This is a genomic window from Streptomyces mayteni (genome assembly GCF_054783955.1).
In genome coordinates this window covers 1-56,576 of sequence record NZ_BAAGPR010000029.1, presented here as the reverse complement: position 1 = coordinate 56,576, position 56,576 = coordinate 1, and the positions used below count along the sequence as shown (strand labels likewise).

At 73.5% G+C, this 56,576-nt stretch carries 49 protein-coding genes, 1 tRNA gene and 1 pseudogene (1 of these 51 running past the window's edge); 27 read left to right on the top strand and 24 right to left on the bottom strand.

Annotation, left to right across the window (positions count from 1 at the left end; all coding sequences use genetic code 11):
- Together ACYVPE_RS15950 and ACYVPE_RS15945 are read left to right on the top strand one after the other, a co-directional pair.
- Positions 1-183, top strand: the final stretch of a protein-coding gene (locus tag ACYVPE_RS15950; RefSeq protein ID WP_461034242.1) for a HEPN domain-containing protein. It extends 522 nt beyond the left edge of the window; 183 of the gene's 705 nt are visible here — the last part of the coding sequence; the start codon falls outside the window, past its left edge; the stop codon is at positions 181-183.
- Between the two features lie 54 nt (positions 184-237).
- Positions 238-1,325: pseudogene (locus tag ACYVPE_RS15945) on the top strand (IS630 family transposase).
- Between the two features lie 156 nt (positions 1,326-1,481).
- Here the strand turns inward: ACYVPE_RS15945 and ACYVPE_RS15940 are convergent.
- The 3 genes from ACYVPE_RS15940 to ACYVPE_RS15930 form a co-directional block, all read right to left on the bottom strand.
- Complete coding sequence (locus ACYVPE_RS15940; RefSeq protein ID WP_461034241.1) at positions 1,482-2,243, bottom strand: hypothetical protein; 762 nt, start codon at positions 2,241-2,243, stop codon at positions 1,482-1,484.
- A 221-nt stretch (positions 2,244-2,464) separates the two neighbouring features.
- Positions 2,465-2,552, bottom strand: a tRNA-Ser gene (locus ACYVPE_RS15935).
- A 47-nt stretch (positions 2,553-2,599) separates the two neighbouring features.
- Positions 2,600-4,132 (bottom strand): S1C family serine protease, encoded by a 1,533-nt coding sequence (locus tag ACYVPE_RS15930; RefSeq protein WP_461034240.1) that lies wholly within the window; start codon positions 4,130-4,132, stop codon positions 2,600-2,602.
- 132 nt (positions 4,133-4,264) lie between these two features.
- Here ACYVPE_RS15930 and ACYVPE_RS15925 point away from each other — a divergent pair, with 132 nt between their 5' ends.
- The 3 genes from ACYVPE_RS15925 to ACYVPE_RS15915 all read left to right on the top strand — a co-directional run bounded on the left by ACYVPE_RS15925 (position 4,265) and on the right by ACYVPE_RS15915 (position 6,711).
- Positions 4,265-5,050 (top strand): glycerophosphodiester phosphodiesterase, encoded by a 786-nt coding sequence (locus ACYVPE_RS15925; RefSeq protein ID WP_461034239.1) that lies wholly within the window; start codon positions 4,265-4,267, stop codon positions 5,048-5,050.
- Between the two features lie 191 nt (positions 5,051-5,241).
- Entirely contained in the window at positions 5,242-5,661 is a 420-nt protein-coding gene (locus tag ACYVPE_RS15920) for an ATP-binding protein (protein WP_461034238.1), read from the top strand.
- 84 nt (positions 5,662-5,745) lie between these two features.
- Positions 5,746-6,711: a DUF5926 family protein gene (locus ACYVPE_RS15915; RefSeq protein ID WP_461034237.1), complete on the top strand. Its 966-nt coding sequence runs from the start codon at positions 5,746-5,748 to the stop codon at positions 6,709-6,711.
- A 273-nt stretch (positions 6,712-6,984) separates the two neighbouring features.
- Here ACYVPE_RS15915 and ACYVPE_RS15910 read toward each other — a convergent pair whose 3' ends face one another.
- The gene (locus ACYVPE_RS15910; protein WP_461034236.1) at positions 6,985-7,689 is read right to left on the bottom strand and encodes a bifunctional DNA primase/polymerase; all 705 of its coding nucleotides are present in this window, start codon (positions 7,687-7,689) and stop codon (positions 6,985-6,987) included.
- Positions 7,690-8,081: 392 nt separating this feature from the next.
- On the opposite strand from ACYVPE_RS15910, the gene ACYVPE_RS15905 reads away from it, so the two are divergent.
- The 4 genes from ACYVPE_RS15905 to ACYVPE_RS15890 all read left to right on the top strand — a co-directional run bounded on the left by ACYVPE_RS15905 (position 8,082) and on the right by ACYVPE_RS15890 (position 13,700).
- On the top strand, positions 8,082-9,476 hold the full coding sequence (locus tag ACYVPE_RS15905) for a PP2C family protein-serine/threonine phosphatase (protein WP_461034235.1): 1,395 nt from the start codon (positions 8,082-8,084) through the stop codon (positions 9,474-9,476).
- 129 nt (positions 9,477-9,605) lie between these two features.
- Entirely contained in the window at positions 9,606-11,102 is a 1,497-nt protein-coding gene (locus ACYVPE_RS15900) for an aminopeptidase P family protein (RefSeq protein WP_461034234.1), read from the top strand.
- A 226-nt stretch (positions 11,103-11,328) separates the two neighbouring features.
- Complete coding sequence (locus ACYVPE_RS15895) at positions 11,329-12,684, top strand: hemolysin family protein (protein ID WP_461034233.1); 1,356 nt, start codon at positions 11,329-11,331, stop codon at positions 12,682-12,684.
- On the top strand, positions 12,681-13,700 hold the full coding sequence (locus ACYVPE_RS15890) for a hemolysin family protein (protein ID WP_461034232.1): 1,020 nt from the start codon (positions 12,681-12,683) through the stop codon (positions 13,698-13,700). Before ACYVPE_RS15895 ends, ACYVPE_RS15890 begins: the two co-directional genes overlap by 4 nt.
- Before the next feature lie 63 nt (positions 13,701-13,763).
- Here the strand turns inward: ACYVPE_RS15890 and ACYVPE_RS15885 are convergent, their stop codons facing one another.
- Positions 13,764-14,726 carry an NAD(P)-dependent oxidoreductase gene (locus ACYVPE_RS15885; RefSeq protein ID WP_461034231.1) on the bottom strand — a complete coding sequence of 321 codons (963 nt, stop codon included), beginning with the start codon at positions 14,724-14,726 and terminating at the stop codon, positions 13,764-13,766.
- Between the two features lie 149 nt (positions 14,727-14,875).
- Here ACYVPE_RS15885 and ACYVPE_RS15880 point away from each other — a divergent pair, with 149 nt between their 5' ends.
- The gene (locus ACYVPE_RS15880; RefSeq protein WP_461034230.1) at positions 14,876-15,280 is read left to right on the top strand and encodes a winged helix-turn-helix transcriptional regulator; all 405 of its coding nucleotides are present in this window, start codon (positions 14,876-14,878) and stop codon (positions 15,278-15,280) included.
- On the opposite strand, the gene ACYVPE_RS15875 is transcribed toward ACYVPE_RS15880, so the two are convergent.
- The 4 genes from ACYVPE_RS15875 to ACYVPE_RS15860 all read right to left on the bottom strand — a co-directional run bounded on the left by ACYVPE_RS15875 (position 15,267) and on the right by ACYVPE_RS15860 (position 19,321).
- Positions 15,267-15,749: a peptidylprolyl isomerase gene (locus tag ACYVPE_RS15875; RefSeq protein ID WP_461034260.1), complete on the bottom strand. Its 483-nt coding sequence runs from the start codon at positions 15,747-15,749 to the stop codon at positions 15,267-15,269. The two genes, ACYVPE_RS15880 and ACYVPE_RS15875, sit on opposite strands and share 14 nt — an antisense overlap.
- Before the next feature lie 371 nt (positions 15,750-16,120).
- Positions 16,121-17,443: a hypothetical protein gene (locus ACYVPE_RS15870; RefSeq protein WP_461034229.1), complete on the bottom strand. Its 1,323-nt coding sequence runs from the start codon at positions 17,441-17,443 to the stop codon at positions 16,121-16,123.
- Positions 17,444-17,463: 20 nt separating this feature from the next.
- Positions 17,464-17,976, bottom strand: a complete 513-nt coding sequence (locus ACYVPE_RS15865; RefSeq protein WP_461034228.1) for a SigE family RNA polymerase sigma factor — start codon at positions 17,974-17,976, stop codon at positions 17,464-17,466.
- Between the two features lie 124 nt (positions 17,977-18,100).
- Positions 18,101-19,321 (bottom strand): hypothetical protein, encoded by a 1,221-nt coding sequence (locus ACYVPE_RS15860; RefSeq protein ID WP_461034227.1) that lies wholly within the window; start codon positions 19,319-19,321, stop codon positions 18,101-18,103.
- Between the two features lie 284 nt (positions 19,322-19,605).
- Between ACYVPE_RS15860 and ACYVPE_RS15855 the strand changes: the two genes are divergently transcribed.
- The gene (locus ACYVPE_RS15855; RefSeq protein ID WP_461034226.1) at positions 19,606-20,313 is read left to right on the top strand and encodes a DedA family protein; all 708 of its coding nucleotides are present in this window, start codon (positions 19,606-19,608) and stop codon (positions 20,311-20,313) included.
- Between the two features lie 56 nt (positions 20,314-20,369).
- Here ACYVPE_RS15855 and tatA read toward each other — a convergent pair whose 3' ends face one another.
- Both tatA and ACYVPE_RS15845 read right to left on the bottom strand, forming a co-directional pair.
- On the bottom strand, positions 20,370-20,663 hold the full coding sequence (gene tatA, locus ACYVPE_RS15850) for a Sec-independent protein translocase subunit TatA (protein ID WP_461034225.1): 294 nt from the start codon (positions 20,661-20,663) through the stop codon (positions 20,370-20,372).
- A 148-nt stretch (positions 20,664-20,811) separates the two neighbouring features.
- Positions 20,812-21,252 carry an ATP-binding protein gene (locus ACYVPE_RS15845; protein ID WP_461034224.1) on the bottom strand — a complete coding sequence of 147 codons (441 nt, stop codon included), beginning with the start codon at positions 21,250-21,252 and terminating at the stop codon, positions 20,812-20,814.
- A 220-nt stretch (positions 21,253-21,472) separates the two neighbouring features.
- Between ACYVPE_RS15845 and ACYVPE_RS15840 the strand changes: the two genes are divergently transcribed.
- The 9 genes from ACYVPE_RS15840 to ACYVPE_RS15800 all read left to right on the top strand — a co-directional run bounded on the left by ACYVPE_RS15840 (position 21,473) and on the right by ACYVPE_RS15800 (position 31,305).
- Positions 21,473-22,249: a hypothetical protein gene (locus ACYVPE_RS15840; protein ID WP_461034223.1), complete on the top strand. Its 777-nt coding sequence runs from the start codon at positions 21,473-21,475 to the stop codon at positions 22,247-22,249.
- A 148-nt stretch (positions 22,250-22,397) separates the two neighbouring features.
- A complete protein-coding gene (locus ACYVPE_RS15835) occupies positions 22,398-23,162 on the top strand; it encodes a YcnI family copper-binding membrane protein (RefSeq protein WP_461034222.1) in 765 nt (254 codons plus the stop codon).
- 94 nt (positions 23,163-23,256) lie between these two features.
- Complete coding sequence (locus ACYVPE_RS15830; protein WP_461034221.1) at positions 23,257-23,919, top strand: SCO family protein; 663 nt, start codon at positions 23,257-23,259, stop codon at positions 23,917-23,919.
- Complete coding sequence (locus ACYVPE_RS15825) at positions 23,916-24,356, top strand: copper chaperone PCu(A)C (protein ID WP_461034220.1); 441 nt, start codon at positions 23,916-23,918, stop codon at positions 24,354-24,356. Before ACYVPE_RS15830 ends, ACYVPE_RS15825 begins: the two co-directional genes overlap by 4 nt.
- A gap of 19 nt (positions 24,357-24,375) precedes the next feature.
- Entirely contained in the window at positions 24,376-26,388 is a 2,013-nt protein-coding gene (locus ACYVPE_RS15820; RefSeq protein WP_461034219.1) for a copper resistance CopC/CopD family protein, read from the top strand.
- A gap of 61 nt (positions 26,389-26,449) precedes the next feature.
- A complete protein-coding gene (efeB, locus tag ACYVPE_RS15815) occupies positions 26,450-27,673 on the top strand; it encodes an iron uptake transporter deferrochelatase/peroxidase subunit (protein WP_461034218.1) in 1,224 nt (407 codons plus the stop codon).
- 43 nt (positions 27,674-27,716) lie between these two features.
- Positions 27,717-28,682 (top strand): prephenate dehydratase, encoded by a 966-nt coding sequence (pheA, locus tag ACYVPE_RS15810; protein WP_461034217.1) that lies wholly within the window; start codon positions 27,717-27,719, stop codon positions 28,680-28,682.
- A gap of 473 nt (positions 28,683-29,155) precedes the next feature.
- A complete protein-coding gene (gene serS, locus ACYVPE_RS15805) occupies positions 29,156-30,454 on the top strand; it encodes a serine--tRNA ligase (RefSeq protein ID WP_461034216.1) in 1,299 nt (432 codons plus the stop codon).
- Positions 30,451-31,305, top strand: coding sequence for an HAD family hydrolase (locus ACYVPE_RS15800; protein ID WP_461034215.1), 855 nt, complete (start codon positions 30,451-30,453; stop codon positions 31,303-31,305). Before serS ends, ACYVPE_RS15800 begins: the two co-directional genes overlap by 4 nt.
- Positions 31,306-31,347: 42 nt before the next feature.
- Here ACYVPE_RS15800 and ACYVPE_RS15795 read toward each other — a convergent pair whose 3' ends face one another.
- The 6 genes from ACYVPE_RS15795 to ACYVPE_RS15770 form a co-directional block, all read right to left on the bottom strand.
- Positions 31,348-31,896 (bottom strand): RNA 2'-phosphotransferase, encoded by a 549-nt coding sequence (locus ACYVPE_RS15795; RefSeq protein ID WP_461034214.1) that lies wholly within the window; start codon positions 31,894-31,896, stop codon positions 31,348-31,350.
- Between the two features lie 76 nt (positions 31,897-31,972).
- Positions 31,973-32,695, bottom strand: coding sequence for an ABC transporter permease (locus ACYVPE_RS15790; RefSeq protein ID WP_461034213.1), 723 nt, complete (start codon positions 32,693-32,695; stop codon positions 31,973-31,975).
- Between the two features lie 14 nt (positions 32,696-32,709).
- A complete protein-coding gene (locus tag ACYVPE_RS15785; RefSeq protein ID WP_461034212.1) occupies positions 32,710-33,627 on the bottom strand; it encodes an ABC transporter ATP-binding protein in 918 nt (305 codons plus the stop codon).
- A gap of 3 nt (positions 33,628-33,630) precedes the next feature.
- Positions 33,631-34,521: an ABC transporter permease gene (locus ACYVPE_RS15780; RefSeq protein WP_461034211.1), complete on the bottom strand. Its 891-nt coding sequence runs from the start codon at positions 34,519-34,521 to the stop codon at positions 33,631-33,633.
- On the bottom strand, positions 34,518-35,489 hold the full coding sequence (locus ACYVPE_RS15775) for an ABC transporter ATP-binding protein (RefSeq protein ID WP_461034210.1): 972 nt from the start codon (positions 35,487-35,489) through the stop codon (positions 34,518-34,520). The genes ACYVPE_RS15780 and ACYVPE_RS15775 overlap by 4 nt, the downstream gene beginning before the upstream one ends.
- 104 nt (positions 35,490-35,593) lie before the next feature.
- Positions 35,594-36,517, bottom strand: coding sequence for an LLM class flavin-dependent oxidoreductase (locus ACYVPE_RS15770; RefSeq protein WP_461034209.1), 924 nt, complete (start codon positions 36,515-36,517; stop codon positions 35,594-35,596).
- 147 nt (positions 36,518-36,664) lie between these two features.
- Between ACYVPE_RS15770 and ACYVPE_RS15765 the strand changes: the two genes are divergently transcribed.
- The gene (locus ACYVPE_RS15765; RefSeq protein WP_461034259.1) at positions 36,665-37,513 is read left to right on the top strand and encodes a Cof-type HAD-IIB family hydrolase; all 849 of its coding nucleotides are present in this window, start codon (positions 36,665-36,667) and stop codon (positions 37,511-37,513) included.
- Between the two features lie 53 nt (positions 37,514-37,566).
- On the opposite strand, the gene ACYVPE_RS15760 is transcribed toward ACYVPE_RS15765, so the two are convergent.
- The 3 genes from ACYVPE_RS15760 to ACYVPE_RS15750 all read right to left on the bottom strand — a co-directional run bounded on the left by ACYVPE_RS15760 (position 37,567) and on the right by ACYVPE_RS15750 (position 41,148).
- On the bottom strand, positions 37,567-38,547 hold the full coding sequence (locus ACYVPE_RS15760; RefSeq protein WP_461034208.1) for a hypothetical protein: 981 nt from the start codon (positions 38,545-38,547) through the stop codon (positions 37,567-37,569).
- 279 nt (positions 38,548-38,826) lie between these two features.
- A complete protein-coding gene (locus ACYVPE_RS15755) occupies positions 38,827-39,798 on the bottom strand; it encodes a metallophosphoesterase (RefSeq protein WP_461034207.1) in 972 nt (323 codons plus the stop codon).
- A gap of 126 nt (positions 39,799-39,924) precedes the next feature.
- On the bottom strand, positions 39,925-41,148 hold the full coding sequence (locus tag ACYVPE_RS15750) for a LacI family DNA-binding transcriptional regulator (protein ID WP_461034206.1): 1,224 nt from the start codon (positions 41,146-41,148) through the stop codon (positions 39,925-39,927).
- Positions 41,149-41,561: 413 nt separating this feature from the next.
- Between ACYVPE_RS15750 and hisC the strand changes: the two genes are divergently transcribed.
- From hisC to ACYVPE_RS15720, 6 genes are all read left to right on the top strand, one after another.
- Positions 41,562-42,680, top strand: a complete 1,119-nt coding sequence (hisC, locus tag ACYVPE_RS15745; protein WP_461034258.1) for a histidinol-phosphate transaminase — start codon at positions 41,562-41,564, stop codon at positions 42,678-42,680.
- Positions 42,681-43,598: 918 nt separating this feature from the next.
- Positions 43,599-45,110, top strand: a complete 1,512-nt coding sequence (locus ACYVPE_RS15740; RefSeq protein ID WP_461034205.1) for a cytochrome ubiquinol oxidase subunit I — start codon at positions 43,599-43,601, stop codon at positions 45,108-45,110.
- Positions 45,111-45,122: 12 nt separating this feature from the next.
- Entirely contained in the window at positions 45,123-46,118 is a 996-nt protein-coding gene (gene cydB / locus ACYVPE_RS15735; RefSeq protein ID WP_461034204.1) for a cytochrome d ubiquinol oxidase subunit II, read from the top strand.
- A 13-nt stretch (positions 46,119-46,131) separates the two neighbouring features.
- Positions 46,132-49,779, top strand: a complete 3,648-nt coding sequence (gene cydD / locus ACYVPE_RS15730) for a thiol reductant ABC exporter subunit CydD (RefSeq protein ID WP_461034203.1) — start codon at positions 46,132-46,134, stop codon at positions 49,777-49,779.
- Positions 49,780-49,792: 13 nt separating this feature from the next.
- On the top strand, positions 49,793-51,376 hold the full coding sequence (locus ACYVPE_RS15725; protein ID WP_461034202.1) for a sensor histidine kinase: 1,584 nt from the start codon (positions 49,793-49,795) through the stop codon (positions 51,374-51,376).
- Between the two features lie 18 nt (positions 51,377-51,394).
- Complete coding sequence (locus ACYVPE_RS15720) at positions 51,395-52,156, top strand: SDR family NAD(P)-dependent oxidoreductase (protein ID WP_461034201.1); 762 nt, start codon at positions 51,395-51,397, stop codon at positions 52,154-52,156.
- 25 nt (positions 52,157-52,181) lie between these two features.
- Here the strand turns inward: ACYVPE_RS15720 and ACYVPE_RS15715 are convergent, their stop codons facing one another.
- Genes ACYVPE_RS15715 through ACYVPE_RS15700 form a run of 4 tightly spaced genes read right to left on the bottom strand, consistent with a single transcriptional unit; the run spans position 52,182 to position 55,795 of the window.
- Entirely contained in the window at positions 52,182-52,895 is a 714-nt protein-coding gene (locus tag ACYVPE_RS15715; protein ID WP_461034200.1) for a YveK family protein, read from the bottom strand.
- Positions 52,895-53,983, bottom strand: coding sequence for a glycosyltransferase (locus tag ACYVPE_RS15710; protein WP_461034199.1), 1,089 nt, complete (start codon positions 53,981-53,983; stop codon positions 52,895-52,897). Before ACYVPE_RS15710 ends, ACYVPE_RS15715 begins: the two co-directional genes overlap by 1 nt.
- A complete protein-coding gene (locus ACYVPE_RS15705; RefSeq protein WP_461034257.1) occupies positions 53,980-54,696 on the bottom strand; it encodes a polysaccharide deacetylase family protein in 717 nt (238 codons plus the stop codon). The genes ACYVPE_RS15710 and ACYVPE_RS15705 overlap by 4 nt, the downstream gene beginning before the upstream one ends.
- Before the next feature lie 31 nt (positions 54,697-54,727).
- Positions 54,728-55,795, bottom strand: coding sequence for a lipid II flippase MurJ (locus ACYVPE_RS15700; RefSeq protein WP_461034198.1), 1,068 nt, complete (start codon positions 55,793-55,795; stop codon positions 54,728-54,730).
- Positions 55,796-56,576: the final 781 nt, after the last annotated feature.

Below are 56,576 nucleotides of genomic sequence, written 5' to 3'. Positions count from 1 at the left end.
CAGAAGCTGGCGCTGGCGCGTAACGATCTGGCGCATGGAAATCTCCCATACCATGAGATTTTCCAGCAGGCTGGGAGATCAGTTCCAAACATCGAGTCGTACGTGACTGATGTCAGCGACTTCGCCGCGCATTTCGTCGCGACATGGAACACCTATCTCGATAACGAATCTTACAAGGTGTAATCGACACGCTAGTGTCCTGAGTCGCTAGTTCGCTTGCGGTTGTAGGGTAGGCGGGTGCCTGGTCCGAAGCCGTTGCTGTTGGAGTTGTCCGATCACGAATGCCGGGTGCTGCGGGGCTGGTTGCGCAAGCGGACCGCCTCTCAGTCGCTCGTGCTGCGGTCGAGGATCGTGCTGGCGTGTGCGGAGGGTGTGCCGAACGCGCGGGTCGCGGATGATCTGGGTGTCTCGCGGGAGACGGTGCGCAAGTGGCGGTCCCGGTTCGTCGCGGACCGGCTGGAGGGCCTGGTGGACCGACCGCGGTCGGGGGCGCCCCGGAAGATCACGGACGAGCAGGTCGAGGCCCTGGTCGCCAGGACGCTCGGCCAGACGCCGCCGACAGGTGATTCGCACTGGTCGACGCGTTCGATGGCCCAGGCTTCGGGGATGTCGCAGTCGGCCGTCTCGCGGATCTGGCGGGCGTTCGGCCTCAAGCCGCACATCGTGGAGACGTGGAAGCTGTCGACCGACCCGCGGTTCGTGAGCAAGGTCCGCGACGTGGTGGGCGTCTACCTGTCGCCGCCGGAGAACGCCCTGGTCCTGGCGGTGAACGAGAAGTCGCAGATCCAGGCACTGGACCGGTGCCAGCCGGTCCTACCGATGGCGCCGACCACGCCGGCGAGGATGACACACGACTATGTCCGGCACGGCACGACCAGCCTGTTCGCGGCCCTGGACATCGTCTCGGGCTCGGTCATAGCCCAGCACTACCGCCGCCACCGCCACCAGGAGTTCCTGCGTTTCCTGAAGGTCATCGACGCCGCCGTCCCCAAGGGCCTCGAACTCCACCTGGTCCTGGACAACTACGCCACCCACAAGACCGAGCCAGTCAAGAAGTGGCTGCTGCGCCACCCGCGCTTCCACCCGCACTTCACCCCCACCTCCGCATCCTGGCTCAACCTCGTCGAGCGCTGGTTCGCCGAGTTGACCTGCCGCAAACTCCGCCGCTCGGCCCACCGCAGCGTCGTCGAACTCGAACGAGACATCCGCGGCTGGATCAACGAATGGAACAAGAACCCAGGCCGTTCGTCTGGACGAAGACCGCCGACGACATCCTCGACACCCTCGCCGCATACTGCACACGAATTAACGACTCAGAACACTAGCCGCATAATGTAGCTAAGCGATGTCCTAAGCGTTGCCTCAGGCTTAGGAGGTCCTCCCGCACCATGATGGGGATAGTGAAGGGCGTCAGCCGGTGCGCATCCTCGTGCTGTCACAGGCGCTGGGGAAAGATCGCATCCGAGTGGTACGGAGTGCGCCTACCTCCTTGGTGCCTTCCTCAGGGGTGACGTCTTCTGGCACGCCCACAACCGCCGGTTCAAGGTCCGGTTTGATGAGTGGCTGACAGCCGACGAGTGATCGCCCTTGGGCCGTCCCTGAGCCGTGCGAGGCCGACCCACGCTGGCAGTCGGCACCCGCAGGGACTGCCCTCCCTGGCTCCGGGCCGGGTAGCCAGGGTTGATCTGCCGCACCGTACGGGTTATGCCTGTACGTGGGCTTTCGTCGATGAGTGCTTCGAGTGAGTGCTGGACGTAGCGAAGGTAGTGCTTGGCGGCGCGAATTTGTCGCTCGCGGTTCTCTGCGCCCACCTCTCGCCACCCGACGTCGTAGGCGAGACGCACGAGTTCGCGGTAGCGCTCACGGGCTGTGTGATCGCTGATCGCGTAGAGATCGGTGACCATCCCGCGCCGGACAGATTCCATGGCGTGGCGGCATTGATCGCGCGCATGGCGGCTCAGGTGGGGCGTTTCAGCGGAGACGTCAGGGAGTGACGGCAGCCAGGCGTACAGATCCGCTAACCGCTCCAGAAGCGAACGGGCTCCGTCCGTCGACCTGGCACGGTCCTGACTCACCTGGTCGAGCCGCAGGCTAGCCGCATGCTCGGCAGTCGCCAAAGCTGCCTGAGCCGTGATCGATCTGTTCGTCTGCCACCGCGCCACCAACACGGTGATCGCACCACCGACCAAGGTACCCGCCAGCGCGCCCAGCGACTGCGTGGCGATCTCTGCCCAGAAGCTCATACGGGATTGCTTCACCCGCCAATGCCGGCCACTACCGCGACCGGGGCAGGCAGCCTCCGGTGGACCGACGCTTACCGGCCACGACGGGCCAACGGCCCAGGCGATAGCGTGCCCCATCGGGCGGGGAGCGGCGGGGAGTCACGGTCGCCGGCGGGGAGCGGGCATGGCGATGGCCCCCGACCGTTCGTGCTGATCGGGGGCCGTTCGCGGGGCTGTCGCGGCGGAGGCGGTGGGATTTGAACCCACGGTGAGGGGTTACCTCACGACGGTTTTCAAGACCGTTCCCTTCGGCCGCTCGGGCACGCCTCCTGGGTGCGCCGGCTGGCGGCGCACCCGGACAGCGTAGCGGCTGTGGGCTACTGGTCTCCGACGCGTTCGCCCAAGACCAGGGTGGTGGTGCGCTCCTGGCCGTCGCGCTGGTAGGTGATGTCGACGGAGTCGCCCGGTTGGTAGGTCCAGATCTGGCTGATCAGGGTGGGGCCGCTGTCGATCACGCGGTCGCCGAAGCGGGTGATCACGTCGCCCGCCTGGAGGCCGGCCTCGGCGGCCGGGCCGCCGGCGACGACCGGGTCGCTGCCGTCGTTGGTGGACTCGACGATCTGCGCGCCGTTGGTGACCTGGCCGCCGGACTCCACCGAGGCGCCGATGATCGGGTAGATCGGCTCGCCGCCGTCGATCAGGTCCTGGGCGACGCGCTCGGCCTGGTTGATCGGGATGGCGAAGCCGAGGCCGATGCTGCCCGCCTCGCCGCCCATGCTCGCGGTGGACTGGATCGCGGAGTTGACCCCGATGACGGCGCCCTCCCCGTCGAGCAGGGGGCCGCCGGAGTTGCCCGGGTTGATGGAGGCGTCGGTCTGCAGCGCGTTCATGTAGGAGGCGCTGCCGCCCTGGCCGTCGCTGGAAGCGACCGGGCGGTCCATGGCGCTGATGATGCCGGTGGTGACCGTGCCGGAGAGGCCGAAAGGGGCGCCGATGGCGATGGTGGCGTCGCCGACGGCGACCTGGTCGGAGTCGCCCATGGGCAGCGGCGCCAGGTCGCGGCCCTCCAGGTCGGTGATGCGGATCACCGCCACGTCGTAGCCCTCGGCGCGGCCGACGACCTCGGCCTCGTAGTTCTCGCCGTCGGAGAAGGTGACGGTGAGGTTGCCGCCGTTGGCCGCGCTGGCCACCACGTGGTTGTTGGTCATGATGTGGCCCTGCTCGTCGTAGACGAAGCCGGTGCCGGTGCTGCCCTCCGCGCCGTTGCCCGCCTCGATGGTGACGACGCTCGGCAGGGCCGCGTCCGCTATCCCGGCGACCGAGTCCGGAGGCCTGGCCACCGACTCGCTGCCCAGGTCGGAGGCGACCGAGGCCGGCTCCCCGTCGCCGTCGGCGACGAGATAGCCGACGCCGCCGCCCACGCCGCCGGCGATCAGGGTGGCCGCCGCGATGGCGACCAGCAGCCCGCTGCGGCGCTTCTTGGGTGGGGGCGGGGGCGGGAAGGCGGCCCACGAGGAGGGGGAGGAGTAGGGGTCGCCCGGCTGGCCCGGGGCTGGCGCCGGGGCCGCGAAGGCGGCGGCCGGCGGCTGGGGCTGGAACTGGGCGGTGTGCTCGGCCGTGGGGGAGATCGGCGGAGTGGGAGGGGTGGGAGAGGGGTGGGAGAGGGTCGGAGCCGTGCCGGTGTGCGCGGGCGGGGGCACGGCCGCCGCCGGCGGCGGGGCCGGCGGCACCGCCGGGAGTTGTTGGGTGACCGGCGGCGCCGGCGGCGAGGGCGGTGGCGCCGAGGGCGGCTGGGGGGTGGGGCCTTGCGGAGCTGACGACTGCGAAGCGGGGGCCGCCTGGCCGCCCGCCTCCGGCGCACCGGCCGGCGGCTCGTCCGGTCCGCCGGCGCGCTCGTTCTCGGTGCTCACGGCATTCTCCTCAGGGACACGACACAAAGGTCCGACGTCACGTGGTGTGGTGGCAGTCTTTCCCATCCTCCGTCAGGCCGGGATAAACCCCGCGGAGCCCGCGGCCGGCGGGCGCCGTGGCACGATGGCGCGGTGACTGCCGACCGCCCCCGCCCCCTGGTCATCGCGCACCGCGGGGCGTCCGAGGACGCGCCGGAGCACAGCCTGGCCGCGTACCGCAGGGCCATCGAGGACGGCGCCGACGCGCTGGAGTGCGACGTGCGGCTCACCGCGGACGGTCACCTGGTCTGCGTGCACGACCGCCGCGTCGACCGCACCTCCAACGGGCGGGGCGCGGTCTCCGCCCTGGAGCTCGCCCAGCTCGCCGAGCTGGACTTCGGCTCCTGGAAGGGTCCGTCGGGCGCCGAGTCGCCGGACGCCGTCGACCCCGAGCGCACCACGGTGCTGACCCTGGAGCGGCTGCTCCACCTGGTCGGCGAGGCGGACCGACCGGTGGGCCTGGCGATCGAGACCAAGCACCCGACCCGGTGGGCCGGGCAGGTGGAGGAGCGGCTGCTCGCGCTGCTGGAGCGGCATCCGGTACCCGGCCCGGTGCACGTCATGAGCTTCTCGGCGCGCTCGCTGCGCCGCGTCCGGCAGCACGCGCCCGAGCTGCCCACGGTCTATCTGATGCAGTTCCTGCTGCCGAGGCACCGCGGCGGCCGGCTGCCGCCCGGCAACCGGATCGCGGGGCCCGGCATCCGCGTGCTGCGCCGCGACCCGGGGTATGTGGAGCGGGCGCACCGCGCCGGGCACCGGGTGTTCGTGTGGACGGTGGACGAGCCGGCCGACGTCGAGCTGTGCGCGCGGCTCGGCGTGGACGCGATCATCACCAACCGGCCGCGCACGGTGCGTGATCAGCTCGCCGGCCTCGGCTGACGGGCAACCGGGCCGTCGCCGCCCCCTTCTGGTTCGATAAAGACCGTATTTACCGGGCGTGCAACGGCGCACCCGCTTCGTGTCGATCATTACGACTGCGTCACCAGATGTGACATCAGCGGTTTCCGCTCGGCACCCCGAGGGCACCAATCCCATGGCGTGGGGCAAAGGAGGTCTCGGGGGTGGCTTTGATGGTCACACAGCAAATGCCGAAGTCGTCTTCCATGTCGGTGCCCCACGGCCCGTCGGGGGTGGCGACAGCTCGGCGGCGGCTGCGGCGTGAACTGCGCGACAGTGGCACGTCGGACTCGGTGGTCGACGACGCGGTGCTGATTCTCTCGGAGTTGCTCAGCAACTCCTGTCGGCACGCGAGACCGCTGGCCGGCGGCCAGCAGGTCGAGGCGAGCTGGAGTCGCGACGACGAGGGCGTGGTCACCATCGCCGTCACCGACGGCGGCGGTCCGACCAGGCCGAGAGCCGGGGTGCCGTCCGTCACGGCGCGCGGCGGTCGGGGGCTCACGATCATCACCTCGCTCTGCCGCACCTGGGGCGTCAGGGACGGCGAGCCGGCCGGTTCGGTCACCGTCTGGGCGGTGCTCAGCCCGATCTGAGCGGCCGCCGCGCCGAAGCGGCGCGGAACAACTAGGCTCCTGCGGCAAACCGTCAGCAGCACGCACGCAGGAGACCCGCACGCCATGGCCAAGAAGCGCCGTCCCCGAAGCCAGCCGCAACCGCAGGTCGTCGCCGGGGAGGTTCCCGTCGTCGGCGCCCGCGAGCCCTGTCCCTGCGGCTCGGGCCGCCGCTACAAGGCGTGCCACGGCCGCGCCGCCGCCCAGGCGGCCACCGAGCTGGTCCGCCGCCCGTTCGAGGGGCTGCCGGGTGAGTGCGACTGGGTCGCGCTGCGCGAGCTGGTGCCCGCCGCCACCGTCCCGTTGACGCTGCGCGAAGGGCTGCCGGCGGACGTGCCCTCGCTCACCCTGGCCACGGTCCTGCCGATGGCGTGGCCCGCGCTGCGCCGCTCCGACGGCGCGGTGCTCTTCGCCGTGCAGAACGACACGGCCACCGGCGACCTCAGCAGGGACCTGGCCGACGTGCTGGCGAGGGCGCTGACCTCGGCGCCCGGCGCGCCGGTGCCGGCCAGCCGGCCCGACGTGGCGGGGGCGCGGCTGCAGGATCTGCTCGACCCCGAGGCGCCGTTCGTGCCCGAGGTGCACGAGGGCTTCGAGTTCTGGCTGGACGACGCGAGCCAGGCGACCAGCGAGGTCACCGCGTCCCTGGAGCGCGCCAACGCGGCGGCCACCCCGACGGCCAGGCTCTCCGGCGTCACGGCGGCCTACTGGTGCGAGACGCCGGAGAAGAACCACCTGCGCTGGGTGATGCCGCACGCCGAGGAAACCCTGCTCGACGGCCTGGCCAGGCTGCACGCGGCCGGAGCCTCCTCGCTCGGCGAGGGCACGCGCCTGGTGGGGTCCTTCCGGGCGCACGGCCTCACCGTGCCGGTCTGGGACCTGCCGAGCGCGATGGGTGCCGAGGAGTGCGAGAAGCCGGCCGCCGCGTTCGGCGAGCGGCTGGCCGAGGCGCTCGCCGCCGAGGCCCCGCTGACGGCCGAGGAGCGGAGCGCGCGCAGCGGGCTCACGAATCGTCAGATCACCCTGAACTAGGCCGAGCTGACGGTGTGAAGAATCCCCGACGCCCGGCCGACCGTAGTGATTCCAGTCACAACTGCCAGTAAATACTGGGTGTTCGGCCATTGTGCGGCCGCGTGGGATTTGCGAATCCCCGATGAGTTGTTACGGTCTGATGTGGGCCCGGTCGCTGGTGCATCCCCCGTCGCCAGCGACCGGGTCCGTCCATGTTCCGGGACGCCCCGTGCTCGACCCCGGCCCTCGACCCCGGCCCTCGGCCTCGGCCCTTGGTGCGGCCGGGCCAGGACCTCAGTACGAGAGCCGCCCGTCCCGGTCGGGCGCGTTGAGCCCGGCCTCCACCAGGACGTCGAGCAGCCCCTCGATCCGTGGCAGCGCCACCCGGCCCCGTCCCCCGGTCCGACACCGCTGTGGCTCCCGCACCCAGCTCACCGGGCCGGCGCCGGTCGCCGAGGGCGGCAGCGGCAGGCAGCCGCCCGGGCCGTGGAACCGGAGCGAGCTGGGCACCCGCTCCCTGGCCGCCAGTTCCTCGCCGAGTTCCGGCAGTTCGTAGGGCGCCACCAGCAGCAGCCAGCGGGTGGGCGTGGCGATCACCGGCCCCAGGCCGAGCTCCCTCCGGCGGCTCAGCTCACGCTCCGCCCAGGCGCCGGCCACCGCGGGGAGGCTCACGGCGCAGGGCGCGCGGCCGCCGGTGGCCAGCAGGATCGGGGCGTTGGGCCGGGTCTCCCACCACCAGCCGACCATCTGGGCGTCCGTGGTGGCGGCCAGCAGGTCGGGGTCGGCGGGATGCGCCCCCGGCACCGGGCAGTCGGGGCGCCGGCAGGCACAGCCGCCGTCGTCGAGCGCCTCGGCGCCGGGCACCACGGGCCACCCCCACCGCCGCGCGAAGGCCAGGGCGGCGCCGCGCAGCGGCAGGCTCCGCCGCTGAACACCGCCGTCACTGCCGCCGCCGTCGCCTTTTCCGTTCGTGCGTCGCTCTCCGAGGATCTCGCGCATCGGCGCTCGTTCCTTTCCTTCGCGGGTTCAGTTACACCACGTGGAACTTAGATCACCGTGTGTAGCGGGTCGCGCTGGCGCGGAGCGGCGGGGCGAGGGAGAGCCTGGCCGCCCATACCGGGTAGGACGCCAGAGCTCATCGATCCGTTCCGATATGTACCCAGCCCGCCCGGCTCGATCCGCCGCCCGGAAGGCCCAGTCGATCGCGCATCGCCCCCACTGGCGTTCCTTTTCCGCCAAACTCGCCCCGGCCCGGCCTGTCGGCGCCGGAACGCGCCCGCTACCTGGGCATCATCCATCACGGCAGGACGATACTGGACATCGCGGCTGCCGTACTCCACCCGGTGGAAAAGTCCCATAGCGACACACATATCTGGGGGTTCGCGACGCACATGACCAGCTCACCCCCGCCAAAAGTGGCCGGAATCCACCCGGCGCGATCCGCACTGTCAGAGACTCCGGCGCCCGGGGGCGGCGCCGCGCGGGGGGCGCGCCAGGGTCGTGGGCCCGGGGGGCCGGGGGCCCCGGTGCAGGACCGGGTGGCCTCCTGGATCTCCGACCTCACCATCCTGCACGAGCTCACCGAGCGTCTCGGCCGCACCCGCACCCTGAACGACGCCCTGCACGAGACGCTGCGCGCCGGCGCCGGCCTGGTGGGCGCCAGGCGCGGGCTGATCTCGCTCGCGCCGACCGACGGGCTCGGCCCCAGCCGGCTGGCCGGCCTCGGCCTCGGCCGGGCCGACCTCGGCCAGTTGGAGACGGTGCCCCGCGGGCTCGACGCGCCGCTGCCCGGCGCCGAGGGCGAGCCCGCCGAGGCGGTGCACGGCGACATCGCCCGCGAGGACCGCCTCGACCCGCGCCACCGCGAGGTCGCCGCCCGGCTCGGCTTCGCCGCCAGCTACGCCGTCCCGCTGAGCGCCGAGGCCCCGGGCGGCCTCGGCGCCGCCGTCTGGCTCTACGACGAGCCCCGGCAGCCGGACGCCAGGCAGCGCCACCTGCTCGCGCTCTATCTGCGCCAGGCCGGCCAGCACATCGCCAACCGCCTCGAACTCTCCCGCGCCCGCGCCGCCGTCGCCGCCGTCCACGAGGGGCTGCTGCCGTCCCTCCTGCCACCGGCGGCCGGCGTCCGGCTCGCGGTCAGGCACCGGGCCGGGCCGCGCGGCGGCGGGGACTTCTACGACGCGCTGCTGCTGCCGGACGCCGCCCTCGGCCTCGCCGTCGGCGGCACCACGGGCGCGGGCCCGGCCGCGCTGGCGGCGATGGGGCGGCTGCGCGCGGGGCTGCGGGCCTACGCCGTGATGGAGGGCGAGGACCCGGTGGCGGTGCTCTCCGACCTCGAACTGCTGCTGCGGCTGACCGAGCCCGGCAGGTCGGCCACCGCCCTGTTCGGCTACGCGGAGCCGGCGCTGCGCCGCGTCACCCTGGCCTCGGCCGGCCACCCGCCGCCGCTGGTCGTCGGCCGGGAGCGGGTCGACTTCGCCGAGACCGGCCTCTCCGCGCCGCTCAACATGCTCGCCTGCTGGGAGGCCCCGAGCGTGCGGGTCGAGCTCGCCGAGGGAGAAACGGTCCTGCTCTACAGCGACGGGCTGCTGCTGCGCACGGGCGAGCCGATGGACCGCGCGTTCGCCCGCCTCCAGGCCGCCGCCGAGGCCGCCTCCCCCGCCGCCCGCGCCGACCCGGAGGCGCTCCTCGACCATCTGCTCGCGACCGTGCTGCCGGACCTCGACGGGCCTGGCGCCGCCGAGCACAGCGAGGACGTCATCCTGCTCGCGGCCCACTTCTGCTGAGGGGACTCCGTCGAGTCGAGGGGAGGGACGGCCGGGCGACGAGGTGTCGATCACGCGGGCGCCGCCGATCTGTCGCCCGCCAGGTACCCGCACATACGATGGAAGGCCAACAAGCGAGGAGGGCGCGACGTGGCCGAGGACGAGCGGGGCGAGGAGCGGTCGACGGAGGTCGAGGTCGAGGCCGAGGCCGGTACCGAGACCGCGGCCCAGCGGTTCAAGCAGCGCAAGAACAGCGTCGCCCCGAAGGTGTCGGACGAGCTCGCCGAGAACATGAAGCAGGGCTGGGCCGACACCGAGCGCCGCGACCTGGCGCCCGTCCCGCAGGCCGAGCACACCGCGCGCCGCCGCGCCGCGCTGTCGGAGCGCTTCCCGGGCGAGCGCCTGGTGATCCCCGCCGGCCGGCTCAAGACCAGGTCGAACGACACCGACTACCCGTTCCGGGCCGCCGTCGAGTACGCCTACCTCACCGGCAACCAGACCGAGAACGGCGTGCTGGTCCTGGAGCCGGATGGCCCGACCGGGCACCGGGCCACGCTCTATCTGCTGCCCCGCTCAAGCCGGGAGAACGGCGAGTTCTGGCTGAGCGGCCAGGGCGAGCTGTGGGTCGGCCGCCGGGACAGCCTCGCGGAGGCCGCCCAGCGCTACGGGCTGCCGGTCGATGACGTGCGCACCGTGCCCGAGCTGCTGACGGAGGCGACCGGCCAGGTCCGCGTCGTCCGCGGGCACGACGCGGTGGTCGAGGCGGCGCTGACGGACAAGGTCACCGCCGAGCGGGACGAGGAGCTCCGGGTCTTCCTCTCCGAGATGCGGCTGGTCAAGGACGAGTTCGAGATCGCCGAGCTGACCCGCGCCTGCGAGTCGACGGCGCGCGGCTTCGAGGACGTCGTGCGGGTGCTCGACCGGGCCGAGGCCACCTCGGAGCGCTACATCGAGGGCACCTTCTTCCTGCGCGCCCGCGTCGAGGGCAACGACATCGGCTACGGCTCGATCTGCGCGGCCGGCCCGCACGCCACCACGCTGCACTGGGTGCGCAACGACGGCCCGGTGCGCGCCGGCGAGCTGCTGCTGCTCGACGCCGGCGTGGAGGGCACCGAGCTCTACACGGCCGACATCACCCGCACGCTGCCGATCAACGGCCGGTTCGACGAGCTCCAGCGGCGGATCTACGACGCGGTGTACGACGCCCAGGAGGCGGGGATCGCGGCGGTGCGGCCGGGCGCGAAGTACCGCGACTTCCACGAGGCGGCGCAGCGGGTGCTGACCGAGCGGCTGGTGGAGTGGGGCCTGCTCGAGGGGCCGGTCGAGCGGGTGCTCGAGCTGGGCCTGCAGCGCCGGTGGACGCTGCACAACACCGGCCACATGCTCGGCATGGACGTGCACGACTGCGCGGCCGCGCGCCGGGAGACCTATGTCGAGGGCACGCTGGAGCCCGGCATGTGCCTGACCGTGGAGCCGGGCCTCTACTTCCAGACCGACGACCTGACGGTGCCCGAGGAGTACCGGGGCATCGGGGTGCGGATCGAGGACGACATCCTGGTCACCGAGGACGGCAACCGCAATCTCTCCGCCGGGCTGCCGCGCCGGGCGGACGAGGTCGAGGCGTGGATGGCGGCCCTGCGCGGGTGACGGGCGTGGCGTGACGGGCGTCGCGGTCGGAAACGGCAGGTGAAGGTGTCAAGAGGGCGATTTCGGGTACAGCCTGGGGAACACGGGCGCGCTGTGACGCGTTGAGTGAGTCAAAATCTCTGGAAGGAGAGCTCGTGTCCGCCCAATCGACGGACCCTGACGGGCATAGTCCCGGACCACCTCGCCGGCACATGGCTTGCCGCGGCACACGGCGAGGTGGTGTTAGATGAGTGCCGCATTGCTAGGGCTCGTCGCCGTCCTCGTTCTGACGGCCGGCACTGGCTATTTCGTCGCCCAGGAATTCGCCTTCGTGGCGGCCGACAGGCTGTCCCTCGGCCGTGACGCGGCCGCCGGTGACAAGCGCGCCGCCCGGGCCATGAAGGTCCAGGAGCGGCTCTCGTTCATGCTGTCGGGCGCCCAGCTCGGCATCACCGTCACCGGCCTGGTGGTGGGTTTCCTGGCGGAGCCCTCGATCGCGACCCTGATCGACCCGGCGTTGAGCGCCGTCGGCCTCCCGGACGCCGCGGTGTCCGGCATCGCCCTGGTCGTCGCGTTCCTGCTCGCCACCGGCATCCAGATGGTGCTGGGCGAGCTGGCTCCGAAGAACATGGCCCTGGCGATCCCCGAGCAGCTGGCCAAGACGCTGTCCTCCTCGACGCTGGTCTACCTGCGGGTGGCCGGCCCGGTGATCCGCATCTTCGACGCCTCGGCCAACCGGCTCCTGCGCAGGATCGGCATCGAGCCCGTCGAGGAGCTGCACCACGGTGCCACGCTCGAGGAGCTCGGCCACCTGATCGAGGAGTCGCGGGAGCACGGGGAGCTGACCAGTGACACGGCGGTGCTGCTCGACCACGCGCTGGAGTTCTCCGACCGCACGTTGGACGAGGTCATGGTCCCCCGGGTCGACGTGAACACGGTGCGGGCCTCGGCGCCCGCCTCGGCCGCGGTCGAGCTGATCCGTGAGCACGGTCACTCCCACTACCTGGTGATCGGCGACCGGATCGACGACATCGTGGGCGTCATAGGCGTGCGCGAGCTGATGCGGATCAGCCCGGAGCGGGCGGCCAAGCTCACGGCCGGCTCGCTGGCGCGGCGGGCGCTGCTGCTGCCCGACACGCTGCCGCTGCCGGGCGCCGTGGAGCAGATGCAGGCCGCGGGCGAGGAGTTCGCCTGCGTGCTCGACGAGTACGGCGGCCTCGCCGGCATCGTCACGCTGGAGGACATCGCGGAGGAGCTGGTCGGCGAGATCGCCGACGAGAGCGACCTGGTCGAGGAGCTGGCCGTCGCCGACGGCGAGAGCTGGCTGGTCGACGCGAGCCGCCGGGTGGACGAGGTCTCGGTCGCGACCGGGATCGAGCTGCCGGAGGACGAGTCCTTCGAGACGGTGGCGGGTCTGGTGATCGACAGGTCGGGGGGCTTCCCCGCGGTCGGCGACCGGATCGTGGTCGACCTGGCGCAGGGCGGCCGTGCCGAGCTCGAGGTGCTGTCGCTCGACCGTCGGGTGCCCGACCGGATACGGCTCGCGCTGCTGCCCGCGGCGGAGCTGTCCGCGGTGCGCGAGCGTGAGGGGCTGCACTCGTGAGCCCCATGACGGCGCTCGCCGTGACCGTGGTGCTGCTGTTCTTCAGTGGCTTCTTCGTGGCCGCCGAGTTCGCGCTCGTGGCGGCCAAACGACACCGGATGGAGCAGGCGCTGGCCGACGGCCAGCGGGGTGCGAAGGCCGCCATGGCCGGCATGCACGAGCTGTCGCTGATGTTGGCGGGCTCGCAGCTGGGCATCACGGTGTGCACCCTGCTGCTCGGCTCCATCTCGAAGCCGGCGGTCTCGCACGAGATAGAGCCGCTGCTCGAGTCGGTGGGGCTGCCCGCCGGGCTGTCCTACGGTGTCGCGTTCGTCCTGGCGATGATCGTGGTGGTCTTCCTCCACATGGTGATCGGCGAGATGGCGCCCAAGTCGTGGGCGATCTCGCACCCGGAGCGCTCGGCGATGCTGCTCGCGCCGGTCTTCCGCGCCATGGTGCGGGTGGTCAGGCCGCTGATCTGGGCGCTGAACCAGGTGAGCAACAGCCTGGTGCGGATGTGCAAGGTCACCCCTCGTGAGGAGCTCACCTCGGTGCACGACCGGGAGCAGCTGACGCACCTGGTGACCGAGTCGCAGCGGCTCGGGTTGATCAGCGAGACCGACTCGGGGCTGATCACCCGCTCGCTGACCGAGCCGCAGTCGCCGGTGGGCGCCATCCAGGTGCCGGCCGCGCGGATCGCCGAGATCTCGGCGGACGCGAGCGCGGAGGCCATCCTGGCCGCCGCCTCGGCCAGCGACCACACGCGGCTGCTGGTGCGCGACGGGCAGCGGGTGGTGGGCTCGGTCCACGCCCGTGACGCCATTGTGGCGCGGGCGAGCGGCAAGCGGGTCACCGCCAGGGAGCTGGCGCGACCGGTGCCTGACCTGACGGCCGAGGACACGGTGGCGTTCGCCGTGGAGCAGCTGCGGCAGCGGCGGGCCTCGCTCGCGGTGGTCCGGGGTGCGGACGGCCGGGTGACCGGTCTGATCAGCCTGGACGACCTGCTGGTCCGGCTGATGGGCCCGCAGCCCGTGTGACGCGCGGTGCTCATGTGACGGTTGGCGGCCGGGCGGCCTTCGGGCCCCCGGCCGCCGGCCTGTTCAGCGGTCTTCGGTGCGGGCTTCGGTGCGGGTGTCGGTGCGGGTATCGGTGCGGAGCAGGGTGGCGAGCGCGGGGACGTCCCGGTTGCCGTCGCCCGCCGCGACCGCCCGGTGGAGCAGCTCTCCCATCGGGCGGACCAGGAGCGGATCGACGCCCTCGGCGGCGCTGGCGTCGAGCAGGTTCCCGTAGGCGGCGGCCTGCATGGCCAGGTTGGAGTTGGCGGCACGGGTGCCGAACTCGCCGGAGTCCAGCTGGCGGGCGAACTCCGGGACCGAGGCCATCATCGCCTGGAGCCAGGGCAGCAGCAGGGTGCTGGTGAACTCGGTGGCCCTGCCCTCCCCTGGGTGGACCATGGCGAGGGCGTGCAGCGCGCCGCCGAACAGCCCGTACATCGCGCTGAGCAGGGCGATGTCGTACAGCGGCGCGGTGCCGGGGTCGTCGCTGAGGAAGGCGGCGACGCCGAGCCGCTCCAGGGTCTTCTCGTGGGCGTCGAAGGCGGCCCGGGAGCCGCTGTAGAGCAGGGTGGCGCCGGGGTGGCCGATCATCGGTGGGATGGCCATGATGCCGCCGTCGAGGTAGTCGACGCCGTGCTCGGCGGCCCAGGCCGCGGTCTCGCGGGCCTGGGCGGGGGTGCCGTTGGTGAGGTTGACCAGCAGCCGGCCGGCGAGGGTGGTGGCGGCCGGCTCCAGGGTCTCGCGCACGGCGGTGTAGTCGAGCACGCAGACGATCGCCAGCGGGCTGGCGGCGATCGCCGCGGCCGGGGTGTCGGCGACCGTGGCGCCCTCGGTGGCCAGCGCCTCGGCTCGGGTCCCGGTCCGGTTCCAGACGGTCACCTGGTGGCCGGCGGCCAGCAGTGTCCTGGCCAGGGCGGTGCCCATGGCACCGAGGCCGAGCACGGTCACCGCTCCGGGCGGGGCGTCGGGCCGGGCGGGCCGGGCGTCGGCGGAACTGCGCACACTCATCGCGTTCTTCTCTCCTGTTCGAGCTGTCATCAGGGGTGAACGCGGGCCCGCGCCGGGATCCAGACTTCTGCAGCGCTTTACGATCGGCAAGTACCTACAAATAAGTGCGTACTGACCCCGAGGTCAGTAAAGGGACGGAGGACCGGGGGATGGGCATGCCGAAGGGCCCCTACGAGTGCGGCATCGACGCGGCCATCGACGTCGTCGGGGGCAAGTGGAAGGTGCTGATCCTGTGGGCGCTGCACGACCGGACCCTCCGGTTCGGCGAGCTGCGCCGGGAGCTGCCGGGGGTGAGCGAGAAGGTGCTGATCCAGCAGCTGCGGGAGCTCGAGGCCGACGAGATCGTGCACCGCGAGGTCTACCGTGAGGTGCCGCCGCGCGTGGAGTACTCGCTCACCGGGTTCGGCGCGTCCCTGAACGACGCCCTCCGCCCGCTCGGTGCCTGGGGCAAGGAGCACATGGCGCGGATCGTGCGGATCCGTGGCGGGGCGGAGGGCGTGGTGGAGCAGGCGGCGGTGCCCGGGGAGGCCGGCGCGGACGCTAGCCGACGCTGATCGACTCGATGACGATCTCGTCCACCGGGCGGTCCTGCGCGTCGGTCTCGCCTGCGACGATGGCGTCTACCACGGCCCGGCTCTCCTCGTCGGCGACCTCGCCGAAGATGGTGTGCATGCCGTTCAGCCAGTCGGTCGGGGCGACGGTGATGAAGAACTGCGAACCGTTGGTGCCAGGACCGGCGTTGGCCATGGCCAGCATGTAGGGCTCGGCGAAGGTCAGCTCGGGGTCGATCTCGTCCTCGAACTGGTAGCCGGGACCGCCGGCGCCCGTGCCGTCGGGGTCGCCGCCCTGGATCATGAACTCGTCGATGACCCGGTGGAAGATCGTGCCGTCGTACAGCGGCTCGCCATCCTGCTGACCGGTCCACTCCAGTGAGCCATCGGCCAGGCCGACGAAGTTGGTCACCGTCAGCGGTGCCTGCTCGGGGAAGAGCGTGACCGCGATGTCGCCCTCGCTGGTCTGGATCGTGGCGGCGGTGGCGTCGGACGCCTCGACCGCGGCGGGCCCGGCCGGCCCCTCCGCCGGCTCGTCGCCGCCCCCGGACTGCTCGGTGGCCTCGCCGGCCGACTCGGGCGCCGTGGTCTCCTCCTCGGCACCGGAACCGGCGCCGTCGTCTTCGGAGTCGGAGCCACACGCCGTCAGTGCGAGCCCGAGGCAGAGGAGCGCGGTCGCGAGACGCCGGGAGGAGCGGGTCATGTCGGATGCCTTTCCGTATACCGGTATGCGGAATCGCACGCAGGCACATCATGCACCACCACCCCGGCGGGTGCTCCCTCCGCCCACCGCACTAGGGGGAGAAGCGGGCGGAGGGAGCCGATCAGGCAGGGGCCCGGCGGTCAGTCGAACAGGGCCTGCCACTGCTCGTTGCTGGCGATCTCGGCCAACTCGTCTGCTGTCAGAGGCCCTTCGGAGCCCTCGTCGATGACCGTGAAGTCGATCGAGGCGCCGTTGGGGTAGTACACGTCCGCGAAGAGATCGCGGGCCTCCTCGGCCTCGCAGATGTAGATGAGGGAGCCGTCCTCGAGGGTGTTGGCGACCTCGCAGTCGGGATCGCCGCTCGGCCCCGAGTCGAGGCCGAAGCCCTCGTCCCAGGCGGAGATGTCCACCCTCGCGGACGCCTCCCCCTCGCGGATCTCGAACGAGGCGCTGCCCGGGAACTCGCCCTCGCTCTCGAGGATCTCCACACCGCCCGGGGCCAGCTCACGGAAGATGGACCACAGCTCCTCGCCTGGCACCTCGCTGCTCATGACGTCGCCCTCGACCGACTCCTCGGGAGCGCCGTGCTCGGCGTCCGCAGCGGCCAGCAACTGCTGCCACACCGGCGCCTGGGCGATCTCCACCAGCTGGTCCTCGGCGAGCGGGGGCTCAGCGCCGGGATCGACGGCGCCATCGCCGGTCGAGCTCAGCGAGACGTAGATTTGCCGCAGCCCTCCGACGCCGGGGCCCCAACTCGTCGAGGACTCGAGCATCACCTCCCAGGAGCGGTAGTCGAACTCCTCGAACAGCAGCTCCTCCTCGGGATCGAGCGTTTCCCCGGTGGCGTCGGACTCGTCTCGCTGTGAGCCCGGCTCGCCGCCCTCCACCGCATCGCCCGCGTCCTCGCTGTGCATCGAGGTCGTGCTCGTGGTGAGCACCGATCCGTCCTCCAGCTCGGTCTCCTCGCACGAATCGACTCCGCTGCCGATCCCCGCACAACCGGCGTAGGCACGCCAGTCCTCAGCCTGCCAGCGCAACATGGACACATCGAGGGTGAAGGCGCCCCTGCCCTCGCCGAGGGTCACCGCGACGTTGGGATCGCCGGTCTGCGCCGGGGTGCTGGCGTAGGAATGGGTGATCTCCAGGCCCTGGGGGAGCATCGCGGTCAGCGTGGCGACCAGCTCGGACTCCGTCTCCGGGGTGTCCGCGACGTCGAACCTCTCGACCTCTCCGCCCCCGCCGCCCGGCAACTGCACCGCGGCCACGGCGACCGCGGCCACCGCGGCGGCACCCGTGACCATCGCGGCTCTGCGCCGCCACAGCCGGACCTTGCCGCGCCGCAACCCGCCCTCGGCCAGCGCCTGGCTGTCCGGCTGGAAGCCTCCCCCGGCCTGGTGCAGCATCGCACCGAACTCCCGCTCGAACTCTCCGGGCCCGTTTATCTCGTGCATGTCGTGTCTCATCGGGATTCCTTCCACCGGCCCTAGGCCGCGGTGAGTTCGGCGAAGCCTGCGTGCCCCAACCGGCCCCTGAGCTTCGCCAGGGCGCGGCTGGATCGGGAACGGACGGCGCTGGAGCTGGTGCGCATCGCCTCCGCGGTCTGCTCGATGCTGAGGTCCTCCCAGAACCGCAGGACCAACACGGCCCGGTCCTTGGGGGGAAGCTCAGCGAGCGCCCCCAACAGCGTGACGCGCAACGAGGAGTCCCCCGCCTCGGCGGCCGGCTGCTCGGGAAGCCGCATCGCGGGCTGCTCGGCGCTGCTGCGCCGCCTGCGGTGCGTCAGATAGACGCGGACGAGGACCGTCTTGGCGTAGGCGTCCGGATTGTCTATGCACTTCCTCCGGTGCCACACCGTGTACATCCGGCTCAGGGTCTCCTGCACCAGATCCTCCGCCAGATGTGTGTCCCCGCTGGTCATCAGGCAGGCCGACCGATAGAGCGCCGCGCTCCGACTCACGGCGAACTGTCGGTACGAATCCTCGTCCCGCCGTCCCATCCATCCCCCTCGTGTCCGCTGGTGAACGCCCCCGACACTTACTCAGACGCGCGAGGGGGCCGAGTTTGTCGCATCGGTGGTGCCGCACAGATGTGCGGCACCACCGATGCGATCAGTGCGACGATCAGCTGAACAGCGCGCGCCACTCGTCGGCGGACGCGATCTCGGCCAGCTGCTCACCGCTGAACGGGGCGTCGGCGCGGGTCGGCTCCGAGTCCCAGTTGGGAACGTTGTACGCCGTGATGTCGAGCACCGAACCGTCGGGGTAGGTGACGACGGCCCAGTTCATGGCGAGCGGGTCGTCCTCGCTGGCCGGCCAGTTGCAGGCGCTGACGACGGTGCCGTCCTCCAGGGTGGTGTCCTGGCAGTCCGGGCCGTCGGCCAGCTCGTCCTCGGCGACGAGCTCACCCTCAAGGGACTCGGTGTCGGCGGCGAAGTCGACGCCCTCGACGCCCTCCACACCCTCGCCGGCGGCGTACGCGGTGATGTCCACCAGGCCGGCGCCCTCACCGTCGTCGACGGTGACCGAGCCGAAGCCGGTCTCCTCGCCCTCGACGTCGACGATCTCGAGGCCCTCGGGGGCCAGCGCCCGGAAGGTGTCCCTGAGCTCGGCGGCCGGGATGTCGCTGCTCGGCAGCGACTCCTCGAAGTCCTCGGGGCCGCCGTACTCCGCGTCGGCCGCGTCCAGCACGTCCTGCCAGACGGGCGCCTGGACGACCTCGGCGAGCTGGTCGAGGTCGACCGGCGGCACGTACGCGCCCGGGTCGGCCTCGTCCGTCACGTCACGGAACTCGGAGAGGACGACGGCCCGGCCACCGGGCTGCTCCAGGTCGGAGCCGCCCGGGCTCTCCAGCCAGGCCTCCCAGCCGCGGGTGTGGCTGGGCTCGATGCCCTCCTCGGGTTCGCCCTCGTCCACGTAGTCGGTGGTGATCAGGGAGAGGATGGAACCGTCTTCCAGGGTGGCGTCCTCGCAGGTGAAGCCCTCCTCGGGCTCGCCCCAGCCCTGGCAGCCGGCGATGTCGCGCCAGTCCTCGGTGGCCCAGCGGTAGGCGCTGAGGTCGAGGGAGACCGATCCTGAGCCGTCGTCCGCAGTGACGGAGGCGTAGGTGTCGGGCCCCTCGTCGAGACCGGATCCGTAGGACTCGGTGATCTCCAGGTCGCCTGGCAGGAGCGCGGTGAGCGCGTCGATCGTCTCCTGCTCCGTCCGCGGCACGTCGGCGGACGACTCGGCGAAGCTGGGCGAGGCGGCGACCATCGACGCCATCGCCGCGGTGGCGATGGCGGCGGTCAGCCCGATCCGGCGCTTCCACAGCGGCCGAACAGCCTCGTCCTTGAGTGTGCTCATGTCTGCTTTCCCCTTACTTCGGCTCGGGCCTCCCGGTGGAGGCCCCGGCGAGCCGCGTTCCCCCGCGTATCTCGCCCCGTCACTGATATCGACGCGTGAGCCCCGAGCGGATGTCGCAGACGTCCTCAGAAAAATTTCGAGCCGCTTCCCGAGCCGCTTCCCGAGCGGCCTCTGGCGCCCCCCTGGGCCGCTTCCCGCGGGGCCCGGCAAGGCCGGGGCACGATAGCCTGGCGGTATCGCCCGGGCGGCAGGCACTCGGGCCGCGCCTCAGGAGTTCCCACTTCATGGACGCTCTCGCCCTCGGGCCCAGCTGGCTCGATCCGGAGTACCTCATCGACTCCTTCGGCCTCATCGGGGTCCTCGGGGTGGTCTTCGCGGAGTCCGGCCTGCTCATCGGCTTCTTCCTGCCGGGCGACTCCCTGCTGTTCACCACCGGCCTGCTGGTGGTGAACGGCGAGTACCTGGACTACCCGCTGTGGCTGGTGTGCCTGCTCATCGTGCTGGCGGCGATCGCGGGTGACCAGGTCGGCTACCTCTTCGGGCGCAAGGTCGGCCCCTCACTCTTCAACCGGCCGGACTCGCGGTTCTTCAAGCAGGAGAACGTGGAGAAGGCACACGCCTTCTTCGAGAAGCACGGGCCGAAGTCACTGGTGCTCGCGCGGTTCGTGCCGATCATCCGCACCTTCACGCCGATCATCGCCGGCGTGAGCCACATGCAGTACCGGTCGTTCGTGATCTTCAACATCATCGGCGGCGTGCTGTGGGGCGCGGGCGTCACGCTGCTGGGTGCCGCGCTCGGCCAGGTGGCCTTCGTGAACGAGCACATCGAGCTGATCCTGATCGGGATCGTGCTGCTGTCGATCCTGCCGATCGTCATCGAGTTCCTGCGGGCTCGCCGCTCGTCAACGAGAAAGGCCGCCGAGGGCGGCGCCCCGGCAGCCGACGGCGCCCCCGCGCCGTCGTCCCGGGGTGGGCGGCACGCGAAGCGGTAGCCGCGGCGGCCGCGGCGGCGACGGGTACGGCCGGGGAGGAAGCGGGGCCCGGCGGCTCAGCCGCGCGCGGCGGTGTCGGGCTCCTGGACGGGACGCGCCGTGGTGACGTCGACCGGGGTGGACCTGATGGTGCGCGACTCCGAGGCCACCGGCTCGGGCGAAGCGGCCGGCTCGGGCGAGGCGGGCGGGTTGGCGGCGGCGCTCTCGGCCTTCATGGCGGCCGTCTCGCTCTTGAGGATGCGCGCCGACTTGCCGAGGGAGCGCGCGATGTCCGGCAGCCGCCTGGCGCCGAAGACCAGCAACACGATGATGGCGAGGAGCACGAGCTCCCTTGCCCCTATCTGACCCATTGGGTTCCACCTCCAGAGGAAACGCCCTGATTGCATCCCCCTCAGAGCGCCACGCTACCGGGTCCGATGTAAAGAGCCCAGAAGTAAAAACCTGGAGAATTCCCAGGCCACGGCCACGGCCTTGGCCACGGGCGTCGCTCCCGGGGCCCTAGGAGGCGCGGAGCAGCGCGGCGCCCTCGCGCCACTTGAGGATCTTGTCGAAGGTGACGACGGCCCCACCGCTGCCCGGCTGGTTGCCGATGCGCACCCGGTCGGACAGGGCCTCGATGAGCCGCAGACCGCGCCCGCAGGGCAGGAGCTCGGGCGGCTCGGCGAAGGGGATGGCGGCGTCCTCGGGGAAGCCTGGGCCGCCGTCGGTGACCTCGATGCGGCACGTGTCCCCGAGCATCGAGGCCGTCACCTGGTAGACCTGGGAGCGGTCGCCGCCGTGCTGGACTGCGTTGGCGCACGCCTCGGTGAGGGCGACCGAGAGCTCGTGGGAGATGTCGGCGTCCACCCCGGCCGACTCCATCGCGCCGAGCAGCAGGCGCCGGGCCAGCGGGACGCTGGCCGCCTCCCGGCGCAGTTGGAGAGACCACCAGATGCTCATGTTCCAGCCTCCTGGCCGCGGCTCGACATATCTGTAGGTATTGCCTACCGGCCCGGACGGTAAGCGCGCCGCCGGCCCAACACCCCCCGTTCGGCGGATGTATCAGGACACAAGCATCGATATACCTACACCTCAACACGAGTGAAGGTACGTACTCGCGTGCGAGATTCCCGGCCCCGGACCATGGGCGGCGCCGGGCCGGTGAGATGATGACGCCGCCATGCGTGCCGGAGCCGATCTGCGACTGCTGCGAGCCGCGGTCTTCGCCGCGGCCTGCGCCACGCTGGCCGCCGCCGGACACCTCTCGGCCGGCGGGCCCGGAGTGCCCGCCTGGGCATTGGCCACCGGCTGGTTCGCCGCCTTCGCGATCGCCGTGCCGTTGGCCGGCCGCGAGCGCCGCTCGACGCCCGCCCTCGCCGCCGCCCTGGGCGCCGGTCAACTCGCCCTGCACGCCCTCTACAGCCTCGGCCAGCTCGGCACGGGGCACGGGGGCGCGGCCGGCGGTGGCCACCCGGGCGGCACGATCGCGCAGGCCAGGCGGCTGCTCTGCAACGACCAGGTGATGGCCCTCACCGAGGCGAGGGCGGCGCACATCGTCTCCGCCGCCGGCCTCGATCCCGCCGGTGGGGCCGCGACGGCGGCGCACGACTGGCTGCCCTCCGGGCCGATGCTCCTCGGGCATCTGCTGGCCGCCGTCGCGACCGGCTGGCTGCTGCGCCGCGGCGAGCGGGCGCTGTTCCGCCTGCTCAGCCTCGCCCGACTCGGCGACGCCGACCGGGCGTTCCCGATCGCGCTCGACACGCTCGCGCCGGCGCTCAGGCGAGCCCTGCGCCTGGCCGGGCTGCTGTGCGCCGGCGCGACGCTCCTGCCGCCCGCGCGACGGCGGCCGCACCCCGCGCACCGGCCGGCCCCGGCCGTCGCCGGCATCGTGCTGCCGCACGCGCTGACCAGGCGCGGCCCGCCGTGGATGGCGGCGGCGGAACTCGCCACGGCCTGACGCACTCCCCGGAGGGAACCGGGCACGGGTGCGCCGTCGCCGCGCGCCGGCCTCCGCGCGCCCGCACCCGCACCGCTCGTCTCCGTTCCCCTCCGTATGCCCACCCGTACGCGTCCCGTGACGCGACATCTCACCGTGGAGTGCCCCCATGAAGCGCACGCGCATGGCCGCCGGCTCGGCGATCACCGCGGCCGTCGTCCTGACGATCGCCGCGCCAGCCGCCCAGGCCCATGTCAGCATCGACCCGAGCGAGGCCGAGCAGGGCGGCTACGCCGTCCTCGACCTCCGGGTGCCCAACGAGAGCGACACCGCCTCGACCACCCGGCTCGAGGTCCACCTCGACCCCGAGTACCCGCTCGCCTCGGTGCTGCCGCAGCCGGTGCCCGGCTGGGACGTCGAGGTCCAGACGGCGGAGCTCGACGAGCCGATCGAGATGCACGGCAGCCAGATCACCGAGGCGCCGACCACCATCGTCTGGTCCGGCGGCGAGATCGAGCCCGGCACCTTCCAGCAGTTCCCGATCTCCGTGGGACCGCTGCCCGAGGACGTCGAACAGCTGGTGTTCAAGGCCGTCCAGACCTACGACGACGGCGAGGTCTCGCGCTGGATCGAGGAGCCGACCGAGGACGGCTCCGAGCCCGAGAACCCGGCCCCGGTCCTCCAGCTGGCGCCGGGCACCGGCGGCCACCACGGCGCCGAGGCCGCCGACGGGACCGACGCGGCGTCCGCCGACGAGGCGGCGCACGACGCGGCCGAGCAGGCCGCGGGCGACGACTCGGACGAGGCGGCCGCCGACACCACGGCGCGGGTGCTGGCCGGCGTCGGCATCGCGGTCGGCGTCGCCGGGGTCGCCTTCGGCGTCCTCGCCGGGCGCCGCCGCGCCGAAGGCGGCGACGGCACCGCCGCCTCCTGATCCCTCCCGAACCCTTCCCACCCATCGTGGGACCGCGCGGGGCGGGGCACACCGTCCGCCCCGCGCGCCACGATCACCACACCAGGAACACTCGATGCACCTGCGCAGAATCAGCACCACCTTCGTGGCCGTCGGCGCCGCGCTCGCCCTGGCCGCCTGCGGCGGCGACAGCTCGGGGGACGACGGCGACGACTCCGCCGCGGCCGAGGTCCACGGCGCCCACGACCCGGACGAGGGCACCGTCGTCGACACCCCGTTCGCCAAGCCGGAGCTGGTGCTCACGGACACCGAGGGCCAGGAGTACGACTTCGTCGAGCGCACCGCGGGACGGGCCGTCCTGCTCTACTTCGGGTACACCCACTGCCCGGACATCTGCCCCCTCACCATGAGCAACATCGGCATCGCCAGCGCCGGCCTGACCGACGAGCAACGGGCCCAGCTGGACGTCGTGTTCGTGACGACCGACCCGGAGCGGGACACCCCGGAGTCGCTCGGCCCCTGGCTCCAGGCCCAGGGCCCCGACTTCACCGGCCTGACCGGCGACTTCGCCACCATCCAGGAGGCCGCGCGCTCGCTCGGCGTGCACATCGAGCCGTCGACCGAGGACGAGAACGGCGACATCGTCTCCACCCACGGCACCCAGGTGGTCGCCTTCCTGCCCACCGACGACCAGGCGCATGTCGTCTACACCGAGGGCGTCACGAGCGACACCTTCGCCCGCGACCTGCCCGGCCTGATCGAGGGGGAGCTGCCGTGAGACGGCGGGCCGCGGCGCTGCTCGCCGGCGCGCTGGCGCTCGGCCTCGCCGGCTGCTCGGGCGGCGAGGCGGCGCCTGAGCTGCGGGCGAGCGGCGCCTACATACCCGAGCCGCCGGGCCAGGACGTGGCCGGCGCCTTCCTCACCGTCGAGAACACCGGCGACGCGGACGACACCCTGCTGTCGGTGACCAGCGAGGTGGCCGGCACGGTCGAGATCCACGAGACCGTGGACAACGCGATGCGCCAGGTCGACTCGCTGCCCGTGCCCGCCGATGGCGAGCTCCACCTCGACCGCGGCGGCAACCACGTGATGCTGCTCGACCTCTCCCGCCGACTCGTCGAAGGCGAGACCGTGAGCCTCGAACTGCGCTTCGAGACCGCGGATCCGATCACCCTCGACGTGCCGGTCAGATCAGCCACCTACACCGGGGAGTGACACCTCAGCCATGCGCGCCATGACCGCCCTTCCCCGTCCTTTCGTCACGCTGCTGCTCGGCGCCCTGGCCACGGTCGCGGCGCTCGCCGGCCTGCTCGCCGGCGCCGGCCCGGCCGCGGCGCACGCGGCGCTCGACGCCAGCACCCCGGAGGACGGGGCGGTGGTCGCCACGGCGCCCGACGAGGTGACGCTCACCTTCACCGAGGGCGTCTCGCTCGGCGCGGACGGCATCCGGGTCCTCGATCCGGACGGCGCCCGCGCCGACGCGGGCGCGCCCACCGGCTCGGGGCGCGACCACGCCGTGCCGCTGCGCCCCGGCCTCGCCGACGGCACCTACACCGTGGCCTGGCAGGCCGTCTCGACCGACAGCCACCCCATCTCGGGCGCCTTCACCTTCTCGATCGGCGCCCCGTCCGAGACCGCGGTCGACGCGGACACCGTGACCACGGCGGGCGACGACGGGCTCGTCGGGCTGCTCTACGACGCCGGCCGCTACGCGGCCTACACCGGCTTCCTCCTTCTCGTCGGCTCCTGTGTCTTCGTGCTGGTGTGCTGGCCGGCGGCCGCCACCCGCCGGGCCGTGCAGCGGGTCACGCTCGCCGGCTGGACCATCCTGACCGGCGCCACCGTGGCCCTGCTCTGCCTGCGCACCCCCTACACCGGCTCCGGCGAACTCGCCGACGCCTTCGACCCGGCCGGGCTGCGCGACGTCGTGGGCACCAGGACCGGCAGCGCCCTCGTCACCCGGCTGCTGCTCGCGGGGGCCGCCGGGCTCTTCATCGCGCTGCTCTACGGCGCCTACGCCCGGCTGCGCACCGCCCAGGAGACGGCCGCCGCGGCCCGGGCCGCGGACGGCGAGGCCGGTGGGGACGGTGGGAACGCCGTGGACGACGCCGTCGAGGACGGTGCGGCCCGGCTGCGCGACGTCACCTTCGGCCTCGGCATCGGTGGCGCCATCCTCGCCATCGGGCTCGCGGCCACCTGGGCCACGGCCGAGCACGCCGCCACCGGCCGGCAGACGGCCGTGGCCATCCCCGCCGACGTCGTCCACCTGCTGGCGGTCGCCACCTGGCTCGGCGGCCTCGTCACCCTGCTCGCCATCCTCCACGACGCGCCCGACACCCCGCCGAGGGCCGCCGTGCGCCGCTACTCCGCGCTCGCCACCGGCAGCGTGGCCGCGCTCGCCGCCACCGGGCTCTACCAGTCGTGGCGGCAGGTGGGCCTCTCCTGGACCGCGCTCACCGACACCTCCTACGGTCGTCTGCTGCTGCTGAAGGTCGCCCTGGTCGCCACACTCGTCGCGGTCGCCTCGGTCTCCCGGCGCTGGACCCACCGGCTGGCCGACCCGACCGACGACCCAGCCGAGGACCAGGAACCCGTGGCGGCCGCCGAGCCGGTGGCCGCCGGCGGCGAGGGCGTGGACCCGGCCCGGGCCAGGCAGTTGGCCAGGCAGCGCGCCGCCATCGACCGCACGGCCCGCCTCAGGGCCCGCGAACAGGCCCGTGGCGCCGACCCGCACCGCGCCGCGCTGCGCCGCTCGGTGCTCGCCGAGGCCGCCATCGCGGCCGTGCTGCTCGGCGTGACCACCGCTCTCACCACCACGCCACCGGCCCACACCGCGGCCGCCGAGGCCGCTGCCGCCGACTCCGCCGACTCCGCCGCCGGCGGGGACCAGGACCGCTCCTCAGGCGATCCTCTCTCCCTCTCCCTTCCCTACGACACCGGCGGCGAGGCCGGCCGGGGCGACGCCCGACTCGACATCTCGCCGGCCGCCACCGGCGACAACACCCTGCACATCCGCCTCACCGACCCCGAGGGCCGCCCTCTCAACGCCGAGGAGATCCGGGTCGCCCTCACCCTGCCCGCCGAGGACATCGGCCCGCTCCGCTACGAGACCCTGCACGTGGACGTGGGCCACTGGACCGTGACCGATCTCCAACTGCCGCGCCCCGGCACCTGGGACCTGGCCCTGACCATCCGCACCTCGGAGATCGACCAGACCACCGAGACCACCTCCTTCACCCTCCCGTAATCACCAAGAGTAACGACACCACCACAGAATAGCAACGTACAGTGACAACCAGTGGCAGACCATGACTGAGATCTCCCGCCGCCGCCTGCTCACCACCGCCGGCACCGCGGGCGCCGCCGGCCTCGCCCTCGGCACCGCGGGCGGCGCGCTCGCGCACGCCGCCACGGCGACGCCCGACGCCCCGGCCCTCACCAGCCTCGGCGGCACCGCCGTCCCCTTCCACGGCGCCCACCAGCCGGGGATCACCACCCCGGCGCAGACCCACGGCCACCTCGTCGCCCTCGATCTCGCCCCCGGCGCCGGCCGCCGCCAGGCCGTCGAGCTGCTGCGCGGCTGGTCGGAACTGGCCGCCCGGCTGATGGCCGGCGAGGCCGCCGACGACGACACCGCCATCGCCCGCGACGCCGGCCCGGCCTCCCTCACCGTCACCATCGGGCTGGGCCACGGCTTCTTCGACGCCACCGACCTCGTCGACGCCCGCCCCGCCGCACTCGACCCGCTCCCCGAGTTCTCGAACGACGCCCTTGACCCCGACCGCTCGGGCGGCGACCTCTGGCTCCAGATCGGCGCCGACGACGCCCTCGTCGCCTTCGGCGCGCTCCGCGCCCTCCAGCGCGCCGCCGCGGGCACCGCCGCCGTCCGGTGGCAGATGACCGGCTTCAACCGGAGCCCCGGCGCCACCGCCAGGCCCATGACCAGCAGGAACCTGATGGGCCAGGTCGACGGCACCAACAACCCGACGCCCGCCGACGACGACTTCGCCGAGCGGGTCTTCGTCCCCGCCGGCGGCGACCCGTCCTGGATGGCCGGCGGCTCCTACGCCGTCGTCCGCCGGATCCGGATGCTGCTCGACGACTGGGAGCGGCGGTCGGTGGCCGAGCAGGAGCGGGTGATCGGGCGCCGCAAGTCGGACGGCGCCCCGCTCACCGGCGGCGAGGAGACCACCCCCGTCGACCTGGAGGCCGTCGACGACGACGGCCGCCCCGTCATCGCCGCCAACGCACACGTACGGGTGAGCGCCCCGGAGACCAACGGCGGAGCCGCGATGCTGCGCCGCCCCTTCTCCTTCCACGACGGCTTCCTGGACGACGGCGGCCCGGACGCCGGGCTGCTGTTCGTCTGCTGGCAGGCGGACCCGCTGCGCGGCTTCGTCACGGTGCAACGCAAGCTGGACCGCGGTGACGCGCTCTCGGAGTTCGTCAGGCACGAGGCGAGCGCGCTGTTCGCGGTCCCCGGCGGGGCGGCGGAGGGCGAGTACGTGGGCCAGCGGCTGCTCGAAGGCTGATACCGGAACGCGGCGGCCGGCCCGCCGCGGCTACCGTGGCGTCATGACAGCAGCGAGTCGCTACACGTACCTCGGCCCCGAGGGCACCTTCACCGAAGCCGCGCTCCGCACTCTGCCCGAGGCGGCCACCCGCGAGCTGGTACCGATGATCTCCGTGCCGGCGGCCCTGGACTCGGTGCGGTCGGGCGAGGCGGCGGGCGCGCTGGTGCCCATCGAGAACTCGGTGGAGGGCGGCGTGCTGGCCACCGTCGACGAGCTGGCGTCGGGCCAGCCGCTGATGATCTACCGCGAGGTGCTGCTGCCGATCGCGTTCGCGCTGCTGGTCAGGCCGGGCACGGCCATCGAGTCCATCAAGACGGTGACCGGCCACCCGGTCGCCCAGCCGCAGGTGCGGGACTGGCTGAAGCGCTTCCTGCCCGAGGCGCAGTGGGAGTCGGCCGCGTCCAACGCGGACGGCGCCCGGCTGGTGCAGGAGGGGCGGTACGACGCGGCGTTCGCGGGCGAGTTCGCGGCCGCCATCTACGGTCTCGAGCCGCTGGTCACCGACATCCACGACGCGCACAACGCCACCACCCGCTTCGTGCTGGTGGGCCGGCCCGCCAGGCCGGCCGCGCGGACCGGCGCCGACAAGACCTCGGTGGTGCTGTGGCTGCGCGCCGACCACCCGGGCGCGCTGCTCGACGTGCTCCAGGAGTACGCGGCCTCCGGGGTGAACCTGACGCGGATCGAGTCGCGGCCCACCGGCAAGGGGATCGGGCAGTACTGCTTCTCGGTGGACTGCGAGGGGCACATCTCGGACCGGCGGGTGGGCGAGGCGCTGATGGGGCTCAGGCGGCTGTGCTCGGACGTGCGCTACCTCGGCTCGTATCCGCGCGCCGACCATGTGGAGCCCGCGGTGCGCACCGGCACGACCGACGAGGACTTCCTGACGGCGGCCGACTGGCTGACCCGCTGCCTGGACGGCCGCCCGGACGAGGCCGGCCGGACGGCGCCGGCGACGGATCGCTGAATCCCGCGTGTCCCCCGAGTGCCCGGGAAGTTATCCACGAGTTATCCACAGGACACCCTCCGTGCCTGTGCATAAGTCGACATGGCCAACTCGGACATCGTCGACATATCGCCTCACTGGCCGCTAATTCGTCCACAGGGTGGCGAATCCTTTTTCGTCACCCAAAACGATCGGCATCCCTCCGGCGAGTGAGGCAATTCTCTTCGATTTCCCTCGTAAGAGAGTGTGGGCCGGGTTTGAGGGGGGAATTCTACGGCCCACGCCAGGCGGCGCCGAGAATCCACAAAGTTATCCACAGAGGCCAGAGGGGCCCTGTGGATAACCCGGTGGACAACCCGCTGACCTGTGGATTTCCCTGGTCCCACTTTCCATGAAATTCCCGGCAAAACCGGCAAAGCGCACATCCGGGGCATGGTGTGGCCGCCGGAGGAATTCGGATTCGGCCCCGCGGGCCGCCCCGGTAGCCTGGTGCCGTGATTGACCTTCGGCTGCTTCGCGAGGACCCGGACCGAGTGCGCGCCTCCCAGCGCGCCCGTGGAGAGGACGTCGGCCTCGTCGACTCCCTGCTCTCCGCCGACGAGCGGCGCAGGTCGTCCAGTGCCCGCTTCGACGAGCTGCGCGCCGAGCAGCGCCAGCTCGGCAAGCTGATCCCCAAGGCCACCGGCGACGAGCGGGCCGCGCTGCTGGCCCGCGCCGGCGAGCTCGCGGCCGCGGTGAAGGCCGCCGACGCCGAGCGCGACGAGGCCGCGGCCGAAGCGCAGACCCTGCTGCTGGGGATCGGGAACCTCGTCCACCCCGACGTGCCGGTCGGCGGCGAGGACGACTTCGTGGTGCGCGAGACCCACGGCACCATCCGCGACTTCACGGCCGAGGGCTTCGAGCCCAAGGACCACCTGGAGCTCGGCCAGACGCTGGGCGCCATCGACACCGAGCGCGGCGCCAAGGTCTCGGGCTCCCGCTTCTACTACCTCACCGGCGTGGGCGCCCTGCTCGAACTCGCCCTGGTCAACGCGGCGATCGGGCAGGCGACCGCCGCCGGCTTCGTGCCGATGCTGACCCCGGCCCTGGTGAAGCCGCGCGCCATGGAGGGCACCGGCTTCCTCGGCCAGGCCGCGCAGGACGTGTACCACCTGGAGAAGGACGACTACTACCTGGTCGGCACCTCCGAGGTCCCGCTCGCCGCCTACCACATGGACGAGATCCTGGACGCCGGCGAACTGCCGCGCCGCTACGCCGGCTTCTCGCCCTGCTTCCGCCGCGAGGCCGGCTCGTACGGCAAGGACACCCGGGGCATCTTCCGGGTCCACCAGTTCGACAAGGTGGAGATGTTCTCCTACGTCGCGCCCGAGGACGCCGAGGCCGAACTCACCAGGCTGCTGGAGTGGGAGAAGCAGTGGCTCACCTCGCTCGGGCTGCCGTTCCGGGTGATCGACGTGGCCAGCGGTGACCTGGGCGCCTCCGCCTCCCGGAAGTTCGACTGCGAGGCGTGGATCCCGACCCAGGGCAAGTACCGGGAGCTGACCTCGTCCTCCAACTGCACCGAGTTCCAGGCCCGCCGGCTCGGCATCCGGATGCGCACCAAGGACGCGGGGCCGCGCCCGCTCGCCACGCTCAACGGCACGCTGTGCGCGGTGCCGCGCACCATCGTCGCGCTGCTGGAGAACCACCAGCAGGCCGACGGCTCGGTCCTGGTGCCCGAGGTGCTGCGGCCCTACCTGGGCGGGCGCGAGCTGCTCGAACCGGTCGCCAAGCCCGCCGGGGGCCGGCGGTGACCCAGCCGGCCGCCTTCCCCTACCGGTTGGTCGCGACCGACCTGGACGGCACCCTGCTGCGGAGCGACGAAACGATTTCCCCCCGGACCCGCGCGGCGCTCGCCGCCGCGCGGGCCGTCGGGGCCGAGCACATCGTGGTCACCGGCCGCAGCGTCGCCTGGACCCGGCACATCCTGGACGACCTCGGCTACCAGGGCCTGGCGGTCTGCGGCCAGGGCGCGCAGCTCTACCACGCGGGCGAGCACCGGCTGCTGACCTCCGTCACCCTGGACCGCCGGCTGGCCAGGGCCGCGGTGGGCCGGCTCGAGGAGTCCCTCGGGCCGCTCCACATCGCCGCCAACCGGGACGGCCTCGACGGCCAGGTGGTGATGGAGGCCGGCTTCCACGAGACGGTCGGCAGCACCTACGGCTCCAGCGGCGAGGGCAACCCGCGCCCCGAGCGCGCCGGGAGCCGCGACGAGCTGTTCGCCGAGCCGGTGATCAAGATGTACCTGCACCATCCGACGCTGGGCGACGACGCGTTGGCCGCCGCGGCGCTCGACCTGCTGGGCGACGCGGTGGGCATCGTCGTCTCCGGCGAGCTGCTGGTGGAGATGCTGCCGCTCGGCCTGACCAAGGCGACGGGGTTGTCGCTCGCCGCGCGCCGGCTCGGCGTGAAGGGCTCCGAGACCATCGCCTTCGGCGACATGCCCAACGACCTGCCGATGTTCGCCTGGGCGGCGCACAGCGTCGCCATGGCGGGGGCGCACCCGGATGTCAGGGCGATCGCCGACGAGATCACCGCGGGCAACGACGAGGACGGGATCGCCCTGGTCCTCGAACCGCTGCTCGGGCAGCCGGCCATCGACTGAGCCGGCTCATCGACCGACCGATCCGGGCTGGGCCACCGCCGCTCAGCCCGGGAAGCGGACGAAGCCGGCCGGCACCGCGGCCGTGAGCCAGACGCCGTTGTCGCTGCGCCAGAACGGGTGGCCGGCGGCGTGCATCGCGCCCGCGTCGACCGAGAGGACCACCGGCCGGCCCCGCCTGGCCCCGACGCGGGTGGCGGTCTCCCGATCGGGCGACAGGTGGACGTGCTGGCGGCTCATCGGGCGCAGGCCCTCGGCCCGGATGCCGGCGAGGCTGCCGGCCACCGTGCCGTGGTAGAGCCGGGCCGGCGGCGCCACCGGGGCGAGGCCGAGGTCCACCGGGATCGAGTGCCCCTGACTGGCCCGGATCCGGTGGCCCGTGGGGTCGAGGGCGAAGCGCCGCTTGTCGTTCCGCTCGACCACCTCGGCCAGCTGCTCCCCACTGAGCCGGACCCCGGCCCGCCGGCAGGCGGCCAGCAACTCGTCGATGTCGGCCCAGCCGCCCTCGTCGAGGACCAGGCCGATCCGGCCGGGATCGTGGCGGAGGTGGCGGGAGAGGTACTTCGAGAACTTCTTGAGCTGTCTCTCATCCATGTGGCTTCGAGGATGCCGCGTCGGGCGGCGGCCCGCCCCCGGTTTTTCGAGCCGGGGAAGGCCGCCGCCCGGCCGCTCAGCGCTCGCCGGCGAGGGTGAGCGAGCCGAGCCGCCGCGCCGCGTACCAGGTGCCGAGCACCGTGGCCACGAGGAGCAGCACGAGGCCGGCGGGCAGCGAGACCTCCGAGGTGATGTCGGCGCCGGGAGCGGCTATCCGCTCGGCGATCGCCAGCGCCCACTGCTGGATGCTCAGCGCCCGGGCCCCCGGCACCAGGCTGCCGAACAGCGCCTCCCAGACCAGGGCGTAGACCAGGCCGAACACCACCGCGTTCCGCGAGACGGTGCCGAGCAGCAGGAAGACCGCGCTGTAGGCGATGGAGGCGACGGCCGCCGCGACCGCGAAGGCGCCCGCGATGACCTGGCTGTTGCCGTTGAGGATGAAGCCGGCCAGCAGGATCGGCAGCGTCGTGAAGGCCAGCGTGACGCCGATGGCGACCAGCAGCTTGGTGGTGATGATGGTGCGCCGGTCGAGCGGCTTGGAGAGCAGGTAGACGATCGAGCCGTCGTCGATCTCCGGCGCGATGGCGCCGGTGCCGGCGATCACGCCGATCAGCGGCACCATCGAGGCGAGCGCGAAGCCGCCGAGGATCTCGGTGGCGGCGTGGTCGTCCGCGCCGTTGAGCAGCCGCACGGCGACGGCGATGACGATCAGCAGCGCCGGCAGGGCGCCCAGGATCAACGCTCGGCGGCGGCCGAGCAGGGCCCGGTAGGTGAGCCGGGCGACGGTCGGGTTGTACATCGCGATCGGGCTCCTTACGCGCTGACCAGATAGGAGAAGACGCTCTCCAGCGACTCGTCCGAGGGCGAGACGGTGAACAGCCGGACGCCGTGCTCGCGGGCGAGCAGCGGAAGCCGGGTGGTGAAGCGGAGGAAGTCCACCGCCTGGATCCGCAGCGCGTTCTCCGCGGTGTCGAACTCGATGCCGCTGGTGGACGGGTCCGCTATCAACGCGGCGGCCAGCACCCGGTCGTCGCTCGACCGGATCAGATAGCGCAGCGGACGGTCCGTCATCAGCCGGCGGATTCGCCGGAAGTCGCCGGAGGCGGCGTGCCGGCCGGCCACCACGACCTCGATGTGGGTGGCCAGCTGCTCGACCTCCTCCAGGATGTGTGAGGAGAAGAGCACGGTGCGCCCCTCCTCGCCCATCCTGCGCAGCAGCTCCATCAGGTGCATGCGCTGGCGCGGATCCATGCCGTTGAACGGCTCGTCGAGCAAGAGCACCGACGGCTCGTGGACCAGGGCGGAGGCCATCTTGACGCGCTGCCGCATGCCCTTGCTGTAGGTGGAGACGCGGCGGTCGGCGGCGGACGTCATCTCCACCGTCTCCAGGGCGGCGCGGGCCGCGGCGCCCGGGTCGGGCAGGCCGTGGAGCTCGGCGTTGGCCAGCACGAACTCGCCTCCGGTGAGGTAGTCGTACATGCCCTCGCGCTCGGGCACCAGGCCGATCCGCCGGTAGGCCTCCGGGTTGCGCCAGATCGGCTGGTCGTCCAGCGTGACGGCGCCGGCCGAGGGCGCGAGGAAGCCGCTCATCATGTGGATCAGGGTGGACTTGCCCGCGCCGTTCGGGCCGAGGAGGCCGGTGATGCCGGGGCTGATGTCCATGCTGATGTCGTTGACCGCGACCACGTTCCCGAACCAGCGGGAGGTCTTGGCGATGTGGATGGTGGCCATGGGCTACAGACCCGCCTTCCGGTAGCGACGGACCAGGAGCACGTGGCAGAGCACGACGAGACCCGCGGTGACGAGGAGATAGCCGACGCCGGCCGCGGTGGAGGGGCCCTGCTCGTGGGGGAAGCCGCTGGTGCCGCCGAGGAACGCGGACTGCAGGCCGTCCATCAGGCTGCCTGGTGAGAAGAGGCCGAGCCAGCCGATGGCGGTGCTCTCGCCCTGTTGGCCGGCGATCTCCTGGACCGCGGTGACCGCGAAGAAGGGGACGGTGAGCACCGCGACGATGGCCGCCACGCCGAAGCCGCGGCGCGGGGTGCGGGAGGCGACCACCAGGGCCACGCCGGCGTGTGTCACGGCGAGGACCGCGGCCGCCACGAGGCCGCGCAGATAGCCGCTCGACTGGTCGGCGAAGCCCAGCTCGGCGAGCAGGCCGCCGGCGTAGGCGATGGTGAGCGGGATCGCGACGAACAGGAAGATCGCGGCGGAGAGCGCCGCGAACTTGGCCCGCACGTAGTCGCCCGGGGCCATGGGCCGCGAGAAGTAGAGCGGGATGGTGCGGAAGCGCAGGTCGAGGGAGACCATCTGGGGCGCGGCCAGCGCGATGTAGAGGCCGAGGATCGGCTGCATCGCCAGGCCGTAGCCCTGGTACTTGATGGGCATCTCGTCGAGCCCGGTCATCACCGCGACGGCGACCATCACCACCGCGGGGAAGCACATGATGGCGAACAGGCCGAACGGCAGCACCTTGGAGCGGGCCGAGCGGCCGAGGCCGAAGGCGCCGCGCAGCGAGTGGACGAACAGGGAGAGCCGCGCGTAGCCGGCGCCGAGCCGCTCGCCCTCGTATGGGCGGTAGCCGATGTTGTGGATCCGCGCGTCCTGCGCGGGGGGCGGGGTCACGGCTGTGCCTCCTGGAAGACCTCGGCGATGCGGTGGCGGCGCTGCTCCATGCGCACCAGGCCGAGGCCGAGCTCGGCCACGACGTCTCGCACCGTGTCGTAGACGGCCTCTTCCGCCGCTTCGACGACCAGCAGCTGGCCGGGGGCCGGGGTGGCCTCGACGCCGCGCCCGGCCAGCCCGGCGCGCAGCGCGGCGGCACCGTCGGGGTGGGTGTCGGAGTCGGTGACCTCGATGGCCAGCGAGGCGGTGGCCTCGGTGAAGCTGGCGGTGGTCTGGGAGCGGAGCAGCCGGCCGCCGTCGATGACGACGATGTGGTCGCTGGTGCGCTCCAGCTCGCCGAGCAGGTGCGAGGTGACCAGGACCGAGATGCCGAAGTCGGTGTGGATGCGGCGGATCAGGCCCAGCATCTCGTCGCGGCCGGCCGGGTCGAGGCCGTTGGTCGGCTCGTCGAGCAGGACCAGGCGGGGGTCGTGCACCAGCGCCTGGGCGAGCTTGACCCGCTGCTTCATGCCCGTGGAGTAGCCGCCCATGGGGCGGTAACGCTCCTCGTAGAGCCCAACGTGGCGCAGCGTGTCCGCCGTGCGCTCGCGGGCCGCGGTGGGCGGCAGCCCCGACATCCGCCCCATGTGCACCACGAACTCGGTGGCCGAGACGTCCGGTGGCAGGCAGTCGTGCTCCGGCATGTAGCCGACCTGCTCGCGGATGGCCGTGCCGTCCGCCGCCGAGTCGTGCCCGAGCACCCGGGCCGTGCCCTCGGTGGCCGGGGCGAGGCCCAGCAGGATCTTGATCAGGGTGGACTTGCCCGCGCCGTTCGCCCCGACGAGGCCCGTGACGCCTGGACCTATGTCCACCGTCAGCCCGTCGAGAGCGGTGACGCGGGGATACCGCTTGGTCAGGGCCGTGGTGTTGATGACGCTCGCCCCGACCCCGCTCGTCAGGCCAGCTTCCGTACTCGTACTCACGCTCACGGGTAAGACGCTAGTGCCCCTCGGCGACGCCGCGCGTCCCTCTTTGGTAGCTGTTTCGACACGGCTTTCCCCTACTCCACGCCGGGGCCGCGTCCGCCCACCCCCTAGGGGACGGTGACCTGGGTGACGACCCGCTCGAAGACCGCCGGGTCGGTGGCGAACACCGAGTCCGGCACCGGCCAGTGCAGCACCAGCTCGGTGAAGCCGAGCTCGGCACAGGTGCCGGCGTACTCGGCGAAGGCGTCGACCGAGGCCAGCGGCGAGACGCCGTGCGGGGCGAAGGCGCTGGTGTCGAGCAGCACCCGGCCGAGCGTCGACGGCTCCCGGCCGACCTCCTCGCAGACGCCCTCGAGGCGGTCGACCTGGCGCCCGAGCGCCCGGTAGAACCCGGCCGCCGTGCCACCGGAGGACCGGGGATCGCCGGTGGTCACCCACGCCTGGCCGTGCCGGGCGGCGAGCCGCATCCCGCGCGGCCCGGTGGCGGCCACCGCGAAGGGCAGCCGGGGGCGCTGGACGCAGCCCGGCACGTTGCGGACCTCGTGCGCCGCGTAGAAGTCGCCCTGGTAGGAGACGCCGCTGCCGCCCTCGCTGAGCAGCAGGTCGAGCAGCCGGACGAACTCGGCGAACCGGTCGGCCCGCTCCCGGGGCGCCCACGCCTCGTTGCCCAGCGCGGTGGCGTCGAACCCGGTGCCGCCCGCGCCGATGCCGAGGGTGACCCGCCCGTCGGACACGTCGTCCAGCGTGATCAGCTCCTTGGCCAGGGTGACCGGGTGCCGGAAGTTGGGCGAGGTGACCAGCGTGCCGAGGCGCAGCCGCTCGGTGGCGGCGGCCGCGGCGGTCAGCGTGGGTATCGCGCCGAACCAGGCCCGGTCGCGGAAGCTGCGCCAGGAGAGGTGATCATAGGTGTAGGCGGTGTGGAACCCGAGCCGCTCGGCGTCCTGCCAGATCCGCCGGCCCTCCGCCGACCATCGGAAGACGGGCAGGATCACGGTGGACAGCCGCAGGGAGTGCGCCGACGAGACAGCCATGGGCAGCAGCGTAGGCCCTTTCCCGCCAGCCTTGCGCCGCTTCCCGACAGGTTCGGGGCCGGGGCGCTCGTAGCACATACGAGTGAGCCGGCGCACGGATGTGCCTGCATATGCTGGTGGACTGTGCCCACACCCTCGCCCGCTCCCCTGCACGCCGTAGGCACGGTACCCACCGTCCCACACGGCCTCCGTCCCCGTCTGATCGCCACCGATCTCGACGGCACGCTGCTCCGCGACGACAAGACCGTCTCGCCGCGCACCGTCGCCGCGCTGGCCGCCGCCGAGGCCGCCGGCATCCACGTCCTCTTCGTCACCGGCCGACCGGCCCGCTGGATGGGCCCGGTCAGCGACCATGTGCACGGCCACGGCCTGGCCATCTGCGGCAACGGCGCCGCCGTCGTCGACCTGCGCCGTGGCGGCGAACTGGTCGCCACCCGGCCGCTCTCCCCACGGGGCGGGCTGGCCATCGTCCACGCGCTGCGCGCCGCCGCGCCCGGCGTCTCGTTCGCCGTGGAGCGCTCCGACGGATTCCACCACGAGCCGGGGTACGGTCCTTCGTTCCCCGACTCCTCGTCGCGGGTGGCGCCCGCCGAGACGCTGCTCGGCGACGACGCCGCGTTCGCCGGTCAGCCCGTGCTGAAGCTGCTCGCGCTCCACCACCACCACGACCCGGACGAGTTCCTGGCGCTCGCGAAGGCGGTGGCCGGCGAGCACGGGGAGTTCACCAGGTCGAACCCGAACGCGCTGCTCGAGATCAGCGCGCCGGGCGTCAGCAAGGCCAGCACGCTGGCGGGCCGTTGCCGGGAGCTCGGCGTCGGCGCCGACGAGGTGGTGGCGTTCGGCGACATGCCCAACGACCTGGCCATGCTGAGCTGGGCCGGCACGGCCTACGCGATGGCCAACGCGCACCCGGCGGTGCTGGCGGCGACGCCGCACCACACGCTCACCAACGACGAGGACGGCGTGGCCAGGGTGATCGAGCAGTTCCTCCCGTAGGACCTGTCGCCACGCGCTCCCCGCCGGTCGGGACCGCCGGTCAGGACCGCGCGTCAGTCCTGGTCGGCGGGGCCGCCGAAGTCCGGGCTCGCGTAGCCGGGGCGGGTGGGGGGCTCGTCGTCGTCGCGCGCCGGGCTGGTGAAGTCGGGGCTGCCGAACTCCGGGCTGCCGAACTCCGGTCGCGAGAAGTCCGGGCTGCCGTAGCGCCGGTCCGCCGGCTCGTCGTCGTCGCGCGCCGGGCTCGTGAAGTCCGGGCTGTCGAAGTCGGGACCCGAGAAGTCCGGCCCGGAGAAGTCGGGCCTCGAGAACCGCGGATCGACGAGCTCGTCGTCGCCGTCGGCCGGGCTGGTGAACGCCGGGCTGCCGAACTCGGGTCCCGAGAACCGCGGGTTGCCGTGGCGCGGGCGGGCCCGTGGCGTGACGCCCGCCGAGCTGGAGAAGTCGGGGCTGGAGAAGTCCGGGCTGGAGAACCGCAGCCGGGGCGTGCGCCCCCGCGGGTGGTGCCGACCGCCCGCCCGGCGCACGAACGGCACCACGCCCCGGTCGTGCAACGCGCGCCGCCACTCGTCGCGCGCCCGCGCCAGCTCCTCCGCCGGCGCCGAGGCGCGGATCGCCGTGGAGGCGCTGTTCCGCGTGGCGGCGACGACCAGGCCGCCGAGCGCCACCAGGAGCCCGAGGCCGGCCACCGCCGCGAACACCCAGCCGACGCCGCGCATCCGCTCCGCGATGCCCGGCTCGGGATCGGCCAGCCGCAGCGCGTAGCCGAGCAGCAGGAACACCACGGCGGCGATCGCCGAAAGCACCGGCACCAGCGTGGTGACGACGGCCAACAGGCCGACCCCGGCGGAACGTTCCTCCTTGCCGGGGCCGCCCGGCCCGGCGCCCGGGGCGTCGGCGCCCGAGGCGCCGAGCTCGGCCCGGAGCCTGACCAACTGTCGGTACTCCTCGTCCGCGGCCGCGGCGATCTCCGGCAGGGCGTCCATCGCCAGGGACCGCAGCCGCTCGATCTCGAACCGGTCGGCGTCGGCCGCCAAACGGGCAGACCTCAGCGCCTCGTCGAGGATTCGCTCGAAATCGGCCTGATCCTCCGGCGGCAATCCGTCAGCGCTGTTCATATGCGTCCCCAGGGCCTCACAGGCAGCAAGCTGGTGAGCGGACCCCGATGGTAGAGCGCATCCGGCCTTGGTGACAGGGAATTGTCGAATTCGCCAAAACAATCGAGCCGCTTACCCTGACACTTCTCCCCTTCCCGGCTACGCCGCCGAGCACGCGAGACAACGCTCGGTGAAACCGAGGGAAACAGTTCCGCGACGTTACTCGGGCAATGGCAGCCGCGCGACCAGCAGCTTTCCGGCCATGGTCACCCCGCCGTCCATCGCGATGGCGAGCGAGTCCGCGTACACGTGCGGACCGCGCACGCCCGGCGTGCTCTCCTCGTCCTCCGCGCCCCCCGACTCCGCGTCCGCGCCCCCGATGCCCTCGCCCGTCAGATACGGAATCGGGCTGTGGCCGTGCACCACCCGCTTGCCGCCGTAGGTGTCGAGCAACTCCCGCACCGCCTGCGGCCCGTCCTCGTCGCGGAAGGCGAACCGCTTGGTGAACTTCCGGAACAGCTCCCAGGTCTCCTCGACGCTGTTGCGCTGGAGTGCCTGCCAGATCGCGTCGTTGACGTCGTCGACGGTGCCGCCGTAGTCGAGGTAGGCCGTGGTGTCCGAGTGCAGCAGCAGGTGCCCGTCCGCCAGGGCCATCGAGTCGAGCCTGGACATCCACTGCACGTGGTGGTCCCGCAGCCGCTCCATGTCCGTGCGCTGACCGCCGTTCAGCAGCCAGGCCGCCTGGAACGAGGCGGTGCCGGCGGCCGATTCCACCGGGGTGTCGCCGAACCGGCTGGCGCCGATCAGCAGCAGCTCGTGGTTGCCGAGCAGCGCCTTGCAGTAGCCGCCGGCCGCCGCCGCCTCCGCGGAGAGCCGCATCACCAGGTCGAGCACGCCCACGCCGTCGGGACCGCGGTCGGTGAAGTCGCCGAGGAACCACAGCCGCGCGTTGCCCGCGGCCCAGTTGTCCGCCTCGTCCGTGAGGCCGGCCTCGTGCAACGCGGCGCGCAGCTCGTCGAGATAGCCGTGGACGTCGCCGACCACGTAGAGCGGCCCCGCCCCCTCCACCACGGGGATGTCCGGCAGGGTCGGTGTGTAGAGCTCGTCCTCCGGACCGCCCGCCGGGTCAGGACCCTCGGGCTGGTCCGTACCGTGCCACTCCTCTGGTGCCTGGCCGGCCCCCTGAGTCATCGACCCCTCCACCACTACGCGCCGTCTCCACCGCCTGCAGGGCCCGCCTGGCAGGCCAGGTCCCGGTGCCGTTCGCCCATCATAGGAATCCAGGTGCCCGGTTGGGACACACCTGTCTATCGGAATCTACTGGTCAGCGGCAGGGGGTGTGCGAGGGGCCGTCACCGTGACGGCTCCCACGCGGTCGGCGGGGAGCTGGAGCTGACGCCTGGAAGGGCGCTGCGACGCGCGTGGGGAGGGCTGCGGCGAGGGGTGCGGGATGGCCGGGCGCTGGGACGAGGTGCGGACGATCAGCTCGGTCGGCATCACGCGATGGGTCGCCTCCTGGGCCGGGACGGCCGTGGGAGCGCGCCCGGCGGCGCCCTCGATGGCGTCGATGAGCAGCTGGATCACGGTCGTGCCGATCCGGCCCGGCTTGAGCGAGAGGGTGGTGATCGGCGGCTCGGTCGACGCGTAGACGCTTGACTCGCTGCAGCAGATGATCAGCAGGTCCTCGGGGACCCGCAGCCCGTAGCGGCGGGCGGCGGCGAGCAGATCGGTGCCGTTGGGGTCGAAGAGGCCGTAGACGGCGTCCGGTCGGTCGGCGCGGGCCAGCAGCCGGTCGGCGGCGACGGCGCCGGCGCAGGGGTCGTGCGCCGGGTACGTCTCGTAGACCGGCTCCTGGCCGTTGCGCTCGCACCACTGGAGGTAGGCGGTGGTCGAGAGGCGGGTGTAGGTGTCGGTGCTGGTGCCGGTGAGCAGGCCGATCCGGCGGGCGCCGGCGGCCGAGAGGTGGTCGAGCAGGTCGACGACGGCGGCCTCGTGGTCGTTGTCCACCCAGGCGGTGACGGGCAGGCTGCCGCCCGGCCGGCCGTCGGAGACGACCGGGATGCCCTGCCTGACCAGCTCGCTGACCACGGGGTCGTGGTCGGAGGGGTCGATGACGACGGTGCCGTCGAGGGCGACGTTCGACCAGACGTCGAAGTCCCGGTGCTGGGAGGCGGCGGGGAGGATGACCAGGGCGTAGCCGCGGGCGAGCGCGGCCGAGGTGGCGGCCCTGACCATCTCGGCGAAGTAGGCGAACTCGGTGAAGGTGAACGGTTCTTCGCCATAGGTGGTGACCGTGAGCCCGATCAGCCCCGACTTCCCGGTGCGCAGGGTGCGGGCCGCGGCGGACGGCCGGTAGCCGAGGCGGTCGGCCACGGTGCGCACGTGGCGGCGGGTGACCTCGGGCAGCCGGCCCTTCCCGTTGAGGGCGTCGGAGACAGTCGTGATCGAGACACCGGCGGCCGCGGCGACCTCCCGGATGCCGGCCCGCCTGGTTGTCCGGCGACCGGATGACCGGCTCACCTGATGCTTCGCTGCTGTCATGGCGACCTGATGTTAGGCCCGGCCCGGGGGGCGTGCCGCCGGTCGCCTGGATGGGCCCGGCAGTACGTTTCTGCATGGTCCACAGGGGATGTGACGACCTGTTACCAAGGTCATCGGGGCGATGGGCCGATGTTCCGTCGGCGCGGGGGGCGCGTTGCCGGGCGCGAGGGGGAAATTCAACAGGTCCCGTGTCACCCTCACGGGGGCGGCGCGCCAGGGCGCTCGCCACGGGCGCGAAATCGGCGCCGAGCGCGGGGGAGTGTCGGGGATACGCCTGTCGGGGCCCTCCTCAAAAGAAACGGGGGCCTCTTAGGCTGGGCAGGGTGACGACCGCATCTTCTCAGGACCCCGCCGCCAGCCGTGTCGCGGCCCCCGCCGCCCACCCCACCACCGATCGGCCGGGCGGGCCGCGGTTGCGTCCGGCGTTGGACGGCATCCCGGCCTATGTGCCGGGTCGCGCCGCGGGCACGGGGGCGGGTACGGGTACGGGTACAGGGGCGGGCGCGGGCGCGGGTACGGGCGCGGTCTCGTTCAAGCTCTCCTCGAACGAGAACCCCTACCCGCCGCTGCCCGGGGTGCTGGAGACGGCGGTGGCGGCGGCCGGCTCGTTCAACCGCTACCCGGACATGACCTGCTCCGCGCTGCTGGCCGAGCTGGCCGAGCGGCTGCGGGTGCCGGTGGCGCACCTGGCGACCGGCACCGGCTCGGTGGGCGTGGCCCAGCAGCTGCTCCAGGCGACGGCTGGCCCCGGCGACGAGGTCGTCTACGCATGGCGGTCGTTCGAGGCGTACCCGATCATCACCCAGATCTCCGGCGCCACGTCGGTGCGGGTCCCGCTGACGGCGGGCGAGACCCACGACCTGGACGCCATGGCCGACGCGATCACCGAGCGGACCCGGCTGGTCTTCGTCTGCAACCCCAACAACCCCACCGGGACGGCGGTGGAGCGGGCGGCCCTGGAGCGCTTCCTCGACCGGGTGCCGAGCAGCGTGCTCGTGGTGCTCGACGAGGCGTACCGCGAGTTCGTGCGGGACCCGGCCGTGCCGGACGGCATCGACCTCTACCGGGACCGGCCCAACGTGTGCGTGCTGCGGACCTTCTCCAAGGCGTACGGCCTGGCCGGGCTGCGGGTCGGCTTCGCCGTCGCCCACGAGCCGGTCGCGGCGGCGCTGCGGAAGACGGCGGTGCCGTTCGGGGTGAGCCAGATCGCGCAGGACGCGGCGATCGCGTCGCTGCGGAGCGAGGCGGCGCTGCTCGAGCGGGTGGACGCGTTGGTCGCGGAGCGGGAGCGGGTGGGGTCGGAGCTGACGGCGCAGGGGTGGACGGTGCCGGCGTCGCAGGCGAACTTCGTGTGGCTGCGGCTGGGCGAGGCGACGGCGGACTTCGCGGCGGCGTGCGAGGCGGCGGGCGTGACGGTGCGCCCGTTCGCGGGCGAGGGGGCCCGGGTGACGGTTGCCGAGCCGGCGGCGAACGACCTGCTGCTGCGGGTCGCGGCGGACTTCCGCCGCGGCGGCCGGGTGGTGGCGGGCTGAGGTTTCTCCCACCCGCCCGCCCTTCTCCGGCGTAGCCGGGGGGCCGGGCCCCGTGCGCAGCACGAGCGGCCGGCGTGACGCCGCAGCGCGGCCGCGGGGGCCTGAGGTGGCCCCACCCGCCCACCCTTTCCCGACGCAGCCGGGGTCCGGCGCCGTGCGGAGCACGGGCATGCCGGCGAGCGGGCCGGCGCGGCGCGGCGGCGCGGTCCCAAGGCCGGGAAGTTACCCCACCCGCCCGCCCTTTCCCGGCGTAGCCGGGGGGTGGGGCCCGGCGCCGTGCGGAACACGGGCATGCCGGCCGGCGCGGGACCGCAGCGCGGCCTCGATGGCAAGAGGAATTGCCCCGCCTTCCCCGGCGCAGCCGGGGCGCGCGGGCCCCGTGCGCAGCACGAGTCGGTCCGGCGCGGCGCCGCAGCGCGGCCTTGCCGGCCGGGGGCTTGGTCCCCCGGCCGGCGGCGCGGCCGCCGGAGGCGGGCCGGGGCCGTCGCGCGGAGCGCGGAACACGGAACACGGAACGCGGAACGAAGGGTGGGTGGGCGGGCGGGCGGGGACAGTCCGCGCGGAGCGCGGGGCACCCGCCGTGAGGCCGGGGCCGCGCGGGGCGCGAGAAGGGGCGGGTGGGCGGGGGACAACCCCGCGCGGGGCGACGAGCCGGGGCGGCCGCCCGTCCCTCCCCGGCTACGCCGGGGAGGGTGAGCAGGATCACTTCGGGGACGGACGGCGCCGGCGCCGGTCGTTCAATTCGCTTCGGAGCGGGGGGAGTTGGCCGGCACCCGCCTCCCGCCCGCCGACGGGCGGGAGGTCAGGGGGACCCCCGCCCGCGGTCCGCAGGACGACGTGTTTCATAATGGCTTGTGAATGTGAATACGTTCACAAGGTCAGATCGCGTAACCCGCGCGACGCGGAGGAGAAAGAACCGTGGATCTCGCTCTCGCACCGGAGACGCTGGCGCGGTGGCAGTTCGGCATCACCACCGTCTACCACTTCCTCTTCGTCCCCCTCACCATCTCCCTGGCCTCCCTCACCGCCGGTCTCCAGACCGCCTGGGTGCGGACCAGGAACGAGAAGTACCTCAAGGCCACCAAGTTCTGGGGCAAGCTCTTCCTGATCAACATCGCGATGGGCGTGGTCACCGGCATCGTGCAGGAGTTCCAGTTCGGCATGAACTGGTCCGACTACTCCCGCTTCGTCGGCGACGTCTTCGGCGCACCGCTCGCCTTCGAGGCGCTGATCGCGTTCTTCTTCGAGTCCACCTTCATCGGCCTGTGGATCTTCGGCTGGGACAAGCTGCCGCCCAAGCTGCACCTGGCCACCATCTGGACCGTCGCCGTGGGCACCGTGATCTCCGCCTACTTCATCCTGGCGGCCAACTCCTGGATGCAGCACCCGGTCGGCTACCGGATCAACGAGGAGTCGGGCCGGGCCGAGCTCACCGACTTCTGGCACGTGCTGACCCAGAACACGGCGGTGGCGCAGTTCGCCCACACCATCACGGCCGCCTTCCTCACCGGCGGCGCGTTCATGGTCGGCATAGCCGCGTACCACCTGATACGCCGGCGGCACACCGCCGTGATGCGCACCTCGCTGCGCGTCGGGCTGATCACCATGGTGGTGGCCGGCGTGCTCACCGCCGTCTCCGGCGACCGGCTCGGCAAGATCATGTACGAGCAGCAGCCGATGAAGATGGCCTCGGCCGAGGCGCTGTGGGAGACGGAGGGCCCCGCCCCGTTCTCGCTGTTCGCCGTCGGCGACGTGGACCAGGGCCACAACGTGGTGGCCGTCGAGGTGCCTGGACTGCTCTCGTTCCTCGCGCACGACAACTTCTCCGAACCGGTGCCCGGCATCAACGACATCAACGCGGAGCTCCAGGAGCTGTACGGCCCCGGCGACTACCGGCCCAACATCCCGGTCGCGTACTGGAGCTTCCGCTGGATGATCGGCTTCGGCATGGCCTCCGCCTCCCTCGGCGCCGCCGGCCTCTGGCTCACCCGCCGCCGGTTCTGGCTGGCCGAACACCTCCGCACCGGCGAGGACGAACGGCCGCGCCTCGCCCTCACCAGGAACCGTGAGCTTCCGCACCTGCTGACCCGCTGGTACTGGCGGCTGGCGCTGCTCACCATGCTCTTCCCGCTGATCGCCAACGCCTGGGGCTGGATCTTCACCGAGACCGGCCGCCAGCCCTGGGTGGTCTACGGGCTGCTGAAGACGGAGGCGGCCGTCTCGCCCGGGGTGTCGCAGGCCGAGGTCCTCATCTCGTTGCTCGTCTTCACCACCCTCTACGCGATCCTCGCCGTGATCGAGGTGCGGCTGATGGTCAAGTACGCCAAGGCCGGGCCGCCCGAGCTGACCGAGTCCGACCTGAACCCGCCGAGCCGCATCGGCGGGGACGATCCCGCCGCCGACGACCGCCCGATGGCGTTCTCGTACTGAGGAGTTGGCCCGATGAGTCTTCCCGAACTCTGGTTCGTCATCATCGCCGTGCTGTGGATCGGCTACTTCTTCCTCGAGGGCTTCGACTTCGGCGTCGGCATCCTCTCCGGCACGCTGGCCCGCGACCGCGCGGAGCGCCGGGTGCTGATCAACACCATCGGCCCGGTCTGGGACGGCAACGAGGTCTGGCTGATCTCGGCCGGCGGCGCGACGTTCGCCGCGTTCCCCGAGTGGTACGCCACCCTGTTCTCCGGCTTCTACCTGCCGCTGCTGCTGATCCTGGTCTGCCTGATCGTGCGCGGCGTGGCCTTCGAGTACCGGGCCAAGCGGCCCGAGGAGTCCTGGCAGCGGAACTGGGAGCTGGCCATCTTCGTCACCTCCCTGACCGTCGCCTTCCTCTGGGGCGTGGCCTTCGCCAACATCGTCCGCGGGGTGCCGATCGACGCCGACTTCGAGTACACCGGCGGCCTGCTCAACCTGCTCAACCCCTACGCGCTGCTGGGCGGCGCGGTGGCCGTGGTGCTGTTCACCTTCCACGGGGCGGTGTTCACCGCGCTCAAGACCGTGGGCGACATCAGGACCAGGGCCCGGCGCGCGGCCGGTCTGCTCGGCGTGGTCGGGGGCGTGCTGGCGGCCGGCTTCCTGCTCTGGACGCAGTCCGACAGCGGCAACGCCCGCAGCCTGGCGGCGCTCGTGGTGGTGGCCGCGGCCCTGGTGGCGGCGCTGCTGGCCAACGCGGCGGGCCGGGAGGGGTGGGCCTTCGTCTTCTCCGGGGTGGTGATCGTGGCGGCGTTCACCATGCTGTTCCTGGCGCTGTTCCCGAACGTGATGCCGTCCTCGCTCGACGCGGAGTGGAACCTCACGGTCGAGAACGCCTCGTCCGCCCCCTATACGCTGCGCATCATGACCTGGTGCGCGGCGTTGGCCACGCCCGTGGTGCTGGTCTACCAGGGCTGGACCTACTGGGTGTTCCGCAAGCGCATCGGCACCCAGCACATCGCGTCCTGAGAGTGACCCGACCATGAGACCGATCGACCCCCGCCTGCTGCGTCACGCCAGGGCAACCCGGCGCTTCCTGATCGCCTCGGTGGTGCTCGGCCTGGCGGGAGCACTGCTGGTGATCGGGCAGGCGCTGCTGATCGCCGGCGTCGTCACCGACGCGTTCACCGAGGGCCTGTCCCTCACGGAGCTGCGCACCCCCCTGCTGCTCCTGGCCGCCACGGCGCTCGGGCGGGCGCTGGTGAGCTATCTCACCGAGCTGGCCGCGCACCGGGCCAGCGCGGCGGTGAAGTCCGAGCTGCGCACCCGGCTGCTCGAACACGCCGCCGCGCTCGGCCCCGGCTGGTTGGCCGGCCGCACCACGGGCGAGCTGACGACGCTGGCCACCCGCGGCATCGACGCGCTGGACGGCTACTTCGCCCGCTATCTGCCGCAGCTGGGGCTGGCGGTGGTGGTGCCGGTCGCGGTGCTGGCCAGGATCGTGACGGACGACTGGATATCCGCGGCCACCATCGCCGGCACGCTGCCGCTGATCCCCCTCTTCATGGCGCTGATCGGCTGGGCCACCCAGGCCCACATGGACCGGCAGTGGCGCCAGCTGACCCGGCTCTCCGGCCACTTCCTCGACGTGGTCGCCGGGCTCGGCACGCTGAAGGTCTTCGGCCGGGCCAAGGCCCAGGCCGAGAACATCCGGGCCATCACCGCCGACTACCGGCGGGGCACCCTGCGCTCGCTGCGGATCGCCTTCCTCTCGTCGTTCGCGCTCGAGCTGCTGGCCACCATCTCGGTGGCGCTGGTCGCGGTGAGCATCGGCATGCGGCTGGTCCACGGCGAGCTCGACCTCTACACCGGTCTCGTGGTGCTGATCCTGGCGCCTGAGGCGTATCTGCCGCTGCGGCAGGTGGGCACCCAGTTCCACGCGGCGCAGGAGGGCCTCTCCGCGGCCGACGAGGTCTTCGCGGTGCTGGAGACCGAGCCGCCGGCGCGGGGCCGTGGGCCGGTGCCGGCCGAGGCCGGCATCACCGTCGAGGACCTGGTCATCCGCTATCCGGGCCGGCCGACGGACGCCCTCCCCCGCACCAACCTGACGATCTCCCCCGGCGAGACGGTGGCCCTGACCGGCCCCTCGGGCGGCGGCAAGTCCTCGCTGCTGGCGGCCGTGCTGGGGTTCGTGTCACCCGCCGAGGGACGGATCCTGATCGACGGCCGGGACGCGGACACGGCGGATCCGACCTCGGTGGACCTGGCTTCGGCGGACCTGGCTTCGGTGGACCTGGCTTCGGTGGAGCCGGCCGAGTGGCACCGGCGGATCGCCTGGGTGCCGCAGCAGCCGCGGCTCTTCGCGGGCACCATCGCCGAGAACGTCCGGCTGGCCAGGCCGGAGGCCGACGACGCGGCCGTCGCCGCGGCGCTGCGGGACGCGGCGGCCGGCGACCTCGACCCGAGCCGGCGGCTCGGCGAGGGTGGCGCCGGCCTGTCGGCCGGGCAGCGGCAACGGGTGGCGCTGGCCCGCGCGTTCCTGTGTGACCGGCCGATCCTGCTGCTCGACGAGCCGACGGCGGCGCTGGACGGCGAGACGGAGGCGGCCGTCGTCGCGGCGATCCGCCGGCTGACGGCGGGCCGCACGGTGCTCTTGGTCACCCATCGCCAGGCGCTGCTGGCGGCGGCCGATCGAGTGTTTCACGTGGAACCAACCGCCTCGCCGGCGGCAGAACCGGCTTCCGGACCGGCCGCGGGCCGGCCCGAGGCCGGTGGGGACGGGGCCAGCGTGCTGCCCGCGCAGCGCGCGGACGCACCGCCGCCGGGCGCGGCAGCGGACACCGGATTCGGTGCCGGCCCCGCCGGCCGGCTGGCCGCGCGGCGCGCGGCCACTTCACCGGGCGGCCCGGCCGGCCAGGCCCTGGCGTGGGTGCGAGCGACCGCGCGGGCGCAGACGCGGCGGCTGGCGCTCGCGACGTTGCTCGGTGCCCTCGCCCTCGGCAGCGCCGTCGGGCTGATGGCCACCTCGGGCTGGCTGATCTCCCGGGCCTGGGAACAGCCGCCGGTGCTCTATCTGATGGTCGCCGTCACCGGCACCCGCGCCTTCGGCATCGGGCGGGCCGTCTTCCGCTACGCCGAGCGGCTGCTCAGCCACGACGCCGTGCTACGGATCCTCGCCGAGCTGCGGGTGACCGTCTACCGCCGGCTGGAGCGGCTGGCGCCGGCCGGGCTCGGCCGGGCCAGGCGCGGCGACCTGCTCTCCCGGCTGGTCGCCGACGTCGACGCGCTCCAGGACTACTTCCTACGCTGGCTGCTGCCGGTCGCCGCCGCCGTCACCGTCGGCCTGGGCGCCGTGGCGTTCACCGGCTGGCTGTCGCCGGCCGCCGGCGGCGCGCTCGCCGTCGGGCTGCTCGTCGCCGGTCTCGGCGTCACCGCGCTGGCCGCGGCCCTGGCCCGCCGCACCGAGCGGCGGCTCGCGCCGGCCCGCGGTGAGCTGGCCACCCAGACCGTCGACCTGCTGACCGGCGCCGCCGAGCGCACCGTGGCCGGCGCGCTGCCGGCCCGGCAGGCGGCGCTGCGCGCCGCGGACCGCGAGCTGACCGGGCTGGCCGCCCGCTCCGCCGCCGTGACGGCGCTCGGCGCCGGACTCACCACCCTGGTCACCGGGCTGACCGTCGCCGCGGCCGCCGCGCTCGCGGTGGGGACCGTGTCGGACGGCGTCTGGCTGGCATCGGCCGTGCTGGTTCCGCTGGCCGCCTTCGAGGCGGTCGCCGGCCTGCCGCAGGCGGTCCAGCAGCGGCAGCGCGCCCAGCGCGCGGCCGAGCGGATCCGCGAGATCACCGAGGCGCCGGCCCCGGTCGTCGAGCCGGCCGAGCCCGCCGCGGCGCCCGACACCCCGTTCCCGCTCCGGCTGCGCGGGCTGACCGCCAGCCACTCGGGGGCGGCCGAACCCGCGCTGCGCAGCGTCGACCTGGAGCTGACCCCCGGCCGCCGGATCGCCGTCGTCGGCCCGTCGGGCGCGGGCAAGACCACCCTCGCCCACTGCCTGCTGCGGTTCCTCGACCCGACCGCCGGCGCCTACACACTCGACCGGGTCGACGCGACGACGCTGGCCGGGGACGACGTCCGCCGGCTGGTCGGCCTGTGCGCCCAGGACGCGCACATCTTCGACTCCACCCTGCGGGAGAACCTGCGCCTCGCCCGCCCCGACGCCGACGACGCCGCGCTGCGCGACGCGCTAGCCGCCGCCCGGCTGCTCGACTGGGTCGAGGCCGAGTTGCCCGACGGCCTCGACACCCTGGTGGGCGAGTTCGGCGCCCGGCTCTCCGGCGGCCAACGGCAGCGCCTGGCGCTGGCCAGGGCGCTGCTCGCCGACTTCCCCGTGCTGGTGCTCGACGAGCCCGCCGAGCATCTGGACCTGCCCACCGCGGACGCGCTGACCGCCGACCTGCTCGCCGCCACCGAGGGCCGCACCACGGTCCTCATCACCCACCGGCTGACCGGGCTTGACGCGGTGGACGAGGTGCTGGTGCTGGACGGCGGCGAGGTCGTCCAGCGCGGCCCGCACGCCGAGCTGGCCGCGGTCGACGGCCCGTTCCGCCGGACGCTCGACCTCGAACGGGCCGCGGGAGCGGCCGCGGCGGCCGCGCAGGACACCACAAACACGAGTTTCGCCCTGGTCAGGGAGTGACTATCCTCGGCTCATGCGGCAGCTGCCCCGCCTGCTGCGGGCCGTGGAGGCCATCGGCGGCGACCTCGCACCCGACGCCGTACCGGACCGGCTGACGCGGGCCGCGGCCGAGCTGACGGACGCCCGTTACGCCGCCCTCGCCGTCCTCGACGAGGAGGGCGAGGCCGTCGGGCGCCTCGTCGTCCACGGCGAGACCGAGCCGGGCGACCGGGACGGCCGCACCGAACCGTTGGTCAGGGCGCTGCTGCACGGCGGGCCGCCGCCACCGCCGCTCACCGTGCCCGTGCTGGTCCACGGCGCCGGCCACGGCCTGCTGCACGTCGCCGGCAAGCGGGACGGCAGTCGGGACGGCGAGCGGGAAGGCGAGCGACGCGGTACGGCCGGGTTCACGGCGGAGGACCGGCAGCTGCTGCGCGTGCTGGCCGCCGCGGCCGGCGCGGCCATCGGCAACGCCCGGCTGCGCGAGGCCGTCCGGCAACAGGCGCGGTGGATGGACGGCAGCCTGGAGCTCACCACCTCGCTGCTCGCCGCCGACGAGGACAACGCGCTCGCCGTGGTCGCCGAACAGGCGCGGCGCCTGGCCGACGCCGCGACCTGCGTCGTCCTCGAGCCGGCCGAAGGGGAGAACCTGGAGGTCGTCGCCGCGAGCGGCGCTGAGGCGTGCGGGCTGATCGGCACCCTCGTCCCGGCGCGGGATGACGCGCTCCGCCGGGTGCTGGCCGGGGAGCCGGTGGTGGTCGACGACCCGGGCGCGGCCGATCCCACCGACCTGTTCCCGGCCTGGGGTCGGGGTCCCGGGCTGCTGCTGCCGCTCGCCAGCGAGGGCACCGCGCTCGGCGCGCTCGCCCTCGCCCGCGCCCCCGGCTCCCCCGCCTACACCGTGCCGGAGCGGGCGCTGGCCACCCAGTTCGCCCAACAGGCCGCGCTCGCCCTGCTGCTGGCCAGGGCGCGCCGCGACCGCGAGCGGCTGGCCGTGCTGGCGGACCGCGACCGGATCGCCCGCGACCTGCACGACCTCGTGATCCAGCGGCTGTTCGCGGTCGGCATGGTCCTGGAGGGCGCCAGGCGGGCCGAGCCGGGCGCCCGGGCCGAGACCGCGCGGCGCATCGAGCGGGCCACCGACGAACTGGACGCCACCGTCCAGGAGATCCGCACCACCGTCTTCGCCCTCCAGCAGCCGCCGGATGACGCGCCGGCCGGCCTGCGCACCCGGGTGCTGCGGGAGACCGGCGCCGCGAGCGCCACCCTCGGCTTCCCGCCGTCGGTCGCCTTCACCGGGCCGGTCGACGCGCTGGTCGGCGAGGAGACGGCGCGCAATCTCGTCGCCGCGCTGCGCGAGGGCCTCTCCAACGCCGCCCGGCACGCCGGGGCCCGCCGGGTGGAGGTGGTGGTGGACGCCACGGCCAGGCTGCCCGACGGGCGGGACGCGGTGCGGCTGACCGTCGCGGACGACGGCCGGGGCCTGCCGGCCGCGCAGGACCGCAGCAGCGGGCTGCGCAACCTCGCCAGGCGGGCCGAGTCGCTCGGCGGCTCGGCCACCATCGGCCCCGGACTCGACGGCGCCGGCACCGCGTTGACGTGGCAGGCGCCCCGGTGAGGCGGTACGGTCACCGCCATGGCAGGACGCACAGTGGTGATCACCGGGGGCGGCACGGGCATCGGCCTCGCGACGGCGCGCGCCTTCGCGCGGGACGGCGACACGACGATCCTCGTCGGGCGGCGCGAGGCGGTCCTGGAGCGGGCGGCGGCCGAACTGCCGGACGCGGTGCCACTGCCGGCCGACCTCACGGAGCCGGCGGACGTCGCCAGGGTCGAGTCACTGATCGCGGACCGGTTCGGCACGGTGGACGTCCTGGTGCACAACGCCGGCGGCAACGGCGGCCTCGAACCCGGCCCGCCTGACGAGGCCGGGCGGCTGGCCGCGACGGCGCACCAGTGGACCGTGAACTTCCGGAGCAACACGCTGTCGGCGGTGCTGCTGACCGAGGCGCTCAAGGACCGGCTCGCCTCGCCCGGCGGCCGGCTGCTCTTCCTCAGCTCCATCGCCGCGCTCCGCGGCTCGGGCTCCAGCGGCTACGGCGCGAGCAAGGCCGCCCTGCACCCCTACGCGTTCGCGCTGGCCCGCGAGCTCGGGCCGCGTGGCGTCACCGTGAACGTGGTGGCGCCCGGCTTCGTCGACGACACCGAGTTCTTCGGGGTCTTCGGCGCCGGCGTCACGGACGAGCGGCGCCGGGCGCTGGTCGCCGAGACGGCCAACGGCCGGGCGGGGGAGCCGGGGGACGTCGCCGAGACGCTGCACTGGCTCGCCTCGCACGCCGCGGGACACGTCACGGCGCAGGTCGTCCAGGTCAACGGCGGCGCGGAACGGGGCCGCTGACCGACCGCCGCGGGTCGCGCGGCGGTCAGGCGGCCGGCGTCAGTTCGGGACGCGGGGCCGGCGGGGCCGCGGCCGGCGAGGGCGCGCGGGTCAGGTGGGTGACGCAGCCGATGACGAGGCCGGCACAGCCGCCCACGGCGAGCGCGAGGAGCGGCGTGGGGGAGACCGGCGCCTTCGGGGGGTGGGCCGGGGCCAGCTCGGTCAGCTGGGCCAACGTCTCCGGCTCCACCTCCGCGGCCACCTCGATCAGCGCCCGCGACACCGCGTTGGCGGCCCTGGCCGCGTCCTCGGGGCGCGCCGCCCGGCCGGTGATCTCGATCACCGGCGCGTCGGGTGACGTCGCCGCCCGGACCCGGCCGCGCAGGTCGGCCGCCGAGACGCCGGCCTCGCGCCGCGCCGCGTCGAGCACCGCGTCGCCGGTCGCCAGCCGCCCGTAGGACTGGGCGAAGCCCAGCGCCACCGCCGGATCCGTGTCCCCCACCGCCCGCACCACCACATAGCCGCTCGACGCGTACTCCCGGTCGATCAGCAGCGCGTACCCCGCGCCGAGCAGCGCCCCGAGCAGCGTGCACACCGTCACCGGCCACCACCGCACCAGGCCCCGCCAGGACATCGGCCCCAGCGCCCCGAGCGGCCCCAGCGCCCCGAGCGGCCGCAGCCACCGGTGCGGTCGCAGCCGGCCGAGTGGCCGCAGCCACCGGTGGGGACTCAGCCACGTCAGCCATCGGAGCCACCGCATCACCTTCGCACCTCCTCGTAGACGGTCATCAGCTGGGCCACCGCCCGGTCGATGTCGTAGCGCCGCACCGCGTCGGGCACCGGCAGCCGTCGCACGCCGAGCGCGAGTTCGGCGCGCAGCGCCCTGGTCAGGTCGGGCACCGTGGGGTCGACGCGCCGCGCGCCGGGCGCCTCCTGGTGGGGCAACTCATCCACGGCGGGGCAGGTGACGTGCAGCACCGGAAGCCCGGCCGCCAGCGCCTCGAGCACGGCGAGCCCGAACGTCTCCTCCCCGGACGGCGAGACGAACACGTCGAGCGCCGAGAGCAGCCCCGGCACGTCCGCCCACTCGCCGACCAGCGCCACCCGCCCCACCACCCCGAGCCGGGCGGCGAGCGCGCGCAGCCGGACCCGCTCGGGTCCGTCACCCGCCAGCACCAGCCAGACGTGGTCCGGCAGTTCGCCGACGGCGCGGAGCAGCAGGTCGTAGCCCTTGCCGGGGACCAGCCGGCCCACCCCGCCGACCACCACGGCGCCGTCCGGCAGCCCGAGCGCGGCCCTGACGGCCTGCCGCGCCGCGCCGTCGAAGGCGAAGCCGGCCGGCTCGACGCCGTTGGGCACCACGTGGATCCGGCGGGCCGGCACCCCCCAGGCGCGCAGCCGGCGGGCGACGGTGGCGGAGACCGCGACCGTCGCCACGCCGAGGCGCTCGCTGGCCAGGTAGAGCGCCCGGGCGCCCGGCGTCAGCCGCCGGCCCTCGATGCGGTGGGCGCCGAGCGAGTGCTCGGTGGCGACGACGGTCCGCACACCGGCCAGCCGGGCGGCGACCCGGCCGTAGACACAGGCCCGGTAGAGGTGCGTGTGCACCAGGTCGTAGTGGCCGTCCCTGATCAGCCGCGCCAGCCGGGGCACGACGCCCAGGTCGCGGTTGCCGGTCATCCCGAGGTCCGTGACGGCCACGCCGTCGGCCCGCAGCTCGGCGGCGACCGGTCCCGGGTTGGTGAGGGTGACCACGTCGCAGGCCAACGGCAGCCGCCGCAGCAGCGACCGCAGCTGCCGCTCGGCGCCGCCGACGCCGAGCCCGGTGATGATGTGCAGCGCGCGTTTCAACGGGCCACCGCTCCGGCCGGCGGCGCCTCGAGCCGGACGGCGCGGCGCCGCAGCGGGTGCAGCCGCCGCTTGAGCCGCATCCGCAGCGGGCCGTCCGACTCGCCGACGTGGATCCTGGGCAGCGCGTAACGGCCGGTCATCGAGCCGGGGTTGACGGCGCAGGCGTAGGCGTAGCCGGCTCCCCGGACGGCGTCGGCGACCCGGGTGTCCACCGCGCCGTAGGGGTAGCAGAAGCCGGGCACCGAGCGGCCGGTGATCTCGCGCAGCAGGTCGCGGCTGTGGGTGATCTCGCGGTCGAGCGCCGCGTCGTCCAGGCTGGTCAGCGCGAGGTGGCGGAGGCCGTGCGAGCCGATCTCCATGCCCGCCGCGGCGGCCGCCCGGATGCCGTCGGCGTTGAGCAGCCGCTTGCGGGGGCCGTCCGCGTCCCAGGCGTTGCTGCCGTGCAGGCGGCCGGGGAGCGCGAAGACGGTGGCGGTGCAGCCGTGGCCGCGGAGCAGCGGGACGGCGTAGTCGAGGAAGTCCTTGTAACCGTCGTCGAAGGTGAGCCCGACCAGGCGGTCGCCGCGGCCGGCCTCGCGGGCACGCAGCAGCTCGCCCACCGAGACGCCGCGCAGCCCGCGCCGGCGCAGCCAGCCGAGCTGCTGGTACAGGCGGTCGGGAGTGACGGTGATGCGGTACGGGTCGGGGCTGGTGTAGGCGATGGAGTGGTACATGAAGAGCCACAGCGGGGCGGAGGCTTTGGCGTCATGGGGCACGGTTGCGCTGCCTTCCGGGGAGAGCGGACGGGAGGGGGAGACGGGTACGGGCATGGCTGAGGAGTTCGCGGGTCTCCGGCACCCGCAGCGCGTGCGCCGCGGCGGCGAGGACGGTGGGGACGAGGAGCGCGCCGAGCGCGACGGTGGCCGGCGCGGGCAGCGCCAGCGCGTCGGCGGTGGCCCAGCCGGCGGCGGTGGCGGCGGCCGCGGCCAGGGCGAGCCGGCCGACGCGGGCGAGGACGCGGCGTGGGTCCACGGGGATGGTGCGGGTGGCGAGGCCGCGCAGCAGCAGCGTGGCGGTGACGGTGATGCCGACGGCGTTGGCGGCGGCGATGCCGGCCGCGCCCCAGCGGGGCGTGAGGGCGAGGCCGGCGAGCACGGTGACGAGCAGGCCGAGGGCCATGGCGGCGAGCGGGAACCAGGTGGGCCTGGCGGCCGAGAAGAACGGCCTGACCAGCGCGCCGACGAGGGTGTGGCCGAGCAGCCCGACGGCGTAGACCCGCATCACGGCGGCGGTGGCGGCGGTGGCCTCGGCGTCGAACGCGCCACGTTGGAAGAGGAGTTCGATGATCTGCGGGGCGTGGGCGACGACGAAGGCGCCGCCGGTCAGCACGACCACGGCGGCCGCGACGAGATCCCGCTCGACGCGCAGCCTGGCCCGCTCCAACTCGCCACGGGCCACGGCGCCGGCGACCATGGGGAGGGTGACGGTGCAGATCATCATGGCCAGCACCATCGGCAACTGGGCCACCTTCTGGGCGTAGTTGAGGTAGGAGATGGCCCCGGACGGCAGCGACGAGGCGAGGAAGCGCTCGGCCAACACCTGCGACTGCCGACTCACGGCGAACAACACGACCGGCACCACGAGGCGGCCTGCCGGCCTGAGCGGCTCGAAGGCCCCCAGCCCCACCTCCCCGGCGAGCCGGCGCGGTTTCGCCTGCCGGCGCGGCCAGGCGTCACCCCCGCCTGCCGGCGCGGCGGGGCCGCATGCCGCCTCGGCCGGCAGGCCGCCCGCCACGGCGGGCCGGCGCGACCCCGCCTCCCCGGCCAGGGCCACGCGACGACGCGGTCTCGCCGACAGGCGCCGCCAGGCGCCGCCCGCGCCTACCGGCGCGGATGGCCCGGCGGGCCGGGCAGCGCCGTGCGAACCGGCCCCGGCCGACAGCCGGGCGACACCGGCCCCTTCGGGCGGGTCGCCGCCCTCGGCCTGCGGCCGGGCCGGGCCGGACCCGCCGACGGCCGGCGCGGCGCTCTCCACGCCTGGGCTGGATGACGCACCCGTCGTCGAGACGACGTCCGACCCGACCCCGGAGGCACCCTCGGCCGCGTCGGCGTCCGGGCCCGAGGTCCGGACTGAGGGGCCGGACCGACCGCACTCGGCGGTGCCAGGCCCCAGCCCCCCGCCGACCGGCGCGGAGCGCCGCGCCGTCCCGGCGACGAGCACGCCGCCAGCGTCTGCCGGCGCGGATGGCCGGGCGCCCGCGCCCCCGCCCTCGGCCGAAGGCCGGGCGGTGCCGGGCCCTTCGGGCAGGTCACCGGCAGCGCCCACCGGCACGGCGGGACCCGGCACCCCCACCGGGAGGCCGACCGCCGCGGCGGAGCCAGCGGCTCCGGCCGCCCGGGCGCGGCCGGGCCCTTCCGCCGGATCACCGCCATCGCCTGCCGGCGCGGCGAAAGCAGGCGCGGCAGCCGCGTCGTCCACCGCCGGCACGTCGGCACGCGCCGTCCCAGCGGCGAGCACGCGGCCAGCGCCTACCGGCGCGGATGGCCCGGCGGGCCGGGCCGGTGCCTGGGCGGCTGCGCCGCCGCCAGCGTCTGCCGGCGCGGTGAAGCCGGAC

What these genes read in the sequence shown, in the direction of transcription:
- ACYVPE_RS15720 (WP_461034201.1), top strand. Translation starts at nt 51,395, where the DNA reads ATGGCAGGACGCACAGTGGTGATCACCGGGGGCGGCACGGGCATCGGC.
- ACYVPE_RS15820 (WP_461034219.1), top strand. Translation starts at nt 24,376, where the DNA reads ATGACCGCCCTTCCCCGTCCTTTCGTCACGCTGCTGCTCGGCGCCCTG.
- ACYVPE_RS15835 (WP_461034222.1), top strand. Translation starts at nt 22,398, where the DNA reads ATGAAGCGCACGCGCATGGCCGCCGGCTCGGCGATCACCGCGGCCGTC.
- ACYVPE_RS15785 (WP_461034212.1), bottom strand. Translation starts at nt 33,627, where the DNA reads ATGGCCACCATCCACATCGCCAAGACCTCCCGCTGGTTCGGGAACGTG.
- ACYVPE_RS15915 (WP_461034237.1), top strand. Translation starts at nt 5,746, where the DNA reads ATGGCCAAGAAGCGCCGTCCCCGAAGCCAGCCGCAACCGCAGGTCGTC.
- ACYVPE_RS15855 (WP_461034226.1), top strand. Translation starts at nt 19,606, where the DNA reads ATGGACGCTCTCGCCCTCGGGCCCAGCTGGCTCGATCCGGAGTACCTC.
- ACYVPE_RS15920 (WP_461034238.1), top strand. Translation starts at nt 5,242, where the DNA reads ATGGTCACACAGCAAATGCCGAAGTCGTCTTCCATGTCGGTGCCCCAC.
- ACYVPE_RS15795 (WP_461034214.1), bottom strand. Translation starts at nt 31,896, where the DNA reads ATGGATGAGAGACAGCTCAAGAAGTTCTCGAAGTACCTCTCCCGCCAC.
- ACYVPE_RS15880 (WP_461034230.1), top strand. Translation starts at nt 14,876, where the DNA reads ATGGGCATGCCGAAGGGCCCCTACGAGTGCGGCATCGACGCGGCCATC.
- ACYVPE_RS15750 (WP_461034206.1), bottom strand. Translation starts at nt 41,148, where the DNA reads ATGACAGCAGCGAAGCATCAGGTGAGCCGGTCATCCGGTCGCCGGACA.
- ACYVPE_RS15845 (WP_461034224.1), bottom strand. Translation starts at nt 21,252, where the DNA reads ATGAGCATCTGGTGGTCTCTCCAACTGCGCCGGGAGGCGGCCAGCGTC.
- ACYVPE_RS15770 (WP_461034209.1), bottom strand. Translation starts at nt 36,517, where the DNA reads ATGGCTGTCTCGTCGGCGCACTCCCTGCGGCTGTCCACCGTGATCCTG.
- ACYVPE_RS15940 (WP_461034241.1), bottom strand. Translation starts at nt 2,243, where the DNA reads ATGAGCTTCTGGGCAGAGATCGCCACGCAGTCGCTGGGCGCGCTGGCG.
- ACYVPE_RS15790 (WP_461034213.1), bottom strand. Translation starts at nt 32,695, where the DNA reads ATGTACAACCCGACCGTCGCCCGGCTCACCTACCGGGCCCTGCTCGGC.
- ACYVPE_RS15860 (WP_461034227.1), bottom strand. Translation starts at nt 19,321, where the DNA reads ATGAGCACACTCAAGGACGAGGCTGTTCGGCCGCTGTGGAAGCGCCGG.
- ACYVPE_RS15715 (WP_461034200.1), bottom strand. Translation starts at nt 52,895, where the DNA reads ATGCGGTGGCTCCGATGGCTGACGTGGCTGAGTCCCCACCGGTGGCTG.
- ACYVPE_RS15910 (WP_461034236.1), bottom strand. Translation starts at nt 7,689, where the DNA reads ATGCGCGAGATCCTCGGAGAGCGACGCACGAACGGAAAAGGCGACGGC.
- ACYVPE_RS15895 (WP_461034233.1), top strand. Translation starts at nt 11,329, where the DNA reads ATGAGTGCCGCATTGCTAGGGCTCGTCGCCGTCCTCGTTCTGACGGCC.
- ACYVPE_RS15830 (WP_461034221.1), top strand. Translation starts at nt 23,257, where the DNA reads ATGCACCTGCGCAGAATCAGCACCACCTTCGTGGCCGTCGGCGCCGCG.
- cydB (WP_461034204.1), top strand. Translation starts at nt 45,123, where the DNA reads ATGAGTCTTCCCGAACTCTGGTTCGTCATCATCGCCGTGCTGTGGATC.
- pheA (WP_461034217.1), top strand. Translation starts at nt 27,717, where the DNA reads ATGACAGCAGCGAGTCGCTACACGTACCTCGGCCCCGAGGGCACCTTC.
- efeB (WP_461034218.1), top strand. Translation starts at nt 26,450, where the DNA reads ATGACTGAGATCTCCCGCCGCCGCCTGCTCACCACCGCCGGCACCGCG.
- ACYVPE_RS15885 (WP_461034231.1), bottom strand. Translation starts at nt 14,726, where the DNA reads ATGAGTGTGCGCAGTTCCGCCGACGCCCGGCCCGCCCGGCCCGACGCC.
- ACYVPE_RS15865 (WP_461034228.1), bottom strand. Translation starts at nt 17,976, where the DNA reads ATGGGACGGCGGGACGAGGATTCGTACCGACAGTTCGCCGTGAGTCGG.
- ACYVPE_RS15840 (WP_461034223.1), top strand. Translation starts at nt 21,473, where the DNA reads ATGCGTGCCGGAGCCGATCTGCGACTGCTGCGAGCCGCGGTCTTCGCC.
- cydD (WP_461034203.1), top strand. Translation starts at nt 46,132, where the DNA reads ATGAGACCGATCGACCCCCGCCTGCTGCGTCACGCCAGGGCAACCCGG.
- tatA (WP_461034225.1), bottom strand. Translation starts at nt 20,663, where the DNA reads ATGGGTCAGATAGGGGCAAGGGAGCTCGTGCTCCTCGCCATCATCGTG.
- ACYVPE_RS15725 (WP_461034202.1), top strand. Translation starts at nt 49,793, where the DNA reads ATGCGGCAGCTGCCCCGCCTGCTGCGGGCCGTGGAGGCCATCGGCGGC.
- ACYVPE_RS15705 (WP_461034257.1), bottom strand. Translation starts at nt 54,696, where the DNA reads ATGTACCACTCCATCGCCTACACCAGCCCCGACCCGTACCGCATCACC.
- ACYVPE_RS15755 (WP_461034207.1), bottom strand. Translation starts at nt 39,798, where the DNA reads ATGACTCAGGGGGCCGGCCAGGCACCAGAGGAGTGGCACGGTACGGAC.
- ACYVPE_RS15905 (WP_461034235.1), top strand. Translation starts at nt 8,082, where the DNA reads ATGACCAGCTCACCCCCGCCAAAAGTGGCCGGAATCCACCCGGCGCGA.
- ACYVPE_RS15870 (WP_461034229.1), bottom strand. Translation starts at nt 17,443, where the DNA reads ATGAGACACGACATGCACGAGATAAACGGGCCCGGAGAGTTCGAGCGG.